The 57671-nt window shown below is 65.5% G+C and carries 34 protein-coding genes and 2 tRNA genes (2 of these 36 cut by a window edge); 18 read left to right on the plus strand and 18 right to left on the minus strand.

From position 1 onward, the window contains the following. The 5 genes from SH602x_RS05040 to SH602x_RS05060 all read left to right on the plus strand — a co-directional run. Positions 1-2095, plus strand: the 3' portion of a protein-coding gene (locus SH602x_RS05040; RefSeq protein ID WP_479475751.1) for a beta-ketoacyl-ACP synthase 3. The gene continues 1304 nt to the left of window position 1, outside the view; 2095 of the gene's 3399 nt are visible here — the last part of the coding sequence; the start codon falls outside the window, past its left edge; its stop codon occupies positions 2093-2095. A gap of 189 nt (positions 2096-2284) precedes the next feature. Continuing rightward, positions 2285-3901, plus strand: coding sequence for a DUF6666 family protein (locus SH602x_RS05045; RefSeq protein ID WP_479475752.1), 1617 nt, complete (start codon positions 2285-2287; stop codon positions 3899-3901). Between the two features lie 307 nt (positions 3902-4208). Next, positions 4209-5504, plus strand: a complete 1296-nt coding sequence (locus SH602x_RS05050) for an adenylosuccinate synthase (RefSeq protein WP_479475753.1) — start codon at positions 4209-4211, stop codon at positions 5502-5504. A gap of 130 nt (positions 5505-5634) precedes the next feature. Further along, entirely contained in the window at positions 5635-6402 is a 768-nt protein-coding gene (gene uppS, locus SH602x_RS05055; RefSeq protein WP_479475754.1) for an undecaprenyl pyrophosphate synthase, read from the plus strand. Between the two features lie 140 nt (positions 6403-6542). After that, complete coding sequence (locus SH602x_RS05060; RefSeq protein ID WP_479475755.1) at positions 6543-7463, plus strand: phosphatidate cytidylyltransferase; 921 nt, start codon at positions 6543-6545, stop codon at positions 7461-7463. Positions 7464-7485: 22 nt separating this feature from the next. Here the strand turns inward: SH602x_RS05060 and SH602x_RS05065 are convergent, their stop codons facing one another. From SH602x_RS05065 to SH602x_RS05085, 5 genes are all read right to left on the minus strand, one after another. Then, complete coding sequence (locus SH602x_RS05065) at positions 7486-8415, minus strand: DUF481 domain-containing protein (protein WP_479475756.1); 930 nt, start codon at positions 8413-8415, stop codon at positions 7486-7488. A 143-nt stretch (positions 8416-8558) separates the two neighbouring features. Next, the gene (locus tag SH602x_RS05070) at positions 8559-9848 is read right to left on the minus strand and encodes a citrate synthase (protein ID WP_479475757.1); all 1290 of its coding nucleotides are present in this window, start codon (positions 9846-9848) and stop codon (positions 8559-8561) included. A gap of 154 nt (positions 9849-10002) precedes the next feature. After that, complete coding sequence (locus SH602x_RS05075; protein ID WP_479475758.1) at positions 10003-10587, minus strand: class IV adenylate cyclase; 585 nt, start codon at positions 10585-10587, stop codon at positions 10003-10005. A gap of 54 nt (positions 10588-10641) precedes the next feature. Beyond that, positions 10642-11670, minus strand: coding sequence for a ThuA domain-containing protein (locus SH602x_RS05080; protein WP_479475759.1), 1029 nt, complete (start codon positions 11668-11670; stop codon positions 10642-10644). A gap of 156 nt (positions 11671-11826) precedes the next feature. Beyond that, positions 11827-13557, minus strand: a complete 1731-nt coding sequence (locus tag SH602x_RS05085) for an alkaline phosphatase (protein WP_479475760.1) — start codon at positions 13555-13557, stop codon at positions 11827-11829. 254 nt (positions 13558-13811) lie between these two features. Between SH602x_RS05085 and SH602x_RS05090 the strand changes: the two genes are divergently transcribed. Then, positions 13812-17144 carry a PVC-type heme-binding CxxCH protein gene (locus SH602x_RS05090; RefSeq protein ID WP_479475761.1) on the plus strand — a complete coding sequence of 1111 codons (3333 nt, stop codon included), beginning with the start codon at positions 13812-13814 and terminating at the stop codon, positions 17142-17144. A gap of 46 nt (positions 17145-17190) precedes the next feature. On the opposite strand, the gene SH602x_RS05095 is transcribed toward SH602x_RS05090, so the two are convergent. From SH602x_RS05095 to SH602x_RS05115, 5 genes are all read right to left on the minus strand, one after another. Beyond that, positions 17191-19002 (minus strand): potassium/proton antiporter, encoded by a 1812-nt coding sequence (locus SH602x_RS05095; protein WP_479475762.1) that lies wholly within the window; start codon positions 19000-19002, stop codon positions 17191-17193. A gap of 111 nt (positions 19003-19113) precedes the next feature. Continuing rightward, entirely contained in the window at positions 19114-20406 is a 1293-nt protein-coding gene (locus tag SH602x_RS05100) for a DUF1552 domain-containing protein (protein WP_479475763.1), read from the minus strand. A gap of 74 nt (positions 20407-20480) precedes the next feature. Then, a complete protein-coding gene (locus tag SH602x_RS05105; RefSeq protein ID WP_479475764.1) occupies positions 20481-24641 on the minus strand; it encodes a DUF1592 domain-containing protein in 4161 nt (1386 codons plus the stop codon). A gap of 147 nt (positions 24642-24788) precedes the next feature. Further along, a complete protein-coding gene (locus tag SH602x_RS05110; RefSeq protein ID WP_479475765.1) occupies positions 24789-25505 on the minus strand; it encodes a manganese catalase family protein in 717 nt (238 codons plus the stop codon). A 328-nt stretch (positions 25506-25833) separates the two neighbouring features. After that, entirely contained in the window at positions 25834-26634 is an 801-nt protein-coding gene (locus SH602x_RS05115; RefSeq protein ID WP_479475766.1) for a hypothetical protein, read from the minus strand. Between the two features lie 179 nt (positions 26635-26813). Here SH602x_RS05115 and SH602x_RS05120 point away from each other — a divergent pair, with 179 nt between their 5' ends. Continuing rightward, positions 26814-27446, plus strand: coding sequence for an ECF-type sigma factor (locus SH602x_RS05120; RefSeq protein ID WP_479475767.1), 633 nt, complete (start codon positions 26814-26816; stop codon positions 27444-27446). Continuing rightward, positions 27443-29521: a protein kinase domain-containing protein gene (locus SH602x_RS05125; RefSeq protein ID WP_479475768.1), complete on the plus strand. Its 2079-nt coding sequence runs from the start codon at positions 27443-27445 to the stop codon at positions 29519-29521. Before SH602x_RS05120 ends, SH602x_RS05125 begins: the two co-directional genes overlap by 4 nt. 97 nt (positions 29522-29618) lie before the next feature. On the opposite strand, the gene SH602x_RS05130 is transcribed toward SH602x_RS05125, so the two are convergent. Then, positions 29619-31154, minus strand: a complete 1536-nt coding sequence (locus SH602x_RS05130; protein ID WP_479475769.1) for a hypothetical protein — start codon at positions 31152-31154, stop codon at positions 29619-29621. Between the two features lie 165 nt (positions 31155-31319). Then, on the minus strand, positions 31320-33902 hold the full coding sequence (locus tag SH602x_RS05135) for a PSD1 and planctomycete cytochrome C domain-containing protein (protein ID WP_479475770.1): 2583 nt from the start codon (positions 33900-33902) through the stop codon (positions 31320-31322). Positions 33903-33983: 81 nt separating this feature from the next. On the opposite strand from SH602x_RS05135, the gene SH602x_RS05140 reads away from it, so the two are divergent. From SH602x_RS05140 to SH602x_RS05175, 8 genes are all read left to right on the plus strand, one after another. After that, complete coding sequence (locus tag SH602x_RS05140) at positions 33984-35438, plus strand: DUF1501 domain-containing protein (RefSeq protein WP_479475771.1); 1455 nt, start codon at positions 33984-33986, stop codon at positions 35436-35438. A 294-nt stretch (positions 35439-35732) separates the two neighbouring features. Then, a tRNA-Trp gene (locus tag SH602x_RS05145) sits at positions 35733-35803 on the plus strand. 20 nt (positions 35804-35823) lie between these two features. Then, positions 35824-35905, plus strand: a tRNA-Tyr gene (locus tag SH602x_RS05150). Positions 35906-36658: 753 nt separating this feature from the next. Then, positions 36659-38317, plus strand: a complete 1659-nt coding sequence (locus SH602x_RS05155) for a TROVE domain-containing protein (RefSeq protein ID WP_479475772.1) — start codon at positions 36659-36661, stop codon at positions 38315-38317. A 402-nt stretch (positions 38318-38719) separates the two neighbouring features. Beyond that, on the plus strand, positions 38720-39226 hold the full coding sequence (locus SH602x_RS05160) for a hypothetical protein (protein ID WP_479475773.1): 507 nt from the start codon (positions 38720-38722) through the stop codon (positions 39224-39226). Positions 39227-39589: 363 nt separating this feature from the next. Beyond that, the gene (locus tag SH602x_RS05165) at positions 39590-40354 is read left to right on the plus strand and encodes an ImuA family protein (RefSeq protein WP_479475774.1); all 765 of its coding nucleotides are present in this window, start codon (positions 39590-39592) and stop codon (positions 40352-40354) included. Next, entirely contained in the window at positions 40263-41801 is a 1539-nt protein-coding gene (locus SH602x_RS05170; protein WP_479475775.1) for a Y-family DNA polymerase, read from the plus strand. Before SH602x_RS05165 ends, SH602x_RS05170 begins: the two co-directional genes overlap by 92 nt. After that, the gene (locus SH602x_RS05175; RefSeq protein ID WP_479475776.1) at positions 41785-44973 is read left to right on the plus strand and encodes an error-prone DNA polymerase; all 3189 of its coding nucleotides are present in this window, start codon (positions 41785-41787) and stop codon (positions 44971-44973) included. The genes SH602x_RS05170 and SH602x_RS05175 overlap by 17 nt, the downstream gene beginning before the upstream one ends. A 100-nt stretch (positions 44974-45073) precedes the next feature. Here SH602x_RS05175 and SH602x_RS05180 read toward each other — a convergent pair whose 3' ends face one another. Continuing rightward, on the minus strand, positions 45074-46063 hold the full coding sequence (locus SH602x_RS05180) for a threonine ammonia-lyase (RefSeq protein ID WP_479475777.1): 990 nt from the start codon (positions 46061-46063) through the stop codon (positions 45074-45076). Position 46064: 1 nt separating this feature from the next. Beyond that, on the minus strand, positions 46065-47015 hold the full coding sequence (locus SH602x_RS05185) for an amidohydrolase family protein (RefSeq protein WP_479475778.1): 951 nt from the start codon (positions 47013-47015) through the stop codon (positions 46065-46067). Positions 47016-47308: 293 nt separating this feature from the next. Here SH602x_RS05185 and SH602x_RS05190 point away from each other — a divergent pair, with 293 nt between their 5' ends. After that, positions 47309-49636: a PSD1 and planctomycete cytochrome C domain-containing protein gene (locus SH602x_RS05190; RefSeq protein WP_479475779.1), complete on the plus strand. Its 2328-nt coding sequence runs from the start codon at positions 47309-47311 to the stop codon at positions 49634-49636. A gap of 48 nt (positions 49637-49684) precedes the next feature. Next, the gene (locus SH602x_RS05195) at positions 49685-51034 is read left to right on the plus strand and encodes a DUF1501 domain-containing protein (RefSeq protein ID WP_479475780.1); all 1350 of its coding nucleotides are present in this window, start codon (positions 49685-49687) and stop codon (positions 51032-51034) included. Between the two features lie 72 nt (positions 51035-51106). Here SH602x_RS05195 and SH602x_RS05200 read toward each other — a convergent pair whose 3' ends face one another. The 4 genes from SH602x_RS05200 to SH602x_RS05215 form a co-directional block, all read right to left on the minus strand. Beyond that, positions 51107-52459, minus strand: coding sequence for a DUF1501 domain-containing protein (locus tag SH602x_RS05200; protein WP_479469542.1), 1353 nt, complete (start codon positions 52457-52459; stop codon positions 51107-51109). A 92-nt stretch (positions 52460-52551) separates the two neighbouring features. Continuing rightward, on the minus strand, positions 52552-54657 hold the full coding sequence (locus tag SH602x_RS05205; protein ID WP_479475781.1) for a serine protease: 2106 nt from the start codon (positions 54655-54657) through the stop codon (positions 52552-52554). Between the two features lie 46 nt (positions 54658-54703). Then, entirely contained in the window at positions 54704-56950 is a 2247-nt protein-coding gene (locus SH602x_RS05210; RefSeq protein WP_479475782.1) for a DUF1549 domain-containing protein, read from the minus strand. 143 nt (positions 56951-57093) lie between these two features. After that, positions 57094-57671: the 3' end of an MFS transporter gene (locus SH602x_RS05215; RefSeq protein ID WP_479475783.1), read on the minus strand. The gene runs 706 nt beyond the window's last position; the window shows 578 of its 1284 coding nt (coding positions 707-1284); its start codon lies off the right edge, out of view; it ends in the stop codon at positions 57094-57096.

The raw sequence follows: 57671 nt of genomic DNA on the forward strand, positions 1-57671 counted from the left end.
GTTCGCCGACTTCTTCCCGATCGCGTTCAATCAGATCGTCTCGGAACTGGGGAGCATTCACTGGCGGACGGACGGCGCCTGGTCCGCGCCCGTCATCGTGATGATCGCCTGCGGCGCCTATCGGCCGGGCCTGGGTCCGTTTCACGCCCAGTCGTTCGAGGCCGTCGCGGCTCATACCCCCGGCATCGACGTCTTCATGCCGAGTACCGCGGCCGACGCGGCGGGCATGTTGAACGCGGCGTTCGAATCGGGGCGCCCGACGCTGTTCTTCTATCCGAAGAGCTGCCTGAACGACGCGAAGCGGAAGACTTCCTCCGACGTGGAGAAGCTTTTCACGCCGATCGGCGCTGCCCGCAAGGTTCGCAGCGGTCGCGACCTGACGCTCGTCGGCTGGGGGAACGCCGTCCGGCTGTGCGAGCGGGCGGCCGACGACTTGGAGGGAGCCGGCGTCGAGGTGGAGATCATCGACCTGCGATCGATTTCTCCCTGGGACAAGCGGACCGTGCTCGCCTCGGCCCAGAAGACGGGCAAGGTGATCGTCGTTCACGAGGATAACGAAACCTGCGGCATGGGCGCCGAAATCCTGGCCACCATCGCCGAGCGTTGCTCGTCGCCGCCGAAAATGCGGCGTCTCGCGAGGCCGGACACGTTCGTTCCGTGCAACTTCGCCAACCAGATCGCGGTGCTGCCGTCGTACGAACGGCTGTTGACCGCCGCGGCGGAGATGGTCGACCTGGATCTGACCTGGATCCGGCCCGAACCGGCGGCCGAAGGCATGGCATCGATCGAGGCGATCGGCTCGGGCCCCTCGGACGAAACGGTGATCGTCGTCGATCTGCTGGTTCGAGAAGATCAAACGATCGAACGGGGTCAGGCGGTCGCGACGCTGGAAGCGACGAAGTCGGTCTTCGAACTGACGTCGCCGATCTCGGGTAAGGTGAAGCGGATCCACGCGGCGCCGGGAGAAACGGTCGCCGTCGGGGCGCCTCTGTTCGAGGTCGCGATCGGAACGTCGACGAGCCGCCCCAAGCCGATCACGCAGGAGAACCCGGGTCGCCCCGTGCTGGTCGCGCGGAAAGCGCCTTCGCGAGCGTCTTCGCCGTCGGTCGTACGCGGAACGCGCGTCGGGCTCGCCTGTCTGACCACGGCCGTCGGCAGCCGGACGATCACGAATCGCGACCTCCTGGAAATCGCGGGACCGACCCTCGCGGGGCGGATCGACCCGGAAGAGATCGTACGCAAGACCGGCATCGAAAGTCGCCCTTGGGCGGAACCGCACGAAACGGTCGTCGAACTCGGCGTCAGGGCCGTGCGTCAGGCGCTCGCTCAGGCGGATCTGGCGCCGGAGTCGCTCGACCTGCTGATCGTCGCGACGACGACGCCCGACGCGGTGACGCCGTCCGTCGCGTGCAAGATTCTGCAGGGTCTGGCGGGGCCGGGACGGGAAAGCGCGCTCGTCGCGGCCTACGACATCAACGCGGCTTGCTCGGGCTACCTGTACGCCCTCCAGGCGGCGTACGACTTTCTGACCAATCGACCCGACGCCAAGGTGATGGTCGTCACCAGCGAAGTCCTGTCGCCGCTGTTGAACCTGTCGGACCCCGATACGGCGATCATCTTCGGCGACGCCGCTTCCGCTTCGCTGCTGGTCGGCGACGGCGGATTCGGATCGGCGAAAATGCGGATCTACCGCCCGGAGCTTTCGGCCAAGGGCGATTCGGGCGAAGCGCTGAAGGTGCCCTTCGCGGGGCACGGCTTCGTCCAGATGCGGGGACGCACCGTCTTCACGGAAGCGGTGAGGGCGATGATCTCCGGACTGCGGAGAGCGTGCGAGGAACTCGGAACGAGCCTCGACGATCTGCGACTGATCGTCCCGCACCAGGCGAATCAGCGGATCATCGACGCGATTCAATCCCGGGTCGGCGCCTCGGTTTATTCCAACATCCGCGAGCACGGCAACACGTCCTCGACCAGCATCCCGCTCTGCCTGGCCGAACTCGAGGCGAAGCTTTCGCCCGGCGAGCGGATCGGCCTGTGCGCCTTCGGCGGCGGGTTCACCTTCGGCGCCGGCATCTGGGAAAAGCTGGAAAGCTGAGGCGCGCCTCAGCTCGCCCGACCGGCGATGCGCGAACCTGCGACGAGTTTGCCGGTCGCAACTAATGCGAAGATTGCGAAAGAAATTCGGATTATTCCGAAAGTAACGACTTCTTCGGTCCGATAAGCCGATTGCGGCGCGAGAACCCTCGCCCCGCGGTCAAGGCATTCGGACATCGAGGGAAGTCAAATGCTCGCACGTTTCTGCAAGTCGGCTCTGCTGAGCCGCAGCGTTCCGCTGGAACGCACACACGCCGGACCGCTAAGCGGCTCGGCTGCCCCGCTCCTGGCGGCGGTTCTTACCGCGGCAGCGCTTCTGGCGCCGGCTTCGGCTCACGCTCAGGGCGTGGCGGGCGGGCTGGAGGTCGCCTCCCGCAGCGCTCACCGCACCGCACCGCGATTCCCGTCGCAGGACGGCGGAGTCGCCGTGCAGGCGGATCATCAGACGGCTCTCGGCGACGACGGACGCGGCTACGTTCAGCCGGCCCAGTACGTCCCGCGCAGCCGCATGATGCAGCAGCGCATGGCCGCCCGCGGCGGGATGTCGACGATGGGCAGTTCGATGTACAGCGGCGACGTTTCGACAGGCGGCGAGGTCGTCTACGAGGGGACGAACTCCGCCATGGTCGACGGCGTCACCGAAGGCGAAATCATCTACGAAGGCGACTTCCCGCCCGGCATGGTTCCGCAGGGAGCCCGAGTGATGGGCGGCGGAAACGTCGGTCGCGCTCCCATGGGCGGCGGCATGTTCCGCGGCGGAATGGGAAGCGGCATGATGGGACGCGGACCGATCGCCGGAGGTCGCGGCATGGGCTGCTCGTCGTGCGGCGGCATGGGCTGCGACGGCTGCGGCAGCACGCCGCCGGTCTGGTCCGACGGCGTCAGTTGCGGCTGCGAGGGCGGCTGCGACCTGGGCTGCGGCGGCGGATGCGGCGATGCCTGCGGAATGAATGGCTGCAACTCGTGCAACGGCTGCTGCCTGCTGTTCAACCCGCAGACCAACGTCGAGGTCTTCGCCGGCGCTCACGCGTTCCGCGGCATCGCGAACCTCGACTCCAGCGGAAGCTTCGGTTTCTATGAAGGCTTCCTGCTCTCCGGACCGGTCCCCTGCGTTCCGGGCGAAGCCCTGTCGTGGGAGTTCGGCGGCATGTTCTCGCAGACCGACTTCGAAGGCTCGCCTTACACCGAAAATCAGCGCACGCAGTCGTTCGCGACGGCGGGTCTGTTTCGCCGGGTCGACTGGGGTCTGCAGGGCGGGCTCGTCCTCGACTTCATGAACGACAACTGGTACGCCACCTCGAATCTCGCCCAGGTTCGCGGAGAGTTGGGCTGGGTCTATCCCGCCGGACACGAACTCGGCCTCTGGGCGACCCACGGCATCAGCCAGAGCAGCGACGTGGCGAACGTCGTGTTTCAGGGCGCCGCAGTCTCCGGCGAGGTCGGATCGGAGCCGATCGACGTCTTCGCGGTTTACTATCGCCGATCCTTTTGCGAAGGGGGCGACGCCCGCGTCTTCGGCGGCGTGACCGACCGTTCGCACGCTGTCGTCGGCGCCGAGTTCCGCGTGCCGGTCACCTGCAACTGGGGCTTCCAGGGGGGCTTCACCTACCTGATCCCCAACAGCGAGTACGATCGCACGACGACGGGCTCGCTGCGGTTCGAGGACGTGCCGGAAGACGCCTGGAACCTAAACTTCGGCGTCGTCTGGAGCTTCGGCGGCAGGATGCGGGACAAGTGCAACTATCACCGGGCGCTCCTCCCGGTGGCGAACAACGGCACCTTCTTCATGGACCGCAAGCTGAACTAGCGGATCCTTCGCGGGTCGGCTGACGCGACGCCGTCGGTCGACTCGCCCTCTCCGAACCTTGACCCGTCGCCGATCCCTCGCGGCGACGAAGCGGCTCTCTTCCCTCGGAGAGCCGCTTTTTTTCGTTTCGTCAGGACCGTCAGGCGGCTCGTTACGCCGCTTGCGAGCCAGCCGGGTCGAATCTAGACTTGCGCCCTTCCATCCGGACGGCCCTTCGAGGAGTTTTCGTGCGCCGATGCAGCCTTGGCTGCGTCGTACGGAACCCCCATCTCGAGTAGCCGGACGACGTCAAAGCGGAGAATCGCTAGTGCCGGGTACGTGCGTTATCGGGTTGCAGTGGGGAGACGAGGCCAAAGGCAAGCTCGTCGATCTGCTGACGTCGCAGTTCGACCTCGTGGTCCGCTACCAGGGCGGAGCCAACGCCGGCCACACCGTCGTCGTCGGCGAACAGGTCTACAAGCTGCATCACATCCCCAGCGGCATCCTGAATCCCGACGTGATGAATCTCGTCACGCCGGGGGTGGTGCTCCATCCGGAGTCGATGCTGACCGAAATCGACGGACTCGCCGGTCGGGGGATCGACGTCGAGAAGAACCTGATCATCAGCGAGCGGGTCCACCTCGTCTGCCCCTGGCACCTGGCAGAAGACCGCCTGTTGAACGCCGCCGTTACCAGCGGCGAGAGCATCGGCACGACCCTGCGCGGCATCGGTCCCTGCTACCGCGACAAGGTCGGACGCCATTACGCGCTGCGGATGGGCGATCTGTACCGCAAGGATTTCCCGGAAAAGCTCGCCTCGATCGTCGAGTTCAAGAACGGATTCCTGGCGGGGCTCGACAAGAATTCGAGCGAGAAGCCGCTCGATCTCGCCGCCCTCAGCGCCGACTTCGAGCGCTTCGCCGGGAGACTCAAGCCGTTCGTCCGCGATACCACGCACTTCCTGCTTGAGTCGCTGGAGAAGGGGAAGAACGTCCTGTTCGAGGGCGCGCAGGGGTCGCTGCTCGATATCGACCACGGCACGTTCCCGTTCGTGACCAGTTCCAACTCCTCCGGCGTCGGCGTCTGTCCGGGCGCCGGCGTTCCGCCTCGCTGGATCAAGCGGACGCTCGGCGTCGCGAAGTGCTACTCGACGCGGGTGGGCGGCGGTCCCTTCCCGACGGAGTTGCACGACGCGACCGGCCAGCTCATTCGCGACACGGGTCGAGAGTACGGGACGACGACCGGCAGGCCGCGGCGCTGCGGATGGTTCGACTCGGTCGCGGTGCGATATACGTCGCGGCTCTCGGGCGTCGACTTTTTGTGCATGATGATGCTCGACGTGCTGAGCGCGCTCGACGAGATCAAGATCTGCACTCACTACATGCTCGACGGCGAACGGGTCGATAACTTTCCGTGCCATGTCGAGGACCTGCGAAACGCCGTGCCCGTCTACGATACGCTGCCGGGCTGGCGGACGGACGTCACCGGCGTGAAGCGGCTCTCCGATCTGCCCGGCAATGCCCGGCGATACCTCGATAGGGTCGCGGAGCTGGTCGGTCGTCCCGTCGGCGTGGTCTCCGTCGGTCCCGAACGCAGCCAGACGATGTTCTCCGCCGACTTTTAAGTCGCAGCGGAAGCGTGCCGCGGGAGGCGATCGCCTCGTCCGTGCCTGCGTTGACCCGCAGGTACGGCGAGCGGAGAATGACGCGGCGTCGCCCGACCGCCCCGTTCCTTTATCCGCCGGTAGTCGCCTCTTGAACGCTTCGGTGATCAGCGCCGCTTCGCTGGACGGAATCGACCCGACCCAGTACCCGCGCCACATCGCGTTCATCATGGACGGGAACGGGCGCTGGGCGCAGAGCCGCAACCTGCCTCGGATCGAAGGCCATCGTCGCGGTGCGGCGACGGTCCGGCGAATCGTGGAGGAATGTTCGCGCCTGGGCCTGACCCAGATGACGCTCTATTGCCTGTCGCACGAAAACTGGAAGCGTCCGCCGGAAGAACTCGCCTTCCTGATGGACCTCCTCGCCCAGTTCATGGTCGAGGAGCGGACCAATCTGATGGAGCAGAACGTCCGGGTGCGGGTGATCGGACGTCGCGAGCGCATCCCCGAGTCGGCGCTCGCTCAAATGGACAAGACGGTCGCTCTCTGCGACGCGAACGACGGGCTCACCCTCTGCCTGGCCATCAACTACGGCGGCCGGCAGGAGATCGTCGACGCCGTTCGTTCGCTCGCGGAAGAGATTAGGGCGGGCGACGTCGACCCCGCGTCGATCGACGAGTCGACGATCACCGAACGGCTCTATACCGCCGGGATGCCCGACCCGGATCTGATGATCCGAACGTCAGGCGAGTTGCGGATCAGCAACTACCTGCTGTGGCAGCTATCCTATGCCGAAATCTGGGTCACCGACGCCTGCTGGCCGGAGTTCGACGTCGCCCACCTTCATCAGGCGATCGCGGATTACGCCCTGCGCAATCGTCGCTTCGGCGGACTCACGACGCCGGAAGGCATCGCCTGAGAATTCGTTCGCTTCGTCTCGTGCATCGTCAGCGTCGAGACGATGCCGCCGAAAGGATTCGTAATCGGTCGTACCGAGTCGCCCAAGCAATTCGGGATTGACGCTCCCCCCGTCGCCACCCGCATCTCCGAGTTCCTTCCTTGCTCCGGTTCCGCCTGCTCTCCGCCGCCGCTCTGATCGGGATCGTCGCGACGACCGTCTGGCTCGATTTGACGAGCCCGTACAACTTCGGACGTCCCGGCATCTGGATGGTGCCGTTCGGCGTCGCGTTCCTGGCGCTCGCCGTCGAGGAGTTTCGCGGACTCGTCGCGCCGCTCGCGACGCTGTCGAGAGTCGTGCTGCACGTTGGAACGCAGGCGATTCTACTTCCGACGTTCGTGCCGGCGTTCTACCTGCCGTATCCGGAAAGCTGTTCGATCGGACGGCTCGGATTCCCGCTCGTAGGGCTGGCCGCGGCGACGATCTTCGCATTCGTGACGGAGATGCGCCGTTACGACGGGCCCGGAAAATCGATCCAGCGCATCGCGCTCGCTTCGCTCTGCTTCGCGTTCCTCGGCGTCCCGTTCGCGTTTTTCGTGCTGCTGCGCCTGTTTCACGAGAACGCCTGGGGCATGACGGCGCTCGTCAGCCTGATTCTCGTGACGAAGGCGGCGGATTCGGGCGCGTACTTCACCGGGCGCTTCTTCGGCCGGACGAAGATGGCGCCGATCCTCAGTCCGAAGAAGACCTGGGAGGGCGCCGTCGGCGGAATGGTCGCCGCGGCCCTGGCGTCGTGGGCTTTCTTCTCCATCGCGGCGCCCAGTCTTCTGACGGAAAGTCAGATCGGCGGCGGCGAACTCTGGTGGCCGCGCTGTCTGGCGTACGGCGTCATCCTCGGAATCGCGGGGATGACGGGCGACCTCGCCGAATCGCTCCTGAAGCGCGATCTCGGCGCGAAAGATTCGGGCCGCGGATTGCCCGGCATGGGGGGCGTGCTGGACGTGGTCGACTCCCCGCTGGGGGCGGCCCCCGTCGCGTATCTCTGCTGGGCGCTCGGACTGCTCGGACCGCTCGCCGACTGATCTTGTAGGGCAGGCGCCTGCTCTAGAAATTCCAGAGCATCAGCAGCGAATAGTCGAGGTCGTTCGGCTTCGCCCCGCTCGGCGTCGAGTCGTATCGGTCGATGGCTGAGAGCTTCAGGCTCAATCCCCAGTCAGGATTGACCACGATCTCCCACGACGCCTTGCTGTTCAAACGGAAGTTCTCGTAGTCCGTGATTTCCGGATAGTAGGTCGCTTCGAACGTGACCTTCTGCCTATCGTCGATCTTGTGATCGTATTCGACGCCGAACAGCAGTTCCGGGACCCACTTGTCGTCGGGACCGCCGACCTCGCGCGACGCCGAGGCGCCGAGGCGTCCGCTCAGGCGTTTCGTATCCGACTGGATTATTTTGCGGGAAAGACCCGTGTCGGCGGAGAGACGTACGTCGAACGCCTTGAACTTGTCGTACTCCATCAAGCCGTGGACGAAGTACGTATACCGGTCGTCGCGAAGCTTCCATTCCTGCCGACCGTCCAGGAGCGTCGAGAGCGCCGTCTGATCTCCCTGGTTGGACTTGTCGATGTGCGTGAACTCGATCTTCTGAATCGTCGCTTCGGACTCGCGGCGGAGCTTGGCGCCCATCCGGAGGTTGAACGTCTCGCTGTTGCCTTCCGTGCCGTTGACGCCCAGTTCGACCGACCCGTCCCAGCTCTTCCAGAAGGGCGTGTCGAAGGTCGCCGTGAGCCAGGCGTCCGGCGTCTGGCCCAGCGCCAGGTGCAGCGGGTTCTCTAGCAGGTCCCAGTCCGAGTCGTCCTCGTCCGGAACGTAAGCCGTCTTCAGGAACGAGTTCCGTTCCTCTTCTTCGTCGAAGACGACGATTTCCGGCGGCTTGGAGGGCTCCGCGTCCGCGCGCAGCTTCGCCGCGGGTCCGCCTATCGTTGAAAGAAGGGCGAACGCGACGAACGCGAAGTTGACGACCGGGATGCGCAGCATGATGCCCAGCGAAAGAGCCGGACGCGCCGCATCGATTCCCTCGCGAAACAATCTCGCAAGAGCGCAACGGCGGAGTTCAGCGCGCAGGGAATATCAGAGATTCCCCTGGTCGGGCAAGACGCGTTCGGCAGGCGGGAACCGCTTCAGCCGCGCTTTTCGATCGGAACGACCGAGCGCTGCGTCGGACCTGTGTAAATCTGGCGAGGGCGGGCGATCCGAGTCGTCGAGGACTCGGTCATCTCGCGCCAGTGGGCGACCCAGCCGGGCAGGCGGCCGAGCGCGAACAGGACCGTGAACATCTGCACCGGGATCCCCAGCGCCCGGTAGATCACGCCGGAATAGAAATCGACGTTCGGATAGAGCTTCCGCTCGATGAAGTAGGGATCGTTCAGCGCGACCTCTTCGAGTTGCTGTGCGATATCGAACAGCGGGTCGCGCACGTGCAGCTTGGCCAGCAGCTTGTCGCAGGTCTTCTTGATGATCGTCGCGCGGGGGTCGAAGTTCTTGTAGACCCGGTGCCCGAAGCCCATCAGTCGGAAGTGGTTGGCCTTGTCTTTGGCCATGTCGACGTACTTCTTGACGTTGCCGCCGTCGTCGCGGATCTGCTCCAGCATGTTGACGACCGCCTCGTTGGCTCCGCCGTGCAGCGGCCCCCAGAGGGCGCAGATGCCGGCGGATATGCACGAGAACAAGTTCGCCTTGGCCGAGCCGACCATGCGGACGGTCGACGTGCTGCAATTCTGTTCGTGATCGGCATGCACGATCAGCAGCAGGTTCAGCGCCTCGACGAAGTCCGGGTCCGCTTCGTACGGTTCGCACGGCACGGCGAACATCATCGTCAGGAAGTTCTCGCAATACGACAGGTCGTTCTGCGGATAGATGAAGGGCTGGCCGATCGACTTCTTGTAAGCGTATGCGGCGATCGTGGGGAGCTTCGCCATCAGGCGATGGATCGAAACCTCGACCTCGTGCGGATCGTCGGGATCGAGCGAATCCTTGTAGAACGTCGAGAGCGCGCCGCAGACCGAGGAGAGGATCGCCATCGGGTGCGCGTCGCGCGGAAACCCGTTGTAGAACGATCGCATATCCTCGTGCAGCATCGTGTGCATGCGGATCGACTGCCGAAACTGCTCGAGCTGCGCCGCGGTCGGCAACTCGCCGTAAATCAGCAGGTAGCTCGTCTCCACGAAGTCGCAATTCGCGGCCAGCTCTTCGACCGGGTAACCGCGATAGCGGAGGATCCCCTGCTCTCCGTCGAGAAAGGTGATGCCGCTGGCGACCGAACCGGTGTTGACGAAGCCTTCGTCCAGCGTGATCAGGCCCGTGTCCGCACGCAGACGGGAGATATCGATCCCCTTCTCGTCCTCCGAACCGACGAGAACGGGATACTCGACCTGCTTGTCTCCGAAAACTATCTTCGCCGTATCGGCCATCTACCGTACCTTCGGGACAGAAATCGGGCGGAGCCGCTCACGGGGCGTCCTCGAACGACGCGAGCCAGAACGGTCATTCGAGGAACGGGAGGAGGTTGCGATGCGGCCCCCTGAACGGGTCAGCCGCGACTCCCCCCGGGAGGAGATTCCCTTTTTAGCTGCACGTGCGATTCGATTCTAGAAGGTCAGCGTAAGAACCGCTTCGGACCTGTTCCGGTCGTAGCGACAGCCCCTCCGCCAGGCGCCGTGCGAACGCCTCCGCCGTCGCCGCCCAGTCATCCTCCGGAGCGACGACCGCCGCTTCGCCGCTCGCTCCGTGGTTGACGGCGACGTCCGGCCGAACGACCTCGATCTCGACGAACTGCCCCAGGTCTTCGACCGCGTCGAGATGGATTCGGGCGGCGCCGATCAGATACAGCCGACGACGCTTCCGCATGACTGCGTACGGCTGACCGTAACGATCGGTTAGCGGCGCAATCGTCGTCTGCGGGTCGGGCAATGGGGTCCGCTCGTAGCGGCTCAGGCGAATCTGCGGCGAGTCGTCGCGGAAGTACGCGATCAACTCGGCGTTCGCTTCCGGCGCATGCTGTTCGCGGACCTTCAAGCGGCCCTGCGGAACTCGGAAGTAAGTGTCCGTCTGGAGCAGTTCGCCGACGAACGTCGCGCCGAGAAGCTGAGCCCGACGCTCGGCTTCCTGCAGATCGTCGCAGTCGAACTTCGCTTCGAAGTTCTCCGCCATCGCGTCTCCATTCGCGCTGTCGAAAACATCCGCGAGTCCGAGAACGAGGCTCGCTCAACCCTGCGGCGGAGCGGCCTTCAGGTCCGCCGGCTTCTTGTTCTTCGTGAACTTGTCGTTGCCGAAGGGGTTGGGGGCGAACTCGCCGACGAAGGCGACGTCCGCCTTCGCGGGAACGTCCAGTCCGACGGCCCAGTAGGTCGCGTTGACCAGCAGGCGTCGGAAACCTTCGCTCAGAAGATCCTGCGACGCGCCCATCGTGGTGGTGAAGACCTTCGCCGTGGCGCCGGACGGCGTCTCGAACGACTTCGTCCAGGCGATCGGCATCATGGGATCGTTCTTGGGGCCTTCGACGGCGGGATCGCCCTCCTTCATGCCCGCGACGACCTCGCCGAACACGAGCGGCAGGCTGTCGCCGGGCAGCGGGAGGCGAACGCCGTAGACGTCGGTCGGTCCGAAGATCGAGCCGGGCTCGACGCCGCGAAGAATCGGGTGGTCCTTGCGATCTTCGGCGATGACGCCGCGGGTCGCTTCGGAACCGTGGCCGCCGTGATGGTTGATCCAGGTCTCGCCGAGCACCTGCCGACCGAATCCGCCGTCCCAGTCGCGACTCCTCCAGTCCCACCTGGCGTAGGCCGACTTTTCGTTGAGGTTGAACGCGTGCGTCGCGGTGCGCAGGCCGATGACGGCTCCGCCCTTCTCGACGAAGTCGACGACATGCTTCATCTGATCGTCGGGCAAATCGCGAAACCGCGTCGCGATGATCATCGCGTCGGCGGAGTCGAGCGCCTCCAGGCCTGGAATATTCGTCCTCTCGTTCGGATTGATCGTGCCGTCCTGCTTATCGATGGCGAACAGGACCGTGCACTTGAATCCGTGACGATACGCGAGGATGGCGCCGAGTTGCGGGAGCGCCTCCTCGGAACGATATTCCTCGTCGCCGCTGACGAGCACGACGTGCTTTCCCTTTCCAGGGCCCTCGCCCCCTTCGTAGACGATCCAGGGATCGTCCGCCCGAAGTCCGGCGACGAACGCGAGGGACGCGAGCGACAACGTCGACGCGAAGAGCAGGCGTGGCAGCGCCATGAGGGGAACTCCGAAGCAGTGACGGGGGATGACGGAAGAGCGGGGCGAAGCTTCGCCGTCGCGCGGTCGCTTCGAAGTGCGACCAGCGGCAGGAAAAACGGCGAAACGCCCCGGCTTCCTATCTTACCATCCCCGCCATCGATATGCGCGGGCAAGCTACGGGCTGGCGGTCGGCCGTCCCGATCCCTCGACGGCAGGTACTACCGCAGCCGCATCGGCCTGCGCGGCGCCCGCAGCGTCAGCGATCGCCTGCGGATCGGTGACGAACAGCAGGTGACCGTGATCCGCCGTCACGAGCATCAGCGTCTCGTCCCAGCCGCCGTTCGCTTCCACCCATTCCGCGATGCCGCGAACGGCGTCGTCGCCCGCGAGGACGGCGCCGATCGAGTTGTCGAGATTGTCATCGTGGTTGGCCCAGTCGACGTCCCCCGCTTCGACCATCAGCCAGAACCCCTCCTCGTCGCGGGACAAGACTGAGAGCGCAGCCTCGGCCATCTCGCGAAGGGTCGGGTTCTCTTTCACGTCTGCCGAGTCGTAGAGTTCCGCCTTCTTCGTCCGCCCGGGCACGGGACGGTAGTCGCCGTCCGCCGTCTGGAACGGCAGGTGGGCCTCCTTCGTGCCGAAGAAGCCGAAGAGCCGGGCGTTCTTTTCGATCGCCGCCCTTGCGCCCTCCTTCAGGATGTCGCTGCCGTCGCTGCCGGCGGTACGCTGCGCGACGACGTACTTGCCGCCGTTCTCGACGTCAATCGCTTCGAGATCCTCGTGGGGCAGGTACCGATTGCCGGGGACGAAGTTCTTGCCCTGGCCATTATCCTTTTTCAGTTCGACGCCATGACCGGAGCCGATCACGACGTCCATACCCGAAAGGGGTTCCGCCGGGTGCGAGATCGACGGACGGCCCACCAGATCGCGCGAGAGATCCTGATAGTCGTCGCGGGAAACGTTATGAGCGTACGTGGAGGCGGGCGTCGCGTGCGAAATGGGAACGCTGCTCACGGCGCCGACGGCCCAGCCCTTGCGCTGCAGTTCGTGGGCGATTGACGCGACCGGCGCGCCGTAGTCGTCGACTCCGATCGCGGCGTTGTAAGTTTTCACCCCGGTGAAGATGGAGGTCGCCGTCGCTGCCGAGTCGGGATACGGATGCTTCGGAGCGCCGTCGACCTCTGGCTGGCCGATCAGGTAGCCCGGGTCCTTCGGAATGCTCCAAGGGGCGCTTCCGCCGAACTCGGCCGAGTATCCGCCGGGCCCGGCCAGCGTCGCCGGCGCGACGGACTGATTATCGACGTCGGCCATCACGTTGTCGTACTTCGAGTCCGTCACGACGTACCCGAACTGCGTCGTTCCGCGGGCATCGTATTCCTGGAAGAACAGGCCCTTGCCGCGACCTTCGTCGTAGCCGACTTTCTGCGCGGCGTAGATCGCGGCAGCGCGGGTGGTGTGCCAGTCCATCCCGTCGAAGACAACCACGATGATTCGCTTCTTGCCCGCTTCGGCGGCTTCTTGCTGGATTCGGAACAGATCCGTTTGATCGAAATGCTGGGCCTGCGGGTCGAGCGTCCGTTCGGGCAGACGCCCGTAAAGCTCCGTCAGGCGCTCCTCATCGCGATAGATGGAGTTCTCGCCCGTATACGATTCGAGATCGACGCCCTCGCCGGCGCCCTTCGTCCCGAAGGCGTAGACCGGGATCAGCCGGTTCGAGTGGGTGCCCCACTGCAGGTAGTTGTCCGGGTCGATTCCCCAGTGGGCGACGGTCGACTTTTTATCGCGGATCGCCTCGGCCTGAATCCGGGCCAGACCGTCCGGCGGATCGGCGATCGCTGACGAGGCGAAGGCCGCAAGAACCGCGACCGAAAGAGCGAACGAAGGGGCCGAAGCGCGAAGCGTCATAGCTGAGTTCGGGCGGGCAGGAATCGGGCGGAGAACGTCACTCCCAGTGTAAGTACGTTCTAACCCGCGCGAGCGTCGGATTGACCCGCCTGCCTGCGAAGATTCGGGGAAGTTCGACACGTGCGCGCGGAGGGACGCGAGTCGCTTGTCGTCGGACTCGTTCCTGCCTAGGCTTAGGGCTCGCGGTCTGCCCGCATTCAGCGGCCTTCCCTCTTCCGCATCGATTCCTCCCTATGTTCGTTCGTTTCGCTTCGATGTTGCGTCTTGCGGCGTCCTCGCTGGTCGTAGCCGGTCTGACCTTCGGCCAGGAAACGCCTCCTCCGCTGGAGCCGCAGATCGCGCCGGCGTCCGCCGAAGGAGAGCAGGCGATCCCGGGCTTCAAAGTCCCGGCAGGCCTGAAGACGGAACTGGTCGTCGCCGAGCCGCTCGTCGCGAATATCGTCGCCTTCGACGTCGACGCCCAGGGCCGGCTGTTCGTCTGCGAAACGTTCCGCCAGAAGAAGGGCGTGGAGGACAACCGCTCGCACGGCGACTGGCTCGACGACGATCTCGCCGCGCGAACGGTCGAGGATCGCATCGCCTATATCAAGAAGCGGCTGGGGGCGAACGCCGTCGAGTACACCAAGCAGGACGACCGGATTCGCCTGCTGCACGATTCGAACGGCGACGGCAAGATCGGCACGAACGAATCGCAGGTCTTCGCCTCCGGGTTCAACGACTTGGAGATGGGCACCGGGGCGGGCGTCCTGTCCTACGACGGGGCCGTTTATTACACCTGCATCCCCGACCTGTTCCGCCTGGTCGATACCGACGGCGACGGGAAGTCGGACGAGCGGGAATCGCTGCACACGGGCTACGGCGTGCGGTTCGCCTTCCGCGGACACGACATGCACGGACTGATCGTGGGCCCCGATCGCCGGCTTTATTTCAGCATCGGCGACCGCGGCTACAACGTCGTATCTCAAGAAGGAACGCGGTTCGAGAATCCGGACTCGGGCGCCGTCTTCCGCTGCGAACTCGACGGTTCGAACCTGGAAGTCGTCCACACCGGCCTGCGCAATCCGCAGGAACTCGCCTTCGACGACTACGGCAATCTCTTCACGGGCGACAACAACAGCGACTCGGGCGACAAGGCGAAGTGGTTCGTCATCGCGGAGGGCGCCGACGCCGGCTGGCGGATGTACTACCAGTACCTCTCCGATCGCGGGCCGTACAACCGCGAGAAGCTCTGGCATCCGCCGCACGAAGGCCAGGCGGCGTACATCGTCCCGGCGATCGCCAATCTCAGCGACGGTCCTTCCGGACTCGCCAGCTACCCCGGCGTCGGACTTCCGAAGTTCTTCGACGGGCGATTCCTGCTGTGCGACTTCCGCGGCCAGACGGGCAACTCCGGAATCCGCACGTTCCGCTGCGCTCCGAAGGGCGCCTTCTTCGAGGTCGTCGACGAGGATCAGTCGTTCTGGAACATCCTCGCAACGGACGTCTGCTTCGGACCCGACGGCGCGGTTTACGTCTCCGACTGGGTCAACGGCTGGGACGGCGAAGGAAAGGGACGCATCTATCGCTTCTTCGATCCGTCGCAGGCGAATGCGGAGCTCGTGCAGGAAACGAAGAGCCTGCTGGCGGACGATTTCCGCTCGCTGAAGCCGGAACGACTGGTCGACCTGCTGGGGCACGCCGATCGACGCGTCCGATACGAAGCGCAGTTCGCGCTCGCCCATCTGGCGGAGACGCGCCGTTTCATGGACGTCGCCGCCGACGATCAGCGACCGCTCCTCGCACGACTTCACGCGACTTGGGGGCTCGGGCAACTCGGACACCAGTCGAGCGAGCCGGCGAAGGAACTCTCGCAAGAGGCGCTGGTCGTGCTGCTCGACGCGCAGGACGAAGAACTCCGCGGGCAAGCGGCCAAGCTGTGCGGCGAACTAGGCATCGTCGCCGCTGCGCCTCGTCTGCGACAGATCCTGGGCGAAGGAGCGCCGCGACCGGCCTACTTCGCCGGCATCGCGCTTGGCCGACTGAATGACGCCGAGGCCGTCGATCCGCTGATCAAGATGCTGGAAACGAACGCCGACGCCGACCCGATGCTCCGTCACGCCGGCATCATGGGCCTCGCCGGGTGCGCAACGGCGGAAGACCTGACCAGCCGCGCGGTTCATATGCAGCCGTCCGCGCGCGTCGCCGCGGTGGTCGCGCTGCGGAAGCGCCAGGCGCCGGAAGTCGCTTTCTTTCTAAAGGACGCCGACCGTCGCGTAGTCCTCGAAGCCGCCCGGGCCATCCACGACGCTCCCGTCACGGAGGCGCTGGCCGCTCTGGCCGCGACGCCGATCACGGCGGGCGACGAACGGGCGCTGGTCGAGCGAGTCCTGAACGCGAACTATCGCCTCGGCGGAGCCGAGAACGCGAACCGCGTGGCGGCCGTCGCCGCGTCGAACGGCGCCAGCGAGGAGATGCGGATGGAAGCTCTCCGCATGCTGGCGAGTTGGGGCGAACCGTCGCCCAAGGATCGCGTTCTCAACCGCTGGGATCCGCTGCCGACTCGCGACGGCAAAAGCGCCGAGGCGGCGTTCCGCAGCCGACTTGCGGGAATTTTCGACGCCCCGTCCGCCGTCCAGAGCGAGGCGGTGAAGACCGCGGCGATCCTCGGCATTCAGGAAGTGCTTCCCGCGCTGGAGCGCTTCCTTACCGATGCGAACGTGCCTGCCGAGCAACGGGGTTCATCGCTCGCCGCGCTCGAGAAGCTGCATGCCGCGAATCTGGAAGAACTGGTCGCGAAGTCGCTGACCGACTCGGCGCCGGCGATTCGCGCCGCCGCTCGCGACGTGCTGAGCCGCACCTCGCCCGACAAGGCGACGAAAGAACTGGCCAGGGCCCTGGATAGCGAGAGCGTCTACGAGGTTCAGGGCGCCTACGCCACGCTGGCCAAGCTCCCTCCCGCGCTGTCGGCCCCCCTCCTCCGCGAACGGACGAAGAAGCTGCTGGCGGGCGAGATCGCGCCGACGGTTCAGCTCGACCTGCTCACGGCGGCCGAAGCGGTCGACGACGCCGCGCTCGATGCGGCGCTCGCCGAGTACGAGAAGTCGCGCAAGGTCGATGACTCGATCGCTGCGTATCGCGAAGCGCTGGAAGGGGGCGACGCGCGACGCGGAGCCGAACTCTTCTACGGCCGCGCGAGTCTGTCGTGCGTGCGCTGCCACAAGGCGCTCGGCACGGGCGGCGAAGTCGGGCCCGACCTGACGGAACTCGGCAAGAAGAAGGACCGCGAGTACCTGCTGGCCTCGATCACGGTGCCGAACCGCGACATCGCGGAGAACTTCGAAACGCTGATGGTCATCACCGATGACGGCCGCATCCACTCCGGCATTCTGCGGGAAGAGTCCGACGAAGAGATCGTCCTGATGACGCCGGAAGGAACGCTTGACCGGATCGACGCCGCGAGCGTCGAGGGTCGCCGCAAGGGCAAGTCGTCCATGCCGGAGGATCTGATGAAGAACCTAACCAAGGCGGAGCTTCGCGATCTGGTCGAGTTCCTGGTCCGTCCCGTTCCTCCCGCCGGCGCTTCGGCGACCGAAGGCCATCGGGAATAGGGCCTTCCCGAATCGACGGACGCGGGCGCTCGCGAAGCGTCCGCGTTCAGTCCTGCGGAAGCGGCTCTTCCGCAGGGTTCGCTGGCGATTCGAGGTTCGGCTCCGACTTCGATGCGGGGTCGGGCGCGACATGCCGCGGATCCTCCGGCAGGAGGATCATGCCGATCTGTTCGATCTCGCCGTTCGTTCCGACGAGCCGGGCCTGCAACGCGATCGAACCGAGCGGGACGGTCTCGCCCTGGGTCAGTCGTTTCGCTCCGGCGCGGGCGCGGATCGCTTCGACCAGGGTCAGATGCGGCGGCAACTCCGTCTTAAGGCCGTAGGTCTCTTCCAGTTCGCCGATCGTCGCGGTCGGACGCAACGGGAACGACGTCATGCTGGGCAGATCGAGCGGCAACTCCGTCCGTTCGGCGAAGACCTGCGCGACGAGCGCCGCGACTTCGCTGCGCACCACGACCAGGACATGATCGCCCACCTCGATTCGCGTTCCTCCATGCGGAGGAATGATCTGCTTCTCCCGGGCGATCAGCGAAATGACCGCGCCCGTCGGCAGCGCCAGATCCTTCACCAGATGCCCTGCCGCGCGCGATTCGGGGCGAACGGTGAAATCGAGCACGCTTCCGTCGAGGTTCTGCAGCGAACTGATCTCCAGCGTCACCGGCGGGGGCGGTTCCGTCGGCAGCCGCAAACCCAACCAGCCGGCGACCGGCGCGAGCGACCAGCCCTGTACCAGCGCGGACAACACGACGATGAAGAAGACGATGTTGAAGATCAGGGCCGCGTTGTCCACGTCGTACAGCAATGGAAAAATAGCGAGAGTAATCGGAACGGCGCCCTTCAAACCGACCCATGAAAGCAGCGTCATCTCGCGCCAGTCGAAGCGAAACCAGGGTGCGCAGAGGAACACCGCCGCCGGCCTGGCGACGAACATCATGACGACCGCGATCAGCAATCCCTTCGGCGCCGCCTGAACCAGTTGGGAGGGGTAACTCAATAGTCCGAGCACGACGAACATCGCGATCTGAGCCAGCCACGCGCCGGCGTCGTGGAACAGCCGAATGCTGCGCTGGTACGCGAGCGGACGGTTTCCGATGACGATCCCGGCAAGGAAGATCGCGAGGAATCCGCTGCCCCCCAGCGCGACTGCCGTCCCGTACGACAGCAGTCCGAAGGCGGCGACCAGGATCGGATAGAGGCCGGACGCATCGAGCCGGATACGGTTGACGATCCACACGGCCGCGAATCCGATCGCCAGGCCCGCGAGAACGCCGACGACCGTCTGCATCGCGAACAGCAGCAGGAGATCCGTACCGAACGTCATCTTGCCGGTCAGAACCTGAATGCACCCGATGGTCATGAAGATGGCCATCGGATCGTTCGATCCGCTTTCGACTTCCAGCGTGGACGAGAGCTTGGTGGGAAGCGTGATGCCGCCGGTCCGGAGAACGGCGAAGACCGCGGACGCGTCGGTCGAGCCGACGATGCTCCCCAGCAACAGCCCTTCCAGCCAGGAAACTCCCAGGATCCAGGCGGCTGCCATGCCCGTCACGCCCGCCGTGACGAACACGCCGATCGTCGCGAGCGCCACCGACGGCTTCCAGACCGCCCGGATCGATTCGATCGGAGTGCTCAGACCCCCGTCGAAGAGGATGATCGCCAGCGCGACGGTTCCGACGGCGTGGGCGACCGTGTAGTCGCTGAACTGAATCCGTCCGAGTCCCTCTTCGCCGGCCAGCATGCCGACGAGCAGGAAGAGCACCAGAACCGGGACGCCGAGTCTTGCGGAAATCTTGCTCGACGCGATGCCGAGCAGCAGCAAGACGCTTCCGATGAGAAGAACGACGTCGACGGGGAACATAAACGGCAGCGGAGCTCCGCGAACAGGCGGATCGGTCGGGCGAAACGGCGCGAATCGAGTATGCCCGATTCTCCACCCTTCCGACACCCGCGTTCGCTTCGTTCGGCCGGTTCAGGCCGACGTCAATTCCTCCAGCGGCGTCGATGCGTCTCCGAATCGGGTCGCGGGCTGCCCCATCGTCTGCAGGATGGACAGGTAGAGCCGGCACATCTGACGCTCGGACGCTTCGCGATAATCGAGCGTCCGTCCGGTCTCCCACTTCCCGCCCGCGCGTCCCAACGTCAGCACGGGAAGCTGCGTCGCGTCGTGACTGCCGTTGAGCATGCTCGAGCAGAACAGCAGGACCGAGTTATCGAGCGCCGTCCTTTCTCCCTCCTGCACCGCGTCGAGTTTTCGGGCGATGTAGGCCAGTTGCTCGACGAAGAACTGATTCACCTTCAACCAGTCAGGCGTGTCGGCGTGCGACAGCAGGTGGTGGATCATGTAGTCGACGCCCAGGTGCGGAAAGCGGAGCGACGAGTGATCGTTGTTCAGCTTAAGCGTGACGATCCGCGACGTATCGGTCTGAAACGCGAGGACCAGGATGTCGCACATCAGCCGCATGTGTTCCGCCACGTCCTGCGGAATGCCGTCGACGGGTCGCGCGACGTTCGGTTGGATCAGCGACGGCTTCCAACCCTGGCGCTCGCCCCGCTTGCCGGCGTTCTCGATCCGGAGTTCGACGTCCCGGACGGAATCGAGATATTCATCCAGCTTTCGGCGATCCTCCGTCCCCAGCCGCGAACGCAGACCCGTCGCGTCTTCTAGTACCGCGTCGAGCACGCTCACGTCGCCCCGGTCGCTCCCCTCCTTGAACAGGCGGTCGAAGGCCATCGCGGGATAAAGTTCCAGCGGCGTCGGCGTCGTCGGCGAACTCCACGAAATGTGGGAGCTGTAGAGCATCGAGTAGTTCTTGTGGACCGACGGGTTCGCGTGCTCGCATCCCAGGACCAGGCTCGGCGTCTTCGTTTCGCGACCGTAAGTCTGCGCGAGCACCTGGTCGACGCTGGTGCCGGAGCGGATATCTCCGCCTGACGCCAGCGGAGCGCCGGAGAGCAGGTTGCCGGTTTGCGAACTGTGAATGTTCCCCTTCAGGGCTTCCTCGTTGCGCAGGCCCTGAATGAAGAGCGCCTTCTCGCGGAAGTCGCTGATCGGCGCGAGAACCTGGCCCAACTCCATCTCGCGGCCCGAGCCGCGGGCCCACCATTCCTTATGGAACCCGTTGCCCGCGAAGAGCACGGCGAAACGGACCGGCGCCTCGGATCCGTCGCCTTGAGCGCCCCAGACGGGCAGCGACTCCATCCAGGGAAGCGCCATCGAGACGCCGAGCCCATGAAGAAACCTGCGGCGGCTGAAGGGGATCATGGCGAGGCTCGCTTCGTAAGGAGCTGAATCCTGGGTCGTCGTTCGGATCGGATGCGTAGCGCGCGGCGTTCGGGTCAATCGGTCCAGTCGGAACCGCGAATCGTGCGGAACTGCTCGCTCAGGACGATCGTCTCGATCGCGGCGGAGATTCGGCCTTCCCTCGCATCGAGGTTGGCAAGCATTTCGTCCAGCAGCGGTTCGTCGGAGAGTCTCACGCTGCGCCCGAGAGCGTAGCCTAACAGCTTGCGGCAGAACTGACGCAGAACCTGGTCGCGTCGCTCTCCCAGCAGATAGTCGCGGAGACCCTCCGCCCCGACGAACTGCGTCCCGTCGACGAGCTGCGCCGAGGCGTCGATCGGCTGACCTTCGGCGTAGCGATCACGGCGGCGCCCGATGGCGTCGTAGCCTTCCAGCGCAAAGCCGAAGGGATCGATCCGGACGTGGCACTTCGCGCACGCGGCGTCCTCGGCATGCTTCGCGACGAGTTCGCGCTCCGTCAGTCCCGCGGGCGTTTCCTCCGGCAGCGGCGGAACGCCTTTCGGCGGACGCGGCAACCGTTCGCCGAGCAGGCTTTCGCTGACCCACGTGCCACGGAGCACGGGGCTCGTCCGCGACGCGCCCGACTGCTTCGCCAGGACCGACGCCATCCCGAGAATGCCGCCCCTTCCGTAGGCTTTCGCTCCCTCGATGCGTCGCCAATCGGCCTCCTCCTCGGGAGCGTCGTCGGCGCCTTCCCAGGCTATCCCGTAATGCTGCGCGAGCGGGCGGTTCACGAAGACCGCATCGGCGTCGAAGATCGACTCGATCGGACGATCCTGCCTGAAAAAGTCCGTGAAGAAGCGCGACGGCTCCTCCGCCATGTCGTCCCGCAGTTCGGCGAATTCAGGAAACGCGACGGCGCTCTTCTCGTCGGACGTCGCGAAGTCCCGCACATGCAACCACTGGCACGCGAACTCCTTCGCCAGCCGACTCACGCGATCATCCCGCAGCATCCGCTGCATCTGGCGGACGAGTTCCTCGGGGTCGGTCAGCGTTCCGCTGGCGGCGCTCCGCCGAAGTTCATCGTCCGGGGGGGACGACCAGAGAAAGTACGACAGCCGCACCGCCAGTTCGTGCTCGTCGACCGGCTGTGCGTCTTCGCCAGGCGGCGCCTGTTCCAGTCGATAGAGGAACGCGGGCGAAACGAGGATTCGGGCCAACAGCGTGCGGATCGCCTCGTCATGCGGCGTCTGTTCGGCGCGCAGGCGATCGTACAGACCCTGCAGTCGCTTCCTCTCTTCGTCGGAGAGCGGACGACGCCAGGCACCTTCGGCGAAGTCGATCGCGGCGGCGACGTGCACCGGCTCCGCATCCGTCAGTCTTCGTTCGAACGCCTTCGCCGCGTCGTTGATCGGACCTCGCAGCGGCGCGAAGACGGAGGGGTCGGCATCCTGCGATGCGTACTCCATCAACTGCTCGAACGCGTCGACCTGTCGGATCGCATCCTGCCCAACGAAGCGGAGTTCCTCCCACGCCCGGTCGAGCCAGGCGATCTCCTCCGGTGACAGCAACGCCCGCTGCAGCGGCTCGTCCTCGCGATGAATCAATCGGAGCGTGACGACTTCGTCGATCGGCACGATCTTCGTGTAGCAGAGCGCCGCCGGGAACAGATCGCGGAACCGCGAGAGATCGGCTTCGATCGCCTTCCACGCGGCGCTTCCCTCGCTGGCGAGAAGAGGCTGACCCGACCGCAGAACGGGCGGCGCGATCGGCGGAGTGAGGGTCGCCTGCACCTGGACGGCGACTTCGTTGCTCGGCAGGGCTGACGCTTCCGCTACGAACTCGTACCCGTCGACGAGCGCTCTCGGCAGTCGGATCTCGACCACGGAGGGAACCTGGATCGCCACGGCTTCTCCTTCGATGGGCGATCCGTCCGGCAGCTTGCCGAACATCGAAGGATCGAGCCCCCATTCGAGCTCGTTCTCGACGGAAGAAGGATTCTCGTCGAGAGGCATTGCCTTCAGGGAAAACGCGAACAACGGTCCGGCGTACGAGGCGAAGCGCTCGTAGAGCTTGCGTTCCGGGTCCGGCGTCGCCTCCTTCGGTCCCTCGGCGAAGAGCTTCGCCAGCGACTCCCGGGTAGCCCGTCGGCCCTCAGGATCGACCGCAAGCAGCCAGCGGGACAGCGCATCGTTGCCGATGGCGTCGCCAGATTCAGGCGAAGCAGAGCCGGCCGGCTCGGCGAACAGATGCCAGACGTCGGCGGACCCGAAGCGATCGGGCGCCGGGTTCTCCGGCTTCGCCTCGGTCGTCAAATCCGCAGCAAGGTCCCAGGTCCGCTCTGACGCAGCGTCGACGATCTTGAGGTCGATCCCGGTCAGATCGCAGACGTGATCCTTGTCGCGGGCTCCGACCACGATCGCCACCACGTCACCGCGTCGCACGACGATACGTTCCAGGGGTCCGAACGGAGTCGCTTCCCCGCTGGCGAGCGCTCCGGAGGCGAGGGCGAACCGCTGCTTTCCGCGACGGAGTTCCACTCGCCAGCTAAGGCCGTTGCCGCAGGCATCGTGCGAGTCGCGTACGAAGCCGGAGATGCGAACGGTCGCGTCGACGGGACTTCGCCAGGCGGCGCCGGCATCCTGATCGGGCGAAGGATGCACGGCGACCGATCGTCCGGGCAGCGTGCCGGGAATGCGAACCTCCTGATCCGACGCGTTCGCCAGGGCGCTGGGCGTCTCGGGTCGGCCCCATCCGCGAACGAAGGCGTAGTCGCCGACCGGCAGCGGCGTCTCGAAACGGCCCGCGATCGGCGTCTCCGCGACGCGAACCTGCGTCAGTTCGAGCCACGCGGCCAACTCCTCCTCTCGAACGTCATGCGACTTCGCGAGCGCCGGGATGTCGATCTCTGCGTCGTCAGTTGCCAGGGCCTCGTCGATCGCCGCGAAGCATCGGCCTGCATTGCGGAAGCTCCGGTCGCGGAACGCCTCGAAGCGAGCGACCGCGGAACGCAGATCGCGCAGCGGCAACTCGGGACGGTCCTTTCCGACGAGACGCGGACGATTCCAAAGAACGACCGCCGATTCGCCGACCGACGCCGGCGTCGCGGCGAGGTAGATCGTCACGAACTCGCCCTCTCCGCCGGAGAGCGGAAGGCGGATCTCCGTTCGTGCAGCGAGCGGGCTTTGCGGTTCCATCCAGGAGGTCGGCCCGCCGACCCGCCCCAGATGACCGACGCGATTGAACTTCCAGAGCGCCCGCTGCCAACCTTCGACCTCGTTCGCCAGCGTCGCAGCGTCTGACGGACCGGCAGCAAGCCAGCGAAGGCGAAGCGGATCGAGCGTCGGCGAAGGAGCTTCGTCGTTAAGCTCGTTCCATAGCGTCGTCAGGTATCGTTCGCTCAGACCGCGTTTCTCCGCGACCTCCGCGAACGATTTCGTTCCGGCAGCGAGCCCCTCCCGCTCGACGATCGTCGCCTCGAAGTACGAAGCGAGCGGAAGCTTCCCGCCGTCGGCCGATTCCCACACGAGTCCCTGCAGGTTGATTTCGGCGCTCTGCATCGGCGCGGACCGCGACCGATAGAACTCGCGGATCCGCCTAAGCGATTCTTCGGTCCAGTCTTCGCGGCTGACGCCTTGGGAGAAGCGAATGCCGTCAGGCAGCAGCACGGCATGACGAGCGACATCTTTCGCCGCGGCGAAGTACTTTTCCGCCAGCGCCGGAGACATCGCGAGCGCCTGGCCCGTGTTCGTGAAGCCTTCGCCCGCGGCGCCGTCGGGCGGAAAATCGCGGCCGGGATCGAGTTCCGCGACGCCCGTCAGATCGCGGATCGTATAGCCGTATTCCGCATTATTCAGCCGGCGGAGTACGACCGGTCCCGGATCGCCGGCACGCGATCGGGCCTCGGCGTCGAGGAATCGATCGACCCAGCCTCGAAGCGCGAGAAGCTCCTCGTTCGTCGGCTGATCGGCATCCTCGGGCGGCATCTCGCCCGATTCGAGAAGCTGCGCGACGAGTTGCCAGGGAGCGGGATCGGCTCGCAGCGCGGCGAACGAAGCGTAGCGCTCCAGGTCGAGTTCGCCCTCCTTGTTCGCGGCGTCATGACAATCCAGGCAGTAGCGCGCAAGCAGGGGTCTTATCGAGCGGTCGAAATCTGCTGCCAGCGCGTCGAACGCGACAGGTTCTGCGCCGCGGAGCACGACCGGGACGAGGCCGGATACGAGGAGTATCCATCCCGCGAGAGAGAAGCGAGTCATGGCGAGAAGCGGCGGGGCGTGCGAAGAGGGGAGAGATCTATCGTCCCCTGACGCCTTCGCTGATGCAACGGCGTCGTCGCCATGATCCGAGAGCGAGTTCCGCCGCCCGCCGCTGCGCTGTTCCGGACTCGCGCTGCCGGAGGGACGTCAGCGGTTGCGAATTCCCTCGAACGCCGGATTGTCGATCTTTTCCCAATCGCCCCCGGTGTTCCACGGGCCGGTCAGGTCTTCGCCCATCTCGCCCGATCCGGTCGAGTCGTTGAAGAACTTGTCCACGAATTCGGGATCGGGCGGCAGCTTACCGATCTCGAGCGGACCCAGGCCCATCGATTCGAGCGCGATCCCGAAGGCCTTCATGTGCGTGATCTCTCGCGTCATCAGAAAGTTCAGCGCATCGATCGTGCCGGCGTCGTCCGTGTACTGGATCAGCCGCTCGTAGGTAATCTTCGCGCGAGCCTCGGCGGCAATATTGCTCCGCAGATCGACTTCCAGTTGGCCGCTGACCTTGAGGTAGTCGGCGGTCCAGGGATTTCCCTGCGAGTTATTGAGACTCACCCCGCCGCCGCCGATGACCGCGATCAGCGGGTTAGCTTCGGCGGCCGAGGCGCGCGTCTTCATCGGCGCTAGATGCAGCCGCGTCAGCATGCCGATCACCTCCAGATGGCTCAGCTCTTCGGTGCCGATATCCATCAGCAGGTCCTTCCGCGCCGGATCGTCGCAGTTGAGCCCCTGAATGGTGTACTGCATGGCCGCGGCCAGTTCGCCGTTGGCGCCGCCGAACTGCTCCAGCAGCATGTTGCCGAAGACGGGATTCGGTTCATCGACTCGAACCGTGTACATGAGCTTCTTGACGTGGTGATACATCGCAGGGCCTTCTTCTCGAATCCGGGGACGAATACCGCTGTCGCTAAACGAGCGCGGGCGGCGTCCCTTCGTTTGAAAGCAAGCTTCGCGCCAGCGAAGCCGTTCTGTGCCAGGAACTTTCCCTGCTGCCACCGCCTGAATCTCCAGCAGGATTCTTTCGCGCAGCGAAGCGACCGAGATACCGACAGCGCTCGATGCGGCCGGAGAACCTGACGCTCGGGGATTCCGTTCCGAGCGGCGAGCAGCGATCGACCGTTTCGCGCACGAACTTGTTCCGCCGGAATCGTCTGGACGCCTCCGAACCCGTGCGCTTCCAGCGCGGTCAACGTCAGCGCGACGCTTCGCGAGCCAGGCGCTGCTCGCGGACTTCCTGGAACTCCCGCTCGAAGCGGGCATCGAACTCGCGGAACAGGCTCAGGATCTCCGGTCTGGCCATTTGCGCCTCGACCTTCGCCGCTTCCGCCACCACGGCAGGATCCTTTTCGAGTTCGTTCAGAAGTTCGCCTTGTTCCGGAGAGCGTCGTCGCCTGGCCGCGACGACGGCGGCAAGCATACGCGTCGAAGCCATGAAGGCGTCCTTCGTCGCCGCGCGGAGGACGCGGAAGTCCATCCGCGCGAACGCCCGATCGAAGGCGCGGCGAAGGTCGGCGATGGTCTCCCGATCCGCGGCAGGAGCCGGCGTTCCGTTCGTCGCCCTTCGCCTGGCGCTCAGAAAACGATCGACTTCCCGGCCGAGCAGGATCGTGCGGATGACTTCCAGCGGCACGTCCCTTACCGACCGGATGAGTCGCAGCGGCTTGCGAATCGGAAACAGAGCCAGCTTCAATGGGGCCCGCAGCGCCGCGCTCCCCAAGCCGGAAAAGAACCCGCCCGCGCCGTCATAGTACGGCTCGAACCGGTCGATTTCCGACTCCCTGCCGTGCGCCTGGAGCGACTTCCGGACGGCGAAGCGATGGCACTTCGACTGCAGGTAATCGTCGACGAACGGGAGGGGTACGAAGATCGCGGACGCCGAAATAACGCCGGCGACCGCCCACTGATGCGGGAGCCACGGCGCCGATCCGGCCAGCCCGTCGACGACGGCAAGCTCGGCAGAAGCCGTCGGAGGCGATGCGTCAGCGATGGTCATGGTCAGGCTTTCGATGCGTAGGAACCTCCTGTCGACGGCATTCTAGGCGCGCCGTCGCTTTCGACGACCCGACGCGAACGAATGCCCCCGTGCGAGGGGCGAGGTAGAATGAATTCCCGCAGGGTTTCCCCGCCCCGGCGGCTCGTCGCTTCTCCTCTCTCGACTTACGAACCAGACCGATGGACGCCCGCTCGGAAGATACGGCGACCGGCGTCTCCTCGCTCGAGTCGGTGACGCTGTGGGTCGAAGGTCTCCGTCAGGGCGATCAACTGGCCGTGCAGCGCTTGTGGGAGCGGTTTTTCCTGCGGATGGTCGGTCTGGCTCGGCGAAAGCTGGAGGGCTCCGCGAAGCGAATCGGCGACGAAGAGGACGTCGCCGCGAGCGCCTTCAAGAGCTTCTGTCTCGGCGCCCAGGAGGGTCGCTTTCCGAGGGTCGCCGATCGCGACGGACTCTGGGCCCTGCTCATCGCTATCGTCGCGAACAAATCGGGCGACCATATTCGCCGCGAGAATCGGCAGAAGCGCGGCGGCGCCGTCGGCCATGAAGCAGCGAGCCGCCTGACCCCGGAATGCCTGGAAGAAATCGTCGCTTCGGAGCCGACGCCCGAACTGGCGGCGCAGATCGCGGAAGAGTTCGCGCACTTGATGATCGCTCTCGACGAAGCGGGCGATCCGCTGCTCAAGCAGGTCGTCCTCGCGAGGATGGAAGGTCACGAGACGCCCGACATCGCGGCGAGCGCGGGCTGCACGCGTCGAACGATCGAGCGGAAGCTGGCGCTCGTTCGCCGACTTTGGGAAAAACGACTGCTATGAGTCGTTCCGACGAGCGCGAACAGGAACCTCCGGCAGGCCTCGTCGGCGATTTGCCGGAGGCGGACGCGTTCGAGATCGAGCGAGCGTGCGATCGCTTCGAAGAGGCGTGGCGATCGGGCCGGCCGCTCGCCATCGAGGAAGCGCTGCGGGACGTGCCCGACCGCCTGCGTGCGGCGGCGCTGCGGGAGCTAGTGGCGATCGAGATCGAACGACGCGGCGACGGCGGCGAGCGCGTCTCGGCGGACGAGTATCGAAATCGCTTTCCCGAACTGACGAGAATCTCGACGCGATCGACGGCGATAGATCGGGAGCCGGCGAACGAAGCGTCAGTCGAAAGCGAGCCGCAGGCGCCAAGCGACGCGCCCCTGGCGGTATTCCATGAGCCGGAGGAGGGAGACGACGTCGGCGACTACCGCCTGCTCGAGAAGCTCGACGCGGGCGGGATGGGAACGGTCTACAAGGCCGTCCATCGGCACATGGGCCGCGTCGTCGCGATTAAAGCGCTGCAATCGAGGTGGCTGTCGCAGAAGGATCTGGCGAAACGGTTCGAGCGGGAGGTTCGGGCGGCGGCGAGGCTGCATCATGCGAACGTCGTCGTCGCGTTCGACGCGCGGGAAGAGAAGGGCCGGCGCTGGCTGGTGACCGAGTACCTCGAAGGAATCGACCTCTCCAAACTGGTTCGCCGCGACGGTCCGCTCCCCGTCGAGGTCGCCCTGAACTATGTGCTCCAGGCTGCGCGAGGGCTGGAATACGCTCACGCGCGCGGACTCGTCCATCGCGACGTGAAACCTGGGAATCTTTTCCTGACGAATGACGGAACGGTCAAGGTTCTCGATCTGGGGCTGAGCCGATTCGTCGCGATTGACGACGAGGACTGGGTCGAACCGCTGACCTCGAGCGGAGCCTTTCTGGGGACGGCCTCCTTCGTCGCGCCGGAGCAGGCCCGCAACTCCCGCCGGGCGGACGGAAGAGCGGACGTTTATTCGCTCGGCTGCACCTTGCACTACCTGCTCGTCGGCAAACCGCCCTTCCGCGGCGAAACGACGATCGACGTCCTCATCGCTCACGCGACCGAACCGCCGCCGACGTTGCCGGGGTTCGATCTGTCGCCCGATCGTGCCGACCGACTTCGCATGATCTACGCGAGGTTAACGGCGAGGCGACCTGACGAACGGTTCGAGTCGATGACCCAGGTCATCGAGGCGATCGAAGGCTTTCTCGCTCGCGGGCCGGAACCGGCTGGCCCGATCGTCAACCAGCGAGGAGGAGCGTCGAATCGACCCCGCTTACTCGACCGCTCGACCGGCGGAGCGGCGCCGTCGATCCGAGCGCAGGCCTGGGCGGCCGCTCTGCTGGCGCTCTTGCTAATCACGGGCGCGATCGCGTGGGGCATCTACTCGCAACGCGGCAACGCAGGAGGAGACCCGCCGGTTCCGGTCGTCGCCGCCGAGCGGAACGCGCTTTCGTTCGATGGCGAGGCGAGCTATGTCGAAGTCGACGACTTTCGCGACACGCCCGATCAGCCGGCGACGATCGAGGCGATGGCGCGGCCCGATCGCGCGAAGAACGGGAACCTCATCTCTTGGATGGGCCCCGACTGGATGGCGCTCTACCTTAGCGCCGACGGTCGCTGGGGCGTCGCCAAGCAGACGGGGGCGATGTCGCAGTTGCTTCAGGCTGCGGAACCGGCGCCGCTCGATCGGTTCTCGCATATCGCCGGCGCCTGGGACGGCGAGCGTCTGCGGCTTTTCGTCGACGGAGTCGAGGTTCCTGCGACGAATGCGGAGTTCGTGCTGCCCCAAACTTCGCCGGGCCTGTTCATCGGCGGCGTTCCGCAAGGTCGACTGCCGGCGGATCAGGCCGATCGCTTCTTCGCGGGAGAGATTCGAGCCGTACGCATCTCTCGCGGCGTCCGGGCTCCCGAGCCGACCGTCGCCGATCCCGCAGAATGGGGCACGACGCCTGCGACGCTCGCTCTGCTCCGTTTTCAGCAGGGCGCCGGAACGGAGACCGTCGACGACGCCTCCGGACGCCGCGTCACGCTCCACGATGCGACTTGGGTCGAGGCTCCCTGAATTCGCCTCGATCCAGTTCGCCTGAAGAACGAAAAGAGGCCGGAACGACGGGCGTTCCGACCTCTTCCTTGCAGGCCTCGCGCTGGGCGCTCGCCCGTCACTCGAACTCGGTCGCCAGGTAGGTCATCGCCTGGTAGGCGTAGTTCGCCGTCCCCGCGGCGTAGGGCGCTCCCGACTGGGCGCCGTAGTAGTAGGCGTTGACGAAGGCGTAATACTCCATCTGGTACTGCGAGTACCGCAGCGACAGGTAGGCGTTCATTTTCTTGTTCTTGTCGTAGTAGTCCGCACGGACCTTGTTCGCGGCATCTCCGTACATCTTTCCGTACTGGGCGTACTGAAAGGCGTACTCGCTCGCTGCAGAGCCGGGGTCGTACTCCTGCGCGAGCTGAGCGTAGGCGAGCGCCGCGTTCGTATGCTCCGCGATGTAGGGCGCCTGCCAGCGATCCTTCGCGATTCGTTTGCGAGGGGTCAGTTCGACGTAGAACGATCGCATCGTGCCGTCGGGTCGCTCGACCGTGAGGTACATCCGACGGCCGTTGCGCGACAGGGCATCGCAACTCTCGATGCGGTAGCCGTCGAGGTCGATGTCGAGCGACCGCTCGATGACCCACTTCAGTTCCTTTTTGCCATGCTGCGGTCGCCACAGGAACGCGTCGAAGCTCGCGTCGGGACGCTGGGCCTGTCCGACGATGTAATCGCCCTTCGCGCTCATCGCCTCGGGCATCGATTCGTCACCGCCGAAAGTGCCGAGGCTCTTCATCCCTTCGTCCTCGGTCCAGCGAAACGCCCGCATTCCTGAGGCAGTCGCCGAGTAGCCGGAAACGACGCTGCCGTCGGTCGAGACGCACAATGCGGCGCCTGCCCCCGGGCCGAGCGACCCGAGGACCTCCAACCCGCCCGCCTCGGTCCAGCGAAACGGAATCGGCACGCCGCCGCCGTCGAAGCTGGCGCCGACGGCGGTCGAACCGTCGGCCGACAGCGCGGCGGGGATCGTGAAGGCGCCGCCGAAATCTCCGACGTCCTGCATGCCGGCGACGTCCGACCAGACGAACGTCCGGAAGTCGCCGACCGCATCTTCGGAAAGACCGAGCACGGTCATTCCGTCGTCCGAGCAGTGCGACGCCGCTGAATTCGCGCCTCCCAGCGTGCCGAGGTCGATCTTGCCCGCATCCGCCCGCCAGACGAAGGCATGCATGTCCACGGCGTTGATCATCGCGTCGCCGACGATCGTCAGACCGTCCGCGTTCACCCACCGCGCCGTCGCCGACGGTCCGCCCAGCGTCCCGATGTCGAGGAGCGCTCCGCCGTGCCAGCGAAAGGCTTTGTCGTCCGCGCCGTCGTCGGCGATGCCGGCGATGACGCTGCCGTCGGCGTCCATCGCCATGCCGCCGCTCTTGGAGCCTCCTGCGAGGACGCCAAGGTCCTCGATGCCGCCGTCGGGCGTGAAACGAAAAGCATGAAAGTCGCCGCCGCCCACATTCAGCCGCCCCGTGGCGACGCGTCCGTCATGGCTGCATTGCTCGACGGAAAGGACGCTCGGCAGAACCCGCCATTCCTGAGCCTGGGACGAAGAGACGGCGACGGCCGCTACGAGCGACGCGATCGCCAGGGAGAAGAGAAAACGTACCCGCATCGCAGAACCCCTGATGAGCAGACCGGGAAGAGCGGCCTTAGGTCGTGGACCGCCCGTTCGGCAGTCGTCATCAGGGAACTCGCCGTCGATTCCGAGTCGCGACACGGAAAGCGGGAAAAACTTCGGAATCGTTCTCTCGACTTCGAGACCCGGCGACCTGGCCGCCTACTCCAAGTAGGCGAACTCGTTCAGGTTCAGCATCGCGCGGCAGAACGCCGTCAGATCGTGACGCTCGACGAAGGCCGTCGACAGGGCCAGTTCTTCGTCCGACGGAGGGCGTTGCAGCCCCAGGCGAAAGGCCGCGCGGACTTGATCCTCCGCCGAAGCGCCGGCGTCGCGTTGGACGCGTTCGGCGAAGGCCCTCGCCGCCTTCAACGCCAGCGGAGAATTAAGCAGCGCGAACGCCTGCGGCGCGACCGTGGAGACGTTGCGCTGCGCACACGAGGCAGCGTTCTCCGGCAGGTCGAACGTCTCCAGGAACGGAATCCGCACCGTCCGCTTCTGAACCAGAAACAGGCTGCGGCAGTTCTGTTCGTTGTCTGGCGACGGGTACCACCCCTTCGTCTTTTCGGCGTTGTCGTCGAGAAACGCCGGGTTGGCTTGCAGAACTTCGCTGGGCAGCTCGGGCCAGACCGGCGCTCCCTCGGTCTTGCCGTTCAGCAGGCCCGACGCGGCCAACAGGGAATCGCGAAGCTGCTCCGCCGTCAGTCGTCGCATCGCCTGCCGCGCGAGAAGTTCGTTATCGGGGTCCCGGCCCTTCGCATCGGGCGACGCTGCGGAAGACTGCCGATAGGCGGCGCTGGTCACGATCAGGTAGTGCAGGCGCTTGATCGACCCGCCGTTCGCGACGAACTCCGTCGCCAGCCAGTCGAGCAGTTCCGGATGCGTCGGCCGCGCGCCGGCCAGGCCGAAATCGTTCGGCGTCGCGACGAGCCCCCTTCCGAAATGCTGCTGCCAAACGCGATTGACCAACACCCGCGCGGTCAGCGGGTTGTTCGGCGACGCGATCCACTTCGCCAGCGTGAGCCTCCGTCCGTGCGTCTCTCCCGCGGACGATACGATCGCGGCGGCGTTCGGATCGAGGATCGACACGAAGCCAGGCGCGACCTCCTCCCGTGGCGACTTGTGATCCCCCTGGTAGAGAATGTGCGTCGCCCGCGGCGCGTCCCGCTGATCGGTCGCGAGCAGCGCGAAGTCGAAGGATCGCCTCTGCTTCCTGAGCGAATCGATCTCGCCGGAAAGTCTTGCTTCGTCTTGTGTCTCTCGTTCCGTCCTGGCGGCGTTTCGTTCGTCGTCGCTGGGAGCGACTTGCTTCGCGAGTTCAGCGCGTCGCGACTTCTGTTCCTCCGAGAGGGAATCGTCGGGCTGATCGAGGAGCGCCCGATCCTCCGGCGAAAGGAGCTCCCGCTTCTTGGCGGTCGCCCGCTCGAGGACGCTCTCCTGCAGCGCCTTCCGCTCGCTCTCCAAGGCTTCGATCCGCCGATCGAGATTGTCATTGTGCGAACGGATGGCGGCCTGCTCCGCCGCCAGATTCGTCGGAAGGTCGTCGGCGTATTTCAGCGGCTCGAAGAAGGCCCGCAGTCGAAAGTGATCCGCCTGCGAGAGCGGATCGAACTTATGGTCGTGGCACCGGCAGCACGACATCGTCAGGCCCAGAAAGGCGCTGGCGGTCGTCTCCGTCAGATCCGACATCCATTCGTGATGCGCCCGGCTCTCTTCGTTGAACAGGCTCGCCGAGTTGTCCTGCGGCCCGATCCGCAGATACCCGGTCGCCAGCAGCGCGTCGCGCCCCGCCTCGTTCGCAGGCGGGCCGGACAGCAGTTCGTCGCCGGCGAGTTGTTCCGTCACGAAACGATCGAACGGTTTGTCGTCGTCGAACGATCGCACGACGTAATCGCGGAAGAGCCATGCCCGGGGGCGATACTCGTCCCAGTCGAAGCCGTTGCTGTCGCTGTATCGCACGACGTCGAGCCACCATCGCGCCTGGTGCTCGCCGTACCGAGGCGAGGCGAGCAATCGCTCGACCAGCCGTTCGTACGCGTCCTCTCGCGGATCGGACACGAACGCCTCGACGTCACCCGCCGAGGGAGGCAGTCCGATCAGGTCGTACGTCACGCGCCGGATCAACGCCCGGCGGTCAGCCTCCTCGCTCGGAAACAGGCCCTCGGCTTCCAACCGGGAGGCGACGAAGCGATCGACGTCGTTCCTGACCCAGGCGGCATTTCGCGGAGTCGGTGTCGCAGGACGCACGATCGGTCGCAGGGACCAGAGGTCGAGTCGCTCGCCCCGGAAAATTCGCACGATCGGGTTACGATCGTCCTCCCACGCGTTGCCGATGCGCTCGCCCGATACGACGGAGGGGGCCGGAACGTCGATCGCGGGCCAGGCAGCGCCCTCGGCGATCCAGGCTTCGAGCGCGGCGATTTCGCGATCCGACAGCTTCTCCTTGGGCGGCATCGCCAGTTCGTCGGTCGCGTGACGAACCGCCTGAATCAGCAGGCTCTCGACCGCGTTCCCGGGAACGATCGCCGCGCCCTGAGCGCCCCCCCGCACCGCGGCGTCGCGCGAATCGAGCCGCAGATCGCCCTCCTGCTGTTCCGGTCCGTGGCAGCCGACGCAGCGTTGCAGGAGCAGCGGCCAGACCGCGTCGCGAAATCGGCGATCGTGCGATTCATAGCCGCGAGCCGGCGCCGTCAGACAGAGCGCCAGGATCGCGGCGAGAGCGAGTTGCAGCAGCGCTCGGTCCATAGCCGACAGGGGGAGAGCAGAGCGTCAGAAGCGTTTCGCTTGCCGGTCGCGGAAGCCGCTCGTTACTATAACGCAATGCCGATGCCTGCCCCTCCTAATCTTTCGCGCCGCGGGTTTCTCTACGGAGCCGGCGCCGGATTCGGCGCTCTCGCCCTGGCGGCGATGGAAGCGCAGAGCCGCGGCGCCGAGAAGCGAGTCGCCGTCGACCCGTTGCGGCCCATGCAGGCCCGAGCGCCGCACTTCCCCGCGCAGGCGAAGTCGGTCATCTTCCTGTTCATGGTGGGCGGACCGTCGCCCGTCGATTCGTTCGACTATAAGCCGGAGCTGCAGAAGCTGGTCGGCCAGCCGGTTCCCGAAAGTTTGCGCAAGGCGGTCGAGGCTTCGCGGCACGCGAACGTTTTTCACGGCTGCAAGGACGAACTGCTCGCCAGTCCGTTCAAGTTCTCGCAGCATGGCCAGTCCGGGATGCACGTCAGCGAGCTCTGGCCGCGGGTGGCCGAGCATGTCGACGATCTCTGCTTCATTCACTCGTTGCAGGCCGAGTCGAACAATCACGCCCCGGCCAGCTACCAGCTTCACACCGGCGACGTCCGCGCCGGCAAGGCGAGCCTGGGCTCCTGGATCACCTACGGTCTGGGAAGCGAAAGCGAAGATCTGCCCGGCTACGTTGCGCTCTTCGACGCGGGACCTCTGGGCGGATCGGCGAACTATTCGAACGGCTTTCTCCCGACCGTCTTTCAACCGACACGACTACGGGATCAGGGGACGCCGGTTCTCGACCTGACGCCGCCGCCGGAGTTCGAGGCCGGTCAACGGGCGACGCTCGACCTGCTTCGCGATCTGAATCTGGCCCATCGGGAACGTCATCCGGGCCACGACGACCTGGACGCGCGCATCGCCGCGTACGAGCTCTCTTATCGCATGCAGGCGGCAGCCCTCGACGTCGGCGATCTGAATCGCGAGACGGCCGAAACCCGATCGTCATATGGCGTCGACGATGCCGACGAGCAGCTTGCGGGGTTCGGGCGGAAGTGCCTGCTCGCGCGGCGGCTCGTGGAACAGGGCGTTCGCTTCGTGCAGCTTTACGACATGGCGGAGAAGAACGGCTGGGACGCACACGACGACCTGAAGTCCAATCACGTGCCGCGCGCACGATGCACGGATGGACCGATCGCCGCGCTGCTCAGCGATCTGAAGCAGCGGGGCATGCTGGACTCGACGCTGGTCGTGTGGGCCAGCGAATTCGGACGAACGCCCATGCTGCAAGGGGCGAGCGGACGTCAGCATAACGCCGCCGGCTTCACGGTCTGGCTCGCAGGCGGCGGAGTCCGGCCGCAGCGGATCGGCGCAACCGACGAGATCGGCCTGATGGCGGTCGAACGTCCCCTTCCCTTTCGCGACCTGCACGCGACGATCCTGGCCGCGCTGGGCCTGGATCATGAAGCGCTGTCGTTCGAGGTCAGCGGACGCCCGGAGCGCCTCACCGGCGTCGCGGGGAGCGCGAAGCCGATCTCCGGCATTCTGGCCGACGCCTGATCCTGCGTCGCTTCGGTCGCGAATTCATCGAAGAATTCTGGCGACGTGCGCGAACGTGCGGCGTTACTTCACGTCCCTTTCTCAGCGACGTTTCTTCCGCACGCGAACCTCGACGACGAACCGGCGACCGATGCTTCTGACGACCTATACCGGGCGAAGCGAATCCTGGCGGCGATCGCTGCTGGATCGCTTCGTGACGCAGAGGATTCGCTGGTGACGCGGTCGTAGAACCGCAAGCGCCACCGAGGCCCGGCGTCCGTCAGATGCCGGGCCTTTTTCGTATCGCGAACTCACGCGTCTCTGGTGTAACGGAAGCATGACCGGTTCCAACCCGGTCGGTCAGGGTTCGAATCCTTGGGGACGTGCTGCAAACAACTTTCCTATCGCGTCGGCTGGGCATGGGCGAGCCTCGCTGCCTGTAAAGCAGTCGCCTTCGGGCTATGCAGGTTCGAATCCTGCCCGACGCACTTCGGCGGATCGCATCTGCGACGCCTTCGACGCAGGACCGACTGCCCGAACGGAGTACATGGAAGCGGATGTTGCGGGTTCGAGTCCCGCCGTGCGCGCCGCCCCTCGGGGAGCGCGGCGTAGCTCAAGGATTAGCAGTCCGTTGATTTTCTCAACGGACTGCGCTCGCCGCATGGATGCGGCGCCAAGACAGCGGTTTCGCCGCTGTTTTGCGAGGCGTGAGAAACTTGTTTCGAACTTGCCGAGCGTGATTTTCGCCACGACGGCGAAAATCAACGGGCTGTTAGAGCGCCGTTCCTCCAGTCGAACCACTTCGTCGGTCCTCTTTCGACTCGCGGCAGCCGCCGCCATTTCATCGTTCACCCGGGAGGAAATCATCGCCTCACGAAGGACTGCCAGATCGGAGTACATGCCACTCACGCCGGAGGTTGCGGGTTCGAGTCCCGCCGGCAAGGCCGTTCGCGACCTTGTCGTAGCTTAGCGGACAGAGCGCCGATTCTCTGATCGAACGTCTTCGTCGGTCCCCTTTACGTGCTCGACTGCTGGAGCGGAGTCCATCGGTACCAGCGGGTTCGAATCCCGCCCCGCTGCTCGCGTCCGCGCGGGAGGCGGGAAGCTCTGCCCCGAACTTCGTCGAGCCTTTCTTCGAGTGCGCATCGACTGCGCGTATGCCTTTCGATCCGACTGCCTGCACGGAGTACATCTTTCCCACGATCCGCTCTGTGCGTCTTTCCCTCGTCGGATCGTTTTTGATGTTGGAGGTCATGATGGCCAATAAGAACCTGTTTGCGAACGCCCTTTCGTTTCTGCCCCGTGCGAACGCGGTCAACGAGGCGGGCGGCGCGGCGTACTCGCTCGATGCGAAGCACGCGCTGGCCCAACTCGCCGCGACCGGCTGCTTCAACGGCGTCTACTACGCGAACGCGGAGAGCCAGCTCGAAAGCGTGCGAACGCTGCTCGCGCAGGTCGACGACGACCTCTTCCAGGCGAAGCTGGCGATCTATGCTCGCGAGCGGGCCGGCATGAAGGACATGCCCGCGGCGCTGCTGGTCTCGCTGTCGAAGCGGAATCCGACGCTCGCGCGGAAGATCTTCCCGCGAGTGGTCGACAACGGTCGCGTCCTCCGGACGGCGTTCCAGATGATTCGGTCGGGCCAGTTCGGTCGGAAGAGTCTTTCGTACAGCCTGCAACGGGCGTTCCAAAAGTGGCTGAACGAAGCCTCCGTCGGAGCGATGCTGTCGGCGTCGATCGGTTCGGATCCGAGCCTGCGCGACATCCTTCGGCTGGCTCGTCCGACGCCCAAGGACGACGCTCGCCGGGCTCTGTTCGGCTGGCTGACCGGTAAGGAGGTCGAGAAGTGGGCGCCGGCGACCGAGGCCGATCTGCCCCAGGAGGTCCGTGCACTAATCGCTTACCGCCAGGCGGAAAGCGAGGAGGCGCAGGCCGCCTTCGCGGAGAACCTTTCAGCCCGGTGGGACCTGCTCGCGGACGCCGCGAAGGGCCCGCTCGTCTGGAAGGCGATCGCGAAGCGGATGGGTCCGCAGGCGCTCAGGATGAACCTCAACACGCTCGCGCGTCACGGCGTCTTCGGACGGCCGGGCGACGAAACCGAGACGGTCACCTACGTGGCGAATCGGATCGGCGACGCGGAGGAGATCCGCCGTTCGCGGCAGTTCCCGTACCAGTACCTGGCGGCCTACCTGAACGCGTCGGACGACGTGCCGCAGAAGATCCGGACGGCCCTGCACAAGGCCGCCGAGATCGCTTGCGGCAACGTGCCGGCGCTCTCGGGACCAGTCGTCATCGGCCTCGACACGTCAGGCTCGATGGCGAGCGCCGTGACCGGGAACCGGGGTCGAGGCGCGACGAGCCGCATGCGGTGCGTCGACGTCGCGGCGCTGTTCGCGGCGGCGATCCTGCGTCGCAACCCGGAGAGCGTCGTGATCCCGTTCGACACCCAGGCCTACGTCGCGAAGTTCGACCCGTCGGACTCGATCCTGAGCCTGGCCGAGCGGCTGGCGAAGTACGGCGGCGGCGGAACCGACTGTTCGATTCCGCTTCGCGCAGCGAACGTGCGATACCGCGGACGGAAGTTCGCGGGATGCATCCTCGTGAGCGACAACGAGAGCTGGGTTTACGGAGGTCGGGCGTTCGCGCCGGGCGTGCAGGGTTCGACCGGAGTCATGTCGGAGTGGCAGGAGTTCGCGCAGAATCAGCGGCGGCTCGGAAACGCGAAGCCGAAGCTGGTCTGCATCGACCTTCAGCCCTACGCCACGACGCAGGCGCCCGAGCGCGACGATGTGCTGAACGTCGGCGGGTTCAGCGACGCGGTCTTCCCGATCGTCGCGTCGTTCCTCGGCGGAGACGCCGGACGGTTCGTCGCGGAGGTCGAAGCCATCGACCTGACGTAAGACCGACCTTGGGAAACGTACGACGCTCCGGACTCGAATCGAGTCCGGAGCGTTCTTGTTTTACGAGCGAATCGCGCAGGCGTCGATCGATGCGACGGCGCTCGGGTCTGCGTACGAGCGCGACCGCCCCTCCGCGGTGTAGCGAGCGCGACTCCAGGCGACTTTGCAGGTCGGGAAAGCACGCGAGACTGCGGCGGAGAGACTGGCGTCGGACAAGGGCTTTGTTACGGTACAGGAGCCTGTCCGAATTCGTCGGTCGCGTGCGTCTTCTGACTGTTCAGCAAGCGCCCGCTGACGTCCTCGGGCACGCAGGTTCCCCTTCGATTTCGCGTGACGCGGATAGGCCGGATCGATCATCGGCAGGGCCGACGCATCCCGCAGTCCTGTTCGAGGATGAGGCATATGTTCCGCAAGGCGTTCTTCGCGTTCGCGTTCGCGACGCTGGTCACGGCCTTCTGTGCGGCTGGGTCCGTCGAGGCCAAGCAGAGCAAGGCGATCAAGCGCTTCAACCAGCTCGGCTACCAGGCGCTCAACTACAACTACTACGGCTACGTTTACGCCAATTACGCCCGGCAGATCGCGCTGGCGTACGGCTACGACGACGCGGAAACGGGCTATTACCTGTACTACGGCGAGCAGTACTCGCTGTACGCCTACGAGTACGGTTCGGCGGGCCTGCGGCGGAAGTTTTCCGACTACCTGAAGAACGCCGCCGACCTCTGCAACGCTTCGTGGCAGTACGAGTACAACATCTACAGCTACGTGACGAACTCGCTCTATCCGCAGTACCCCAACGTCGGGGTCGCGATCGAGCCGCTCTACTACGCCTACGCGTACAACTACTACGCAGAGATTTACTACGACGCCGCGGTCAAGGCGGTGAAGCCGAAGAAGAAAAAGCGGCGTTGATCGCGACGGCAGGATACTGCTGAGTTGCGCTGCGAGTTCCGAAGGCCTTCTTTCCCGTTCCTGGGAAGGATGGCCTTTTTTCGTGCGCGGCGGGAAGCGTTCCGCAGCCGCGCGACGGGGCGCGCCTCTGCTCGGTCGCTCGCCGCTTCGGTTTTTCTTTCGCTCCTCCGAAATCGCTCGCTCGCGAGGACCTTCCCTGTCACGAGCCTCGCTACGCTCTCGGACAGTTGGCGCGATACGACGGGACGCTTTCGCTCAGCGACTTCCCTCATTCAGGAGCATTAAGCGACTGAAGCGCTAGCTTGACAGCAGACAGTGAACTAAAGTTCAGTCAGGGACGCTGAGCGGTCGATAGAGCCTGTCATGCCAAGCCAACGCTCGTCATCCGCTGCGGAACGCCTGCCGGCGCTTCGAGAGGCCCTGCTCTCGCGGTCGGAAAGGGGCGCGTTCTCGGCGGCGACCGTTTCCTGCGGATCCGAACTCGACCGGGCGTGGCCGGAGGGGGGCCTCCGGCGGGGGTCGCTCGTCGAATGGCTGGGAGAGACCGAGGGATGCGGCTGGGGAACGTTCGCGTTCGCGGCAGCCTGTCAGGCGACCGCCGAGGGGGGAGCGCTGGCGATCGTCGATCGCGAGGGAACGTTCTTTCCGCCCGCCGCGGCGGCGCTGGGAATCGACCTGACGGAGATCGTCGTCGTGCGGCCCGCCGACGATCGCGAGGCGCTTTGGGCCTTCGATCAGGCGCTTCGGTGTCCTGCCGTGTCGGTCGTATGGGGTCGAGTGGAAACGCTGCCGGGTCGGTCGTACCGCCGGCTGCAACTCTCCGCCGAGGAGGGCGGAACGATCGGATTCCTGCTGCGATCGACGCGGACGCTCTCGCAACCGTCGTGGTGCGACTTCGCCGTGGCCGTGCGCGGTCTCCCTACCGGCGGAGACCTGCGTTACCGCCTGGAGATCGTGCGCAGCCGGGACGGCATCACCGGTCGTTCGGCGGATTTCGAGATCGACGACGACGGAAGGATTCGAACGAGCGATTCCCATGACGAGAACGCTTTGCATCTGGTTTCCGCGGTGGACGATCCAGCGTCGCCTCGTCGCGGCGAACGCGCAGGCGATGAAAAATCGGCCTGACGCAGGCTCCTGCCTGCTCGTCTTCGTCGACAAGGGAAAGCGCGGACGCTTCGTCGAGCACTGCTGCGTACGCGCTTCGCAGGCGGGCGTGAAAGCAGGGATGCCGATCGCCGAAGCGGCTTCCCTGCTCGACCGCCCTCCGACGCTTCAGCCAGCGGATGAACAGGGCGACCTGCTCGCTCTCAGGGAACTGGTCGAGCGGTTCGAACGCTTCTCGCCGAAGATCAGCGTCGAGAACGACGGAATCGCCGAGAGCCTCTTTCTGGAGATCGACGGCGTCGTGCGGATCTTCGGCAGCGAGGAGCGGCTCGCGCAGGAGGTGATGGGCGCCGCAAAGGAACTCGGCTATCGCGTCTGGATCGCGGTCGCCGATTGCGTCGGCGCATCTTGGGCGGCGTCGCGATACCTCGCGCAGGAGAACGAGCCGGCGCTGGTCCGGCCGGGCGAGCGCGAGCCGCTGCTCGCGCTGCCGGTCGAAGCGCTGCGCCTGGCGGAGAAGACGGCGCTCGCCTTCCGCAAGCTCGGCGTCGACACGATCCGCCAGGCTGCGGCGATTCCTCGCGACGCAATCAAAGCCCGCTTCGGAGAGGAGATTCTGACGCGGCTCGATCAGCTTCTCGATCGCCGGCCCGAGCCGACGCAGGAAGTCGCCTCCGCGTCCGAGTTCTGCGCGAAGTGGTCGTCGGAGTATCCGATCCGCCAGGGGCAGGAGCTTTCCGCGGCTGTCGCGGCGCTGCTCGATCGTCTGGCCGGCGAACTTCGCGAGCGAGACTTGGGCGTGGTGGAACTTCGCTGCACGTTCGTCGAAGAGGGGGGCGCATCATGCGAGCGGGGCTTGCGGCTCTGCGAGCCGGTCGCTTCGCCTCGCGATCTGGCACGGTTGCTCGCTCTGGAACTGGAACGTTCGCCCGTCCGCGGAGCGATCGGCGAGATCCGCCTGGAAGCGACCGAGACGGCGAAGTTTCTGCCGCGGCAGCGCGATCTCTTCGCCAGCGGTTCGCAGCGTGATCCCACGAAGCTGGGCGAACTGCTCGATCGGCTCGGCAGTCGTCTGGGGCGGGAGAACGTGGTGCGGCCCGTTCTGGTCGACGACCCCGTTCCGGAGCGGTCGTTCCTGCTCGTGCCGGTCTCGGCGAAGAAGCCCCGCAGGCGCAAGCCCCCTGCCCTGCTCTCGCCCCGTCAGCGACCGATCCGGCTGCTCGTCGAGCCGAAGCCCATCCGCGTGATCGGGACCGTTCCCGACGGTTCGCCGCACGTCTTCGGCGTTTCGGCGAAGCGTCATGAGGTTCTCGCTGCCGAGGGTCCTGAGCGGATCGAGGCGGCATGGTGGCGGGGGCAGACGATCCGGCGGGATTACTGGCGCGTCGAGACGACGACCGGCGCCCGGTTCTGGGTCTTCCGACGTCTTCAGGATGGAGCGTGGTTTCTGCATGGCTACTTCGCCTGACCACCCGTCGATCGGTTCGCGTTCCGCTCACGAGTGGACCGAGCTTCATTGCCGGTCGAACTTCTCCTTTCTGGAAGGCGCTTCGCACCCGGAAGAACTGATCGAGCGAGCCCAGGCGCTCGGCTACGGCGCGCTTGCGCTCACCGATCGGGCGACGATCGCGGGAATGGTGCGGGCGCATGTGGAAGCGAAGAAGCGCGACTTCAAGCTGATCGTCGGCGCCGAGATTCAGCCGGTCGACGCTCCGCCGCTCGTCCTGTGGGCGCCCGATCGCGCCGCGTACGGACGCCTCTGTCGGCTGCTGACCGTGGGCCGGACGAACGCCCCCAAAGGCGAGTGCCGGCTCACGTTCGACGACGTCGCGAAGTTCGCCGACGGACTCCTCGCCGGGGCGCTCCTTCCGGAACAGAGTTCGCCTCAGCGGTCCGCGGCGAAAGTGCGACCCTCTTCTTCGCCTGCTGCTCTGAGCGTCGTGTCGTCCGAGGAGGAAGCGGCGCTCTTGCGCTATCGCGAACTCTTCGGCGAACGGCTCGGCTTGCTCGTCGAACTGCATCATGGCGTCGATGACGCGGTCAAACTCGAACGCCTGAAGATCCTTTCGCGCAGAACGGGCGTCGCGCCGCTCGCGTCGCAGGGAGCGCTTTACCACGTTCGCGCTCGCAAGGTTCTGCAGGACGTGCTGACCGCCGTGCGGCAGAAGACGACCGTCGCCGAAGCGGGCGCGGCGCTGGACCCCAACGCCGAACGCCATCTGCACGAGATCGACGAGTTGGTGCGCCGATTCGCCGACTGGCCCCAGGCGATCGACAACGCCCGGCAGTTCGCCGATCGCTGCAACTTCTCGCTGGGCGAGCTGCGATACGAGTATCCGGAGGAACTCGCTCCTCCCGGCCAGTCGCCGCTGGAGTATCTCAAGCGTCTGACGTGGGAGGGGGCGAAGCGTCGCTTTCCGAAGGGCGTGCCGGAGGGGATCGTCGAAAAATTGAAGGTCGAATTCGAACTGATCGAGAAGCTGAACTACGAGGCTTACTTTCTCACCGTGCATGACCTCGTGCGATTCGCCCGATCGAAGGAGATCCTCTGCCAAGGGAGAGGCTCGGCGGCGAACTCGGTCGTCTGTTACTGCCTCGGCGTGACATCGGTCGACCCGCGGCAGATCGACGTTCTCTTCTCCCGGTTCATCAGCGAGACCCGCAACGAAGCGCCCGACATCGACATCGATTTCGAGCACGAACGCCGCGAGGAGGTGATTCAGTACGTCTACGCCAAGTACGGTCGCCAGCGGGCGGGCATGACCGCCGTGACGACGACCTACCGTTCGCGATCGGCCATTCGCGACGTCGGCAAGGCGCTGGGACTTTCGCTCGATCTGGTCGACGCCATCGCCAAGAACGCCGACGGCTTTCACGATGCGGGAGACCTTTCGAGCCGGACCCGGGAAGCGGGCCTCGATCCCCAGAGCGAGATCGGATGCCGCTTCGTTTACTGCGTCGAGGATCTGGTCGGATTTCCCAGGCATCTGTCGCAGCACACGGGCGGCATGGTCGTCAGTCGCGGACGGCTGGACGAACTCTGCCCGATCCAGAACGCGGCGATGGAGAACCGCACGATCGTCGAATGGAACAAGGACGACCTCGACGCGATCGGCCTGCTGAAGGTCGACTGCCTCGCGCTCGGCATGCTCACGGCGATCCGCAAGGGCTTCGACCTGGTGAAGCAGACGACGGGAAAGGCCTACACGCTGGCGAACGTTCCCGAAGGGGATACGGCGACCTATGAAATGATCTGCAAGGCCGACACGATGGGCGTCTTTCAGATCGAAAGCCGGGCCCAGATGTCGATGCTGCCGCGGCTCAAGCCCAAGGAGTTCTACGATCTCGTAATCGAGGTGGCGATCGTGCGACCGGGTCCCATTCAGGGGGAGATGGTTCATCCCTACCTGCGTCGTCGCGAGGGACTCGAAGCGGCGACCTATCCCAACGCAGCCATCGAACGGGTTCTGAAGAAGACGCTCGGCGTACCGCTGTTTCAGGAACAGTGCATGCGGCTGGTCAACGTCGCCGCAGGTTTCAGCGAGGCGAAGACCGACGAATTTCGGCGAGCCATGGCGGCCTGGAAACGCTCGGGCGCCATCGAAGTCTTCCGCTCCGAACTCATCGACGGCATGCTGGCCAACGGCTACGACCAGGACTATGCCGAGCGCCTGTTCAATCAGATTCGCGGCTTCGGCGAGTACGGCTTTCCCGAGAGTCACGCCGCCAGCTTCGCGCTGCTGGTCTACGTCTCCTGCTATATCAAATGTCACTATCCAGCGCACTTCACCTGTGCGTTGCTCAACAGTCAGCCGATGGGCTTCTACGCTCCCGCGCAGCTCGTGCGAGACCTGCGCAGCCACGGCTTCGAAGTCCTTCCGGCGGACGTGAATCAAAGCGGATGGGACTGTCGCATCGAGGGGGACGCTCTCCGGCTCGGCCTGCGGATGGTCCGCGGCCTGTCGCAGTCGACGGGCGAATCGATCGAGGAGGCCCGGCGGTCGGGGCCCTTCCTCTCGCGGGATGACTTCCGCCGTCGGACCCGCCTGCCCCGCGTACAACTGGTGAAGCTCGCCGAGGCGGACGTCTTCGGGTCGCTGGGAGAGGATCGCAGGCGGTCGCTCTGGAACTCGCTGGCCGAGACGGCGAAGACCGACGGCCCGAGCCTGTTCGACCTATCGGCGACCGACGACGAAGCCTGCTTCGCGCTGCCGGAGACTCCGCTGGAACGCGAGGTTCAGGAGGACTATCGCAGCACGTCGCTTTCGCTGCGTTCCCATCCGATGGCCTTCCATCGCGAGGCCCTGTCGCAGCTCGGCGTGTTGCCGAACGCCGAACTACTGAACGTGCCGCATGGTAAGCATGCGAAAATCGCGGGCCTGGTCTTGGTCAAGCAGCGCCCCGGAACCGCGAAAGGGGTCACCTTCGTCACGATCGAGGACGAAAGCGGCATCGCCAACCTGATCCTGCACGCCCGGACCTGGCAGGAGAATCAGCAGGTCGCCCGGAGGAGCGCCGCCTGGATCGTCCATGGCCGCGTCGAACGGCGCGACACGGTCGTCCACCTTGTCGTCAGTCGCCTCGACCGACTCGCCGGCGGTCTCGCTTCCCTCGGCGTGCAGTCCCGCAACTTTCATTAGTCTAGAACACGAGTTTTTGGCCCTGCGATTCGTCGACGTTTCGGCCCCCAAGCCATTCGGGTCGGAACGACGTTGCCCCCTCTGAAAGCGCGGCCAAGGCTCAAGCTTTCGGCGCGGCGTTCCACCGGGCGAGATCAGCGAGCGAAACGTTGCCGCCGCACATCAAAAGCACGATCTGATCGCCGGGCGAGATTTCCTCGCGCTGGCGGCGCGCGGCGGCGAGACAGCAGGCCGCCGCGGGTTCGACGAGCGTCTTGGTCCGTTCCAACAGGAACGTAAGCGCTTCGAGGGTCTCGTCGTCCTCGACGACGATCAGTTCATCGACGAGCCGTTGGACGTGCTCCAGCGTCATCGCGCTTGCCTTCGGCGCTCCCAGGGTCCGGGCGATCGAGGTGATCTGACTCAGCTCGACCAACTCGTTCGCCGCCACGCTCAGGGCCATCACGTCGGCTCCGCGAGTTTCGACGCCGATCACCTTGACGTTCGGATTCTGATCCTTCACGGCGGCTGCGAGTCCGGCGATCAGTCCGCCGCCGCCGATGCTGACGTAGATTCGCGTCGTCGTCGGCAGGTCATGGAGGATTTCGAGTCCAAGCGTCCCCTGCCCTTCCGCGACGAGCAGATCGTCGAACGGATGGACGAGCACGTGCCCCTCTCTATGCAACTCGTGCGCGAAAGCGAACGCTTCGCGAATGTCGTCGGCGAAGCGAATCTCGGCGCCGTAGGATCGAGTTGCTTCTACGTAGTTTCGCGGCGTGCTCGACGGCATGCAGATGATCGCCCGCGCGGCAAGCTCGCGAGCGGCGTAAGCGAGCCCCTGCGCGTGGTTGCCGCCGCTGACGCCGACGACTCCGCGGGCAAGCTCTTCGGGCGTCAGCGACAGCAGCTTGTTGAAGGCGCCGCGGGGCTTGAACGACCCGGTTTTCTGCAGGCATTCCAGCTTCAGATGGACCTCGGCGCCGAACTCTCGCGACAGCGTTTCCGACCGTACGAGCGGCGTCCAATGCAGGTACGGACGAAGTCGACGCTGCGCTTCGCGAATACGTTCGACGTCGATGCGAGGCGGCGCGGCGGGATGAATCGAAGTCATATCAGTTGAAGAAGACCTTCTCCGCCGTGCCGCGCAGCATCTGCCGTCGGTCACCGTCGGACAGGAAGTCGAGTCGATCCCGAATCAGGGCGATCGACGCCTCGTAGGTATGGTCGCCCTCGACCTGGAACGGGCAATCGCTCGCCCACATCAGACGCTCCGGCCCGAAGGCGTCGAGAACCCGTCGAATCATCGGAGCGAGATCGTCGTAGGGAGGTCGCTTCTTTCCGAGGGCATAGAAAGCCGACGTCTTGACGAAGACCTTCGGGAAACGGGCCAGCCGGCAGAGGGCGTCGAGAGCGTCCTGCTCGATCTCGCCGCTGACCCCGATGCGGGCGAAGTGGTCGACGACGACCGTCACGCCGCGATGCTTCTCGCACAGGGCGTCGACGTATTCGATCTCGCTCGGGTCGATCAGCGGACAGACGGCGAGGCCAGCCTGATCCGCCTTTCGCCACAGCCTGGCCATGCCGGCATCGTTCAGCCACTCCTTCGCGCCTCCGCGTGCGTGCAGACGAAAGCCGCGCGAACCCTGCTCCGCCAACTGCGTCATCCGCTTCTCGACGTCGCCTGCATGCCAGTCGACGATCGCCACGCCGGAGAAGACGCCCGGGCGGGAGGCGATGGCTTCGTTCATGAAGCGATGGTCGTACTCGTAGAAGCTCATCTGAATGAGCACGATCCGCTTCACGCCCGACGGACGGCAATGTCGGAACAGTTCCTCGACGGTGAACGAGGCCGGCTGCATATCCGACTTCTGAAAGCCCGCCGCGAGCGGATACGTTTTCGTATCGGGGCTCCAGACATGAACGTGGGCGTCGATCCAGCCGGCGTCGTCCGGTTCTTCCGCAGAAGCGAATCGAGGAACGGGAAGCGTCATGGCGACTGCGCCGGCGACAGCGCCGCCGACGACCTGCCGACGGGAGATCGTCATCCTCTTCGAGTCGATCATGGGTGCGACCTCTTCTGGGGCGGCGGACCGAAGGCAAGACATCATCATCGTCGATCCGGTCTGCTTGCAAAATCATACTCGGACGGCGGAGCGCATTCGCGACAGGCAGTCGAGGGGAAGCGCCGCCGGCTGATCGCTTCGACCAAGAATGTCGTTTACTCGAACGCGCAGGTTCGGCACAATTAGCGAATCGATTGACGGATCACGCTTGCTTGATGTCGCCCGTCGACCCGCCCGCCTCCTCCGCCGACCTGGCGCCCTTCTCGCCTTCCATCCCCGCCGAGCGTCTCGCGATGTCCGAACGCTTACTGATCGGCGCATGCCTCCTCGCCGCTGCGCTGGCGCCAGGCGCCTCCGTCGCGATCGCGGATCCCCTGTCGGCGGAGGATGCGACGTTCTTCGAGATCAAGATTCGGCCTGCTCTCGTCAAGCATTGCTACGCGTGCCATTCGGCCGAGGCGAAGGAACTGGGCGGCAAGCTGCGGCTCGACAGTCGCGAAGGTATCCGCTCCGGAGGCGAGTCAGGCCCGGCGGTTTCCCCAGGAGATCCCGATGCCAGCCTGATCGTTCAGGCCCTTCGGTACGACGGAACGGAGATGCCGCCCGAGGCGCCGCTATCGGAAGCGGAAATCAACGACTTCGTCGAGTGGATTCGTCGGGGCGCTCCCGATCCCCGGTCGGAGGAGGCTCCCTCTCTCACCCCGTCCTCTCCCGATTCCGAAACGTTTTGGTCGCTCCGTACGCCGATCGATCCGCCGGTTCCGGAAGTCGGGAACGTCGACTGGCCGCGGAATCCGATCGATCGATTCGTCCTCGCGGCGATGGAAGCCGCAGGAGCTTCGCCGACCGCGGACGCCCAGCCTCGGACGCTGATTCGCCGGCTTTACTTCGACCTGATCGGCTTGCCCCCGACGTTCGACGAGGTCGAAACGTTCGTCGCAGACTTCGAGCTTCGCGGGCACGAAGCGGTCGAGCGAGCGGTCGACTCGTTGTTGAGCAGTCCCCGCTTCGGCGAGCGCTGGGGGCGTCACTGGCTCGACGTCGCGCGCTACGGAGAGTCCAACGGCAACGACGGTTTGGGACGCAATCCGACGTTCCCGCATGCCTGGCGGTATCGCGACTACGTCATCCATGCGATTAACCAGGATCGGCCTTACGATCGGTTCCTGACCGAACAGATCGCGGGAGACCTGTTGCCGACCGAATCGGCTGAGGAAAGAGACCGCAATCTGATCGCGACGGCGTTCCTCGCGATGAGCGCCAAGCCGGCGAAGGCGATGAACGAGGAATTCGATCTGGACGTCGTGGCCGACCAGATCGACGTCATCGGGCGCGGCATCCTCGGGCTGAGCGTCGCCTGCGCCCGATGTCACGATCACAAGTTCGATCCGATTCCGACGCGCGACTATTACGCGATCGCCGGCATCCTCACGAGTTCGGAAACGCTCTGGGGGCTTTCAGGTCATGAGGGCCTGTCCGCTCCCTCGACGGACCTGCACGTTCTGCAGACCGAGGAAAAAGTTCCTCCTCCCGAGGGATTCGTCGAGACGGTCATCCTGCTCGAGTCGGACACGGGCTTGCCGAAAGCGATCCCGGCGCCGAAATGGGAGCCGGGTACGCCCCTGACGATGGGCATGCGCGATCGGGCCGAGCCGGCGGACTGCAAGGTCCGTATCAACGGGGAATCGGCGAAAGCGGGCGACGTGGTGCCCCGGGGCGTCCTGACGGCGCTGCAGGAAAGCGTCACCGAGCCGATCCAAATCCCTTCGGACGAGAGCGGACGAAGGCAACTGGCCGCCTGGATGACCCATTCGCAGAATCCGCTGACGGCGCGCGTAATGGCGAACCGGGTCTGGCTGCACCTCTTCGGCGAGGGCATCGTCAGGACGCCGGATGACTTCGGACTTTACGGCGACCCGCCGACGCATCCCGAATTGCTCGATCACCTCGCCGTACGCTTCATGCGAGAGGGCTGGTCGATCAAGCGTCTGATCCGGCAGATCGTGCTCAGCCGGGCGTACCAGCTTGCCAGCGAAGCGACCGACGAGCAATTGCAGCGAGATCCGCAGAACCGGCTGTTCGCCCGGCATAGCCGTCGACGCCTGGATGCGGAAGCTTTGCGGGACGGCATGCTGGCCGTCAGCGGGCGGCTCGATCTGCGGCAAGCGGACGGTTCCGTCATTCGCCATCGCGACATTCTCGTGAACCTGGCGGACAACCTGCACCAGCCGAGCGATCAGCGCAGCGTCTATCTCTGTTATCTGCGGAGTTCGCCGCCGCCCGAACTGGCCCCGTTCGATCTGCCAGACTTCGTCGCCAGCGTCGGACGACGCGACGTCAGCACGCTTCCCTCTCAGTCCCTTCACCTGTTCAACAGCCCGTTCGTCCTCGATCAGGCGAGCGCCCTTTCGCACCTCGTTCGCGCGAGCGACCAGGACGATCGGACGCGGGCGCAAACCGCATTCCGTCAGGTCCACGCACGCGAGGCGACCCCCGGCGAAATCGAGCGAGGCGTCGGCTTCGTCAATTCGCTGGTTGCCGAAGGCAGCGCCGAAGAGGACGCATGGTCGGCGCTCTGCCAGGCCCTGCTGATGTCCAACGAGTTCCGCTACGTGGATTGAAGACCAACGCCCCCCCGAACGTTCCGACTCAGAAGCGAAGGTAGCCGAATGATCGCATCGCGTCGCTCTCTGCTCCGGTCGGTCTCGAGCGGTTTCGGGTATCTCGCATTGCAGGCCCTGCTCGGCCAGCGAGCCGCGACAGCGACGACGCCTGGGTCGCCCGATCATGCGCGGGTTCTTCCGGTCCGCGCCAAGCGGGCGATCTTCCTCTGCATGAGCGGCGGCCCGGCGCAGCTCGACACGTTCGACTACAAGCCGCAGTCAGGGAACAAGCCGCATCCCGGCTCCGTTTTTCGCTTCGACCGCCATGGCGAGAGCGGGCTGGCGATTTCCGAGTTGCTGCCCGAGACGGCGAAGCATGCGGATCGACTCTGCGTCATCAACGGAATGCATGCCGACACCGAAATCCATGCGCAATCCTTCCTGCAAATGCACACGGGCGATCGTCTGCGGGAGCGGCCGAGCCTCGGTTCATGGATCGCCTACGGCCTGGGAACCGAAAACGAAAACCTGCCTGCTTTCGTCAGCCTCAACACGTCGAAAAGTTCGGTCTATTCCAGTTCGTTTCTTCCGTCGATCTACTCGGGCACGCCCATCGGCGTGAACGGAGAAGACATGAGCCGGGCGACGATCCCGAACGTCGTCGGCGATCATCTGCCGATGCCTGCCCGACGGCGGCAGCTCGACTTCGTACAGGAACTGAATCGAGAGCATCTGGCCGAACGAGCGGGAGACGCGGCGCTCGACGGCGCGATTCAGACGATGGAACTGGCGTTTCGCATGCAGACGCAGGCGCCCGGCCTGCTCGACCTCACCGGGGAATCGCAGTCGACGCTCGACCGCTACCGCGTCGGTCAGCAGAAGGAGCCGGTCGGGACCTGCAAGGCGAACGACTTCGGTCGTCAGTGCCTGCTGGCGAGACGGTTCGCGGAAGCGGGCGTGCGATTCATCGAAGTGAATCACGGAAGCTGGGACCAGCACAAGAACCATCGCCGCGACCTGAAGGCGAACTGCGAAGCGACCGATGCGCCGATCGCCGCGTTGCTGTCCGATCTGGACGAGCGGGGCCTGCTCGAGGATACGCTCGTCATCTGGGGCGGCGAGTTCGGACGGCCCGGCTTGACGCCCGACGACGGCAAGGACGAGACAGGCCACAACGCCCGGGCTTTCACGTTCTGGCTAGCGGGGGGCGGGACGAAGGGAGGATACGTGCACGGAAAGACCGACGAGACGGGAGCTCGCGCGGTCGAGGGCAAGGTCCACTTTCGCGACCTGCACGCGACGATCCTCTGCCTGATGGGACTCTCGTCCGAGGATCTGACCTTCCGCTATGCGGGTCGCGATCATCGCTTGACCGGCCCGGAAGGGGGCCAGGTCGTCGATGATTTGTTCGCCTGAAGCCTCGCCATCCGACGAGGCGTGCGAAGAAGGGCTTCGTCTGCGACGCCGCTGCGGCGTCGCGACTCCACGTCAGGCGGAGCGAACGAGTTCGGGGATCGGCTTGCCGCGATCGACGATCGGCGTGGGGCGACCGTTGAAGTCCTTGAGGAAGACCTTGGACGAATCGATGCCCAGGTGGCGGTAAATCGTCGCCAGGAAGTCGCCCGGACCGCAGGGCCGTTCGACGACGTCTTCGCCCAGCTTATCCGTCGAGCCGATGCACTGTCCCTGAGGGATGCCGCCGCCTGCCCACAGGTTTGAAAAGGCCCGCGGCCAGTGATCCCGCCCCGGCTGCTTGGTTCCTGCCGGCGCGCTGGCGTTTCCTTCGCCGGTGCTCGGCTGGTACTCGATCTTCGGCGTACGACCGAACTCTCCGGTGACGACGACGAGCACCCGTTCGTCGAGTCCCCGCTCGAAGACGTCTTCGATGAGCGCCGTCACCGCCTGATCGTAAGCCGCGGCGCGGAACTTCATCGCGTCGAAGACGTGATGGTTGACCGCGTGATCGTCCCAGTTCTGCACGCGACCGCAGAGCGGACCGTTCAGGCTGGTCGTCAAAACTTCGACGCCAGCCTCGACCAGACGTCGCGCCAGCAGCAGTTGCTGTCCCCAGGCGTTGCGGCCGTAGCGATCCCGCGTGGCGTCGGTTTCCTGGGTCAGATCGAAAGCCAGCTTGGTCTGCGGATTGGTGAGCAGCGTCATCGCCTGCGTCTCGAAGTCGTCCAGCGCGCCGAGTTCGCCGTACTGGTCGAACGCGCGCGAGAGCGTGTCGAGCTTCTTGCGCAGGCTGACCCGTCGGCTGAGGCGTTCGACCTCGCGTGCGTCGGCGAGTCCGATATTCGGCACGACGAAGTTCGGCGCATTCGGGTCGCCCGTCACCGAGAAGGGCGAGTAGGCGTCGCCCAGGTAGGCGGGACCGTTGTATTCCAGCGGCGGGTTCACGCCGACGTAGAGCGGCAAAGGATTCGTCCGCGGACTTTCCTGCGAGCGCAGGTAATTCACGACCGTCATCCAGTCGGGCAGCTTCGGCTTCGGCTTGTCGCGCGTGTCGGGGTCGCCGGAGAGCAACTGCATCGAACCCGCGGGATGCCCCGGCGCCGTCTGGTGCATGCTGCGCAGGACCGAAAACTTGTCGGCGATCGCGGCCTGCTTCGGCAGCAGTTCGGTGAACTGCATGCCGGGCACCTTGGTCGAGATCCGTCCGAACGGACCGCGGTACTCCGACGCCGCCTCAGGCTTTGGATCGTACGAGTCGATATGGGAGCAGCCGCCCGGCTTCCAGACCATGATCACCGCCGACTTGGGGCGACCGTCCGCCGGCGTCTCGGCGCGCAGCTTCAGCAGCCCCGGCAGACTCAGCGTCGCGAAGCCGGCCAACCCCATGCGCAGGAAGTTTCGACGGGAAGCCCCGTCGTCGCCTGCGCTGAACGGTCCGGGACAGCAAGGCACAGCGCCGTGCGAACAGGCGGGACGATTCATGGAGTCACCGGAGGCTTGACGCGGATCGCGATCGGTTTCGAAACGACGATGTCGACGATGTCCTGCGCCGGAGGCGGACTGGGCGCCGCGCCGTCCGCGGTCGCGACGACAGTCGGAGCGACGTACTTCGCGACCGCTCCGCCGTAGAACGCGATGACGTAGTCGCCCGGCGGAACGTTCAACTTGGCCAGATCGAGGGTCGTCTCCGACGCGTCCGCTCCCAGCGGCAACTCGAACGCCGGGTGGCCTTCGAACCCGTCGCCGATCGTCTTCATCTGCACGGCCGCGCCGGAGAATTCGCTGCGTCGAACGTGCGCGAGCGACACGGTCAGCGTCTTTCCCGCCTCGACCTCGAGCGGACCGGCGACCTTCGGCTCGATCGTGAGCGGCGCGCCTTCGACGCTTCCGACGGAGACCGCCACGTCGAGCAGCAGTCGCGGGTTCGGGATCTCCGACCAGGCATCTTTCACGGGCCACGCCATCGAGGCGAGCCGCCCCGTGCGCGTCGCTTCCTGCCCGTCGATCGTCGCCCGGGCGAGAAACTCCGCAGACGACTTGCCCGCCGGGGCGTTCGCGTCGGCGGTGACCAGCAGGACGCCGCGGGACTTCCAGGGCGGGATTCTCAGTCCCGTCGCCGTTACTCCCTGCGGAAGATTCTCGAGCGTCAGATCGATCGGCCCGTCGAAGCCGTCGCGCCGGAGAGCGACCGCCTCGAGCGCCATCGTCGCGCCGGGACGAAGCGAGATCGGTTTCGAGAGCGCGTTCCGATCGCCGTTTCGCAGTTCCATGTGGAGCGCCCAGGCGACGACGGCGAAGTCGGGCGCGGCCTTGCGGATCACCATCCGGTATTCGTTGCGAGCGTCCGTCCGCGTACCGCCGAACAGGTCGAGCAGTTGCAGGCGATAACGTCCGTCCTCCGGAACGTCGATCTTGCCGAGAATGTCCGACGAGCCCGCGTCATACGGCGGGCCGTCGTAGGCGTAGCCGTTGCTGGAAACCTTGACCGGGCTCGGGATGTCGGTCAGCTCGACCACGTCGACCAGCGTCTCCGCGGTCCCGGCTTCCGCGTTCGCCTCCACCACGCGCTGCACGAGGATCGAGGGATCGGTCGGTAGTCCGAGCCGCTCGGACGCGACCTCCACCCACCACGTCTCGCCCTTCTTCGCGGTGAACTCGAATACGTCGACGTCGGCCGCCGGGAAGAACGTGCCGGTCAGATCGCACGGCAGCGCGATCTTCTGGATGCCGGAATCGCCGTCATTGGGCTCGACCTCGGCGACCGTCGCTTCGGGCGCGAGTCCCGTCGGCGGCCAGGAGAAAGCCTTCACGGCCTCGGTCGATGGCTGACGAACGGCCGGCTGATCCGGCGCCAGTTCGCGGAGCGCGATTCGAAAGAAGCGTTCCGGTCCTCCCTTGAACGTGAGATCGTGGATCTTGAGCGTGTACGCGCCCTCCTCCGGAGCCGCGAAGACGAGCACGTCGCCCCGTCGCTCGACAGCGAGATCGAGGCCCTCGGCGTCGCCCACGATCACGACCGGACTCAACTTGGAATCGATGCCGGTCGCTGCGCAATCGACGGCGATTCGCTGATCCCTCTTCGCCGCGAACCGAAAGTAATTCGCCGCGCGCACGGGGGCCGTCGCGTTGCAGACGCTGCCGATGACCAGTTCCGTCGCCGATTCCGGCGTCGTCGCCGGCTGCGACTGCGTCGTCTCGGGCAGATCGCCTACCGAGAAGATCCGCGACGAAGACAGCCCGAACGGCGTCGATGCGCGTGCCTCGTAGATCCCGACGGGCACGTCCGCCCCGATCGCGAGCGAGTACTCCATCGGAAGCGGCTTCCCCTCCGCGTCGAGCCTGGGAGTCGCGACGATGCCGGGATGCGAGAACTCTATCGAGGCGACGCCCTCGAGCCATTCGCCGCCGACTTTGACGTCGACGGTCGTGCCTGCTTGACCGCCCATCGGCATCATCGTGAGCAGCCGAGGGGTCGGCAGGCCCACCGACTGCGCCTTGGCGTCCGCGGCGAAAGGTCCGCCGAACGTCATCGCGACGATGGACGCTGCCGCGAAGCAGACGCGGCGTACGGTCAATTCGGTCATGGAATCGAGCCCCCCAGCGTAGCGATCAAGGCTTCTCGAGTCGCGATCAATGGTTGAACAGGAATTCCTTGGAGTTGATCAGCGCCCACAGCAGATCCTGTGCGTTCTCGCGTCGGGCGGTCGTTGCATCGACGGGAGCGCCTGCCGCGTCGGTGCGAGCTTCCTGAAGATAGGCGATGGCCGCTTCGCGTTCGTCAGATCGAGGAGTGCGTGAGAATGCGGCGAAGTAGAGAGACTCTACCTGTGCTTCGAGCGGCGATTCATCTTTCGACAGCTTCTCTGCCCGTCCGCCCGCGAAGGCTAGCTTCGTCTTGATGTCGCCCGCGTTCAGCAGATAAAGGCTCTGTGCCAGGCTGGCGGACTGCACCCGTTCGCACTCGCACACGCTCGCGCTTTCGGGTCGTCCGAAGACCTTCAGCAGGGGCGCCGATCGGTTGTAGCTGTTGTCGGGCAGCGCGACCGCGCGCGTGCCGACCGGCAGATCGGCGAAATCCGTTCGGGCGCCGGTCAGCCCGTCGATCGCGTCGAGCAGGACCTCCGCCTGCAGGCGCTTGGGGTAGTACCGCGAATAGTTCTGGCGATCGGCGAGGTTGAACTCGTTCGGCTCCGCGCTGAGTTGATACGCGTTCGACCCGACGATGACGCGGACGAGCGCCTTCAGGTCGTAGCCGCTCTCGACGAAGGTCTTCTCCAACGCGGCGAGCAGTTCCGGATTCGTCGGCGGATTCGTGTCCCGGATGTCGTCTTCGGGTTCGATCAGGCCGCGACTGAAGAAGTGCTTCCAGTAGCGGTTGACGAGCGCCTTCGCGAAAAAGGGATTCGTTTCGGAGCCCATCCATTCGGCGAGACGCAACCGCGGATCCTCGCCTGCCGGAATGCTGCCTACGTCGTCGCCCAGCGCCGCAGGCGATTTCGCTTCCCCTGTCCTCGGGTTCGTCGCCGCGGCGAGTCCGCGCTTGTGAAAGATGAGGTCTTCGTCCCGGACGGCCGTCGGCTTGCGTCCCACCTGACTGAAGAACGCGACGAGCGAATAGTAGTCGTCCTGACTCCACCGTTCGAACGGATGGTGGTGACATTGGGCGCACTGCATCCGCACGCCGAGGAACAGTTGGGCGACGTCCTCGATCTGCTGCTTGGGTTCCTTGACTCGCTTGTACCAGGCGACCGGCGGGTTGCCGACGACCGTCCCGGTAGCGGCCAGGAGTTCGCGAACGATCTGGTCGTAGGGGCGATTCGTCAGCAGGCTGTCCCGCAGCCAGGCGTGGAAGGCGAAGTTCGCGGTGACGTCGCTCGACTCGTCTCGGCGGTTCTTCAGCAGCGACGCCCACTTGTTGGCGAAGTAGTCCGCGTAGTCCGGACTGTTCAGCAGCGATTCGACGAGGCGGTCGCGCCGATCGGGCGACGCGTCGGCGAAGAACGCCTTCGCTTCTTCTTCGGTGGGCAGACGACCGGCGATGTCGAGCGTGACCCGTCGCAGGAACGTCGCGTCGTCGCACAACGGCGAGGGCGGAATGCCCAGCGTCTTGAGGTTCGCGAAGACCAGATCGTCGACGAAGTTCTTCGACGGCGGAAGCTCGTCGACCGTTCCGCCTGACGGTATGGCCGCGCTGTGGACGGCCACCCTGCCCTGGTATCGCACCATCACGGCCGCCTTGCCGGGAATGTCGAGCGCCTTCACGAGACCCGCCTCGGACGCCTCGACCATGGCGGAGTCGTTCGCCTCGTAGAGCGCGAGGTGCGTCACGTCTCGCGTCGATTCGTCCGAGTACCTTGCGAGCGCCTGAAGCTGCACCGTCGCCCCGCGGGGCAACGAACCGCTCGGCGGAACGACTTCGATCGAGACCAGTTCCGGAGCGTCCGTCGATCCGAAGCGAGCTCCCGCGGCGATCCAGTCGCCGAGCACGCGATAGCTTTCAGAGTCAGTACCGAAACGGACGCCGCCGCCGTGCGGCAACTGCCCGGTCGCCTTCAGAAGGATCAGGCTCTCTTCCGGCGCTCCGGGAAAGACGCGTCGTCCGCGGCCTTCCAGAACCAGCCGGTCGTAGTCGTCCTGCGGCTCGAACCCGAGCAGCGACAGCTCGAAGCCGTTCTGTCCGCCGCCTGCCTTGGCGTGGCAAACGCCCGTGTTGCAGCCCGCTTTGGTCAGGACCGGCACGACGTCGTTGACGAAATCCGGTGACGCGACTTCGCCAGCCTCCGCTTCGGAGAAGGCGTTTGACGCGAAGAAGGCGAAAGCGGCGACCAGCGCAATGACGCGAGGAGCCGACGCGCGGCAGGCGGGAAAAAGCGACATGGCTCGCCGTGAGGAGGCGGGAGGCGAGTCCCCGAAATCGGGGGGCGGGGCGGTCCGAAGACCGTGGCATCAAGATACCCGCCCACGGGAGTCCGTGTCAAACTTTCTGATTGAGCCGGGGCCGCGATCTAACGATCCCACAATCACGTTTTCGCGGGCGCCGGCTCCTGCCACTCCGAGGGTTCGCTGTTTCGCGGCCAGAGCAGCAGCAGGGCGACGAGCGCGATCGCGGGCGTCCATCCGGCCAGCGCCAGGCCGAGGTCGAACGAGCCCGTCTGATCCACCAGGCGACCGAAAGCCTTCTGCAACGGCGAAGCCACCAGCCACCCGATCGTCGCCAGAAGCCCGGTCGCCTTGCCGACATGCCGCGGACTGACCTCCTGCGCCAGCGAATAGTAGACGGGAAACATCCCCATCGCGGCGGCTCCGATCAAAAGCAGCGCCGCGTAAAGACCGTACCCGCCGGGAAGCATCGCGACGCACGTCGTCAGCGCCGTCCCGGCAGCGCAAACCGTGAAGACCGTGATGCGCGAGCCATGAACGCTCATGCCCCGCCGAGCGAGCCAGAAACTGGCGGCGCCCGCGGCGATGCATCCGACGTCGGCGGCAGCGAAGTAGAGCGAGTTGAAAATCAGCGACTGGGCCTCGGTCGCGTCGCGCCCCTGCTGCAGAAAACTCGGGAGCCAGACTCTCAGCAGGTGCCACGTGATGTTGATGCCGA

It is taken from the genome of Lignipirellula cremea, from assembly GCF_056501455.1.

Bases quoted from the DNA above. Each gene is read 5' to 3' on its own strand.
- SH602x_RS05045 (WP_479475752.1), top strand. From the start codon at position 2,285: ATGCTCGCACGTTTCTGCAAGTCGGCTCTGCTGAGCCGCAGCGTTCCG.
- SH602x_RS05065 (WP_479475756.1), bottom strand. From the start codon at position 8,415: ATGCTGCGCATCCCGGTCGTCAACTTCGCGTTCGTCGCGTTCGCCCTT.
- SH602x_RS05070 (WP_479475757.1), bottom strand. From the start codon at position 9,848: ATGGCCGATACGGCGAAGATAGTTTTCGGAGACAAGCAGGTCGAGTAT.
- SH602x_RS05075 (WP_479475758.1), bottom strand. From the start codon at position 10,587: ATGGCGGAGAACTTCGAAGCGAAGTTCGACTGCGACGATCTGCAGGAA.
- SH602x_RS05080 (WP_479475759.1), bottom strand. From the start codon at position 11,670: ATGGCGCTGCCACGCCTGCTCTTCGCGTCGACGTTGTCGCTCGCGTCC.
- SH602x_RS05085 (WP_479475760.1), bottom strand. From the start codon at position 13,557: ATGACGCTTCGCGCTTCGGCCCCTTCGTTCGCTCTTTCGGTCGCGGTT.
- SH602x_RS05090 (WP_479475761.1), top strand. From the start codon at position 13,812: ATGTTGCGTCTTGCGGCGTCCTCGCTGGTCGTAGCCGGTCTGACCTTC.
- SH602x_RS05095 (WP_479475762.1), bottom strand. From the start codon at position 19,002: ATGTTCCCCGTCGACGTCGTTCTTCTCATCGGAAGCGTCTTGCTGCTG.
- SH602x_RS05100 (WP_479475763.1), bottom strand. From the start codon at position 20,406: ATGATCCCCTTCAGCCGCCGCAGGTTTCTTCATGGGCTCGGCGTCTCG.
- SH602x_RS05105 (WP_479475764.1), bottom strand. From the start codon at position 24,641: ATGACTCGCTTCTCTCTCGCGGGATGGATACTCCTCGTATCCGGCCTC.
- SH602x_RS05110 (WP_479475765.1), bottom strand. From the start codon at position 25,505: ATGTATCACCACGTCAAGAAGCTCATGTACACGGTTCGAGTCGATGAA.
- SH602x_RS05115 (WP_479475766.1), bottom strand. From the start codon at position 26,634: ATGACCATCGCTGACGCATCGCCTCCGACGGCTTCTGCCGAGCTTGCC.
- SH602x_RS05120 (WP_479475767.1), top strand. From the start codon at position 26,814: ATGGACGCCCGCTCGGAAGATACGGCGACCGGCGTCTCCTCGCTCGAG.
- SH602x_RS05125 (WP_479475768.1), top strand. From the start codon at position 27,443: ATGAGTCGTTCCGACGAGCGCGAACAGGAACCTCCGGCAGGCCTCGTC.
- SH602x_RS05130 (WP_479475769.1), bottom strand. From the start codon at position 31,154: ATGCGGGTACGTTTTCTCTTCTCCCTGGCGATCGCGTCGCTCGTAGCG.
- SH602x_RS05135 (WP_479475770.1), bottom strand. From the start codon at position 33,902: ATGGACCGAGCGCTGCTGCAACTCGCTCTCGCCGCGATCCTGGCGCTC.
- SH602x_RS05140 (WP_479475771.1), top strand. From the start codon at position 33,984: ATGCCTGCCCCTCCTAATCTTTCGCGCCGCGGGTTTCTCTACGGAGCC.
- SH602x_RS05155 (WP_479475772.1), top strand. From the start codon at position 36,659: ATGTTGGAGGTCATGATGGCCAATAAGAACCTGTTTGCGAACGCCCTT.
- SH602x_RS05160 (WP_479475773.1), top strand. From the start codon at position 38,720: ATGTTCCGCAAGGCGTTCTTCGCGTTCGCGTTCGCGACGCTGGTCACG.
- SH602x_RS05165 (WP_479475774.1), top strand. From the start codon at position 39,590: ATGCCAAGCCAACGCTCGTCATCCGCTGCGGAACGCCTGCCGGCGCTT.
- SH602x_RS05170 (WP_479475775.1), top strand. From the start codon at position 40,263: ATGACGAGAACGCTTTGCATCTGGTTTCCGCGGTGGACGATCCAGCGT.
- SH602x_RS05175 (WP_479475776.1), top strand. From the start codon at position 41,785: ATGGCTACTTCGCCTGACCACCCGTCGATCGGTTCGCGTTCCGCTCAC.
- SH602x_RS05180 (WP_479475777.1), bottom strand. From the start codon at position 46,063: ATGACTTCGATTCATCCCGCCGCGCCGCCTCGCATCGACGTCGAACGT.
- SH602x_RS05185 (WP_479475778.1), bottom strand. From the start codon at position 47,015: ATGATCGACTCGAAGAGGATGACGATCTCCCGTCGGCAGGTCGTCGGC.
- SH602x_RS05190 (WP_479475779.1), top strand. From the start codon at position 47,309: ATGTCCGAACGCTTACTGATCGGCGCATGCCTCCTCGCCGCTGCGCTG.
- SH602x_RS05195 (WP_479475780.1), top strand. From the start codon at position 49,685: ATGATCGCATCGCGTCGCTCTCTGCTCCGGTCGGTCTCGAGCGGTTTC.
- SH602x_RS05200 (WP_479469542.1), bottom strand. From the start codon at position 52,459: ATGGGGTTGGCCGGCTTCGCGACGCTGAGTCTGCCGGGGCTGCTGAAG.
- SH602x_RS05205 (WP_479475781.1), bottom strand. From the start codon at position 54,657: ATGACCGAATTGACCGTACGCCGCGTCTGCTTCGCGGCAGCGTCCATC.
- SH602x_RS05210 (WP_479475782.1), bottom strand. From the start codon at position 56,950: ATGTCGCTTTTTCCCGCCTGCCGCGCGTCGGCTCCTCGCGTCATTGCG.